Source organism: Actinomycetota bacterium, assembly GCA_019347575.1.
Taxonomy (GTDB): Bacteria; Actinomycetota; Nitriliruptoria; order Nitriliruptorales; family Nitriliruptoraceae; genus JAHWKY01.
The window spans coordinates 57,000-110,088 of the sequence record JAHWKY010000015.1 but is presented as its reverse complement, the minus strand read 5'-3'; the positions used below and the strand labels follow the sequence as shown (position 1 = coordinate 110,088).

General features: G+C 70.9%; 47 protein-coding genes (1 of these 47 running past the window's edge). 27 read left to right on the top strand and 20 right to left on the bottom strand.

What is annotated here, in order from left to right; all coding sequences use genetic code 11:
* Nucleotides 1–16 precede the first annotated feature (16 nt).
* From KY469_12155 to KY469_12135, 5 genes are all read left to right on the top strand, one after another.
* Nucleotides 17–685 carry an alpha-ketoglutarate-dependent dioxygenase AlkB gene (locus KY469_12155; GenBank protein ID MBW3663844.1) on the top strand — a complete coding sequence of 223 codons (669 nt, stop codon included), beginning with the start codon at nucleotides 17–19 and terminating at the stop codon, nucleotides 683–685.
* 62 nt (nucleotides 686–747) lie between these two features.
* Nucleotides 748–1,536, top strand: coding sequence for an SDR family oxidoreductase (locus KY469_12150; protein MBW3663843.1), 789 nt, complete (start codon nucleotides 748–750; stop codon nucleotides 1,534–1,536).
* 128 nt (nucleotides 1,537–1,664) lie between these two features.
* The gene (locus KY469_12145; protein ID MBW3663842.1) at nucleotides 1,665–2,117 is read left to right on the top strand and encodes a hypothetical protein; all 453 of its coding nucleotides are present in this window, start codon (nucleotides 1,665–1,667) and stop codon (nucleotides 2,115–2,117) included.
* Nucleotides 2,118–2,242: 125 nt separating this feature from the next.
* On the top strand, nucleotides 2,243–2,707 hold the full coding sequence (locus tag KY469_12140; GenBank protein MBW3663841.1) for a DNA starvation/stationary phase protection protein: 465 nt from the start codon (nucleotides 2,243–2,245) through the stop codon (nucleotides 2,705–2,707).
* A gap of 56 nt (nucleotides 2,708–2,763) precedes the next feature.
* Entirely contained in the window at nucleotides 2,764–3,099 is a 336-nt protein-coding gene (locus KY469_12135; protein MBW3663840.1) for a transcriptional repressor, read from the top strand.
* Nucleotides 3,100–3,121: 22 nt separating this feature from the next.
* On the opposite strand, the gene KY469_12130 is transcribed toward KY469_12135, so the two are convergent.
* The 4 genes from KY469_12130 to KY469_12115 all read right to left on the bottom strand — a co-directional run bounded on the left by KY469_12130 (nucleotide 3,122) and on the right by KY469_12115 (nucleotide 9,622).
* Entirely contained in the window at nucleotides 3,122–4,039 is a 918-nt protein-coding gene (locus tag KY469_12130) for a hypothetical protein (GenBank protein MBW3663839.1), read from the bottom strand.
* Between the two features lie 64 nt (nucleotides 4,040–4,103).
* Complete coding sequence (locus KY469_12125; protein MBW3663838.1) at nucleotides 4,104–6,533, bottom strand: SMC family ATPase; 2,430 nt, start codon at nucleotides 6,531–6,533, stop codon at nucleotides 4,104–4,106.
* Nucleotides 6,514–7,680 carry an exonuclease SbcCD subunit D gene (locus KY469_12120; protein MBW3663837.1) on the bottom strand — a complete coding sequence of 389 codons (1,167 nt, stop codon included), beginning with the start codon at nucleotides 7,678–7,680 and terminating at the stop codon, nucleotides 6,514–6,516. Before KY469_12120 ends, KY469_12125 begins: the two co-directional genes overlap by 20 nt.
* A gap of 190 nt (nucleotides 7,681–7,870) precedes the next feature.
* Complete coding sequence (locus KY469_12115; protein MBW3663836.1) at nucleotides 7,871–9,622, bottom strand: ATP-binding protein; 1,752 nt, start codon at nucleotides 9,620–9,622, stop codon at nucleotides 7,871–7,873.
* Nucleotides 9,623–9,772: 150 nt separating this feature from the next.
* On the opposite strand from KY469_12115, the gene KY469_12110 reads away from it, so the two are divergent.
* From KY469_12110 to KY469_12100, 3 genes are all read left to right on the top strand, one after another.
* Nucleotides 9,773–10,219 carry a nucleoside deaminase gene (locus tag KY469_12110; GenBank protein MBW3663835.1) on the top strand — a complete coding sequence of 149 codons (447 nt, stop codon included), beginning with the start codon at nucleotides 9,773–9,775 and terminating at the stop codon, nucleotides 10,217–10,219.
* A 195-nt stretch (nucleotides 10,220–10,414) separates the two neighbouring features.
* On the top strand, nucleotides 10,415–11,356 hold the full coding sequence (ligD, locus tag KY469_12105) for a non-homologous end-joining DNA ligase (protein MBW3663834.1): 942 nt from the start codon (nucleotides 10,415–10,417) through the stop codon (nucleotides 11,354–11,356).
* Nucleotides 11,357–11,428: 72 nt separating this feature from the next.
* A complete protein-coding gene (locus KY469_12100; GenBank protein MBW3663833.1) occupies nucleotides 11,429–12,250 on the top strand; it encodes a Ku protein in 822 nt (273 codons plus the stop codon).
* 160 nt (nucleotides 12,251–12,410) lie between these two features.
* Here KY469_12100 and yihA read toward each other — a convergent pair whose 3' ends face one another.
* Nucleotides 12,411–12,998: a ribosome biogenesis GTP-binding protein YihA/YsxC gene (gene yihA / locus KY469_12095; GenBank protein ID MBW3663832.1), complete on the bottom strand. Its 588-nt coding sequence runs from the start codon at nucleotides 12,996–12,998 to the stop codon at nucleotides 12,411–12,413.
* A gap of 48 nt (nucleotides 12,999–13,046) precedes the next feature.
* Here yihA and ligD (KY469_12090) point away from each other — a divergent pair, with 48 nt between their 5' ends.
* Nucleotides 13,047–13,952, top strand: coding sequence for a non-homologous end-joining DNA ligase (ligD, locus tag KY469_12090; protein MBW3663831.1), 906 nt, complete (start codon nucleotides 13,047–13,049; stop codon nucleotides 13,950–13,952).
* Here ligD (KY469_12090) and KY469_12085 read toward each other — a convergent pair.
* Nucleotides 13,932–14,153, bottom strand: a complete 222-nt coding sequence (locus tag KY469_12085) for a hypothetical protein (GenBank protein MBW3663830.1) — start codon at nucleotides 14,151–14,153, stop codon at nucleotides 13,932–13,934. The two genes, ligD (KY469_12090) and KY469_12085, sit on opposite strands and share 21 nt — an antisense overlap.
* 198 nt (nucleotides 14,154–14,351) lie before the next feature.
* Here KY469_12085 and KY469_12080 point away from each other — a divergent pair, with 198 nt between their 5' ends.
* Together KY469_12080 and KY469_12075 are read left to right on the top strand one after the other, a co-directional pair.
* Nucleotides 14,352–15,155 (top strand): HAD family hydrolase, encoded by an 804-nt coding sequence (locus tag KY469_12080; GenBank protein ID MBW3663829.1) that lies wholly within the window; start codon nucleotides 14,352–14,354, stop codon nucleotides 15,153–15,155.
* Nucleotides 15,156–15,367: 212 nt separating this feature from the next.
* The gene (locus KY469_12075; protein ID MBW3663828.1) at nucleotides 15,368–16,495 is read left to right on the top strand and encodes a PQQ-dependent sugar dehydrogenase; all 1,128 of its coding nucleotides are present in this window, start codon (nucleotides 15,368–15,370) and stop codon (nucleotides 16,493–16,495) included.
* 60 nt (nucleotides 16,496–16,555) lie between these two features.
* On the opposite strand, the gene KY469_12070 is transcribed toward KY469_12075, so the two are convergent.
* Together KY469_12070 and KY469_12065 are read right to left on the bottom strand one after the other, a co-directional pair.
* Nucleotides 16,556–18,982 (bottom strand): DNA topoisomerase 4 subunit A, encoded by a 2,427-nt coding sequence (locus KY469_12070; GenBank protein ID MBW3663827.1) that lies wholly within the window; start codon nucleotides 18,980–18,982, stop codon nucleotides 16,556–16,558.
* Nucleotides 18,983–19,015: 33 nt separating this feature from the next.
* Nucleotides 19,016–21,016, bottom strand: coding sequence for a DNA gyrase subunit B (locus KY469_12065; GenBank protein MBW3663826.1), 2,001 nt, complete (start codon nucleotides 21,014–21,016; stop codon nucleotides 19,016–19,018).
* Between the two features lie 31 nt (nucleotides 21,017–21,047).
* Between KY469_12065 and KY469_12060 the strand changes: the two genes are divergently transcribed.
* Entirely contained in the window at nucleotides 21,048–21,863 is an 816-nt protein-coding gene (locus tag KY469_12060) for a HAMP domain-containing histidine kinase (protein MBW3663825.1), read from the top strand.
* A gap of 19 nt (nucleotides 21,864–21,882) precedes the next feature.
* The gene (locus KY469_12055) at nucleotides 21,883–22,626 is read left to right on the top strand and encodes an NUDIX domain-containing protein (protein MBW3663824.1); all 744 of its coding nucleotides are present in this window, start codon (nucleotides 21,883–21,885) and stop codon (nucleotides 22,624–22,626) included.
* Between the two features lie 95 nt (nucleotides 22,627–22,721).
* On the opposite strand, the gene KY469_12050 is transcribed toward KY469_12055, so the two are convergent.
* A complete protein-coding gene (locus KY469_12050; protein MBW3663823.1) occupies nucleotides 22,722–23,798 on the bottom strand; it encodes a cell wall-binding repeat-containing protein in 1,077 nt (358 codons plus the stop codon).
* Nucleotides 23,799–24,056: 258 nt separating this feature from the next.
* On the opposite strand from KY469_12050, the gene KY469_12045 reads away from it, so the two are divergent.
* The 3 genes from KY469_12045 (at nucleotide 24,057) to KY469_12035 (ending at nucleotide 27,110) form a co-directional block, all read left to right on the top strand.
* Nucleotides 24,057–24,611: a dTDP-4-dehydrorhamnose 3,5-epimerase family protein gene (locus KY469_12045; protein ID MBW3663822.1), complete on the top strand. Its 555-nt coding sequence runs from the start codon at nucleotides 24,057–24,059 to the stop codon at nucleotides 24,609–24,611.
* Nucleotides 24,608–25,228, top strand: coding sequence for a DUF2993 domain-containing protein (locus KY469_12040; GenBank protein MBW3663821.1), 621 nt, complete (start codon nucleotides 24,608–24,610; stop codon nucleotides 25,226–25,228). Before KY469_12045 ends, KY469_12040 begins: the two co-directional genes overlap by 4 nt.
* Nucleotides 25,229–25,361: 133 nt before the next feature.
* On the top strand, nucleotides 25,362–27,110 hold the full coding sequence (locus tag KY469_12035; protein MBW3663820.1) for a CehA/McbA family metallohydrolase: 1,749 nt from the start codon (nucleotides 25,362–25,364) through the stop codon (nucleotides 27,108–27,110).
* A gap of 51 nt (nucleotides 27,111–27,161) precedes the next feature.
* On the opposite strand, the gene KY469_12030 is transcribed toward KY469_12035, so the two are convergent.
* Nucleotides 27,162–27,791, bottom strand: coding sequence for a TetR/AcrR family transcriptional regulator (locus KY469_12030; protein MBW3663819.1), 630 nt, complete (start codon nucleotides 27,789–27,791; stop codon nucleotides 27,162–27,164).
* A 113-nt stretch (nucleotides 27,792–27,904) separates the two neighbouring features.
* Here KY469_12030 and KY469_12025 point away from each other — a divergent pair, with 113 nt between their 5' ends.
* The 3 genes from KY469_12025 to KY469_12015 all read left to right on the top strand — a co-directional run bounded on the left by KY469_12025 (nucleotide 27,905) and on the right by KY469_12015 (nucleotide 34,066).
* A complete protein-coding gene (locus KY469_12025; GenBank protein MBW3663818.1) occupies nucleotides 27,905–29,497 on the top strand; it encodes an acyl-CoA carboxylase subunit beta in 1,593 nt (530 codons plus the stop codon).
* Nucleotides 29,494–31,515, top strand: a complete 2,022-nt coding sequence (locus KY469_12020) for an ATP-grasp domain-containing protein (GenBank protein ID MBW3663817.1) — start codon at nucleotides 29,494–29,496, stop codon at nucleotides 31,513–31,515. Before KY469_12025 ends, KY469_12020 begins: the two co-directional genes overlap by 4 nt.
* Before the next feature lie 244 nt (nucleotides 31,516–31,759).
* Nucleotides 31,760–34,066: a hypothetical protein gene (locus KY469_12015; GenBank protein ID MBW3663816.1), complete on the top strand. Its 2,307-nt coding sequence runs from the start codon at nucleotides 31,760–31,762 to the stop codon at nucleotides 34,064–34,066.
* Nucleotides 34,067–34,165: 99 nt separating this feature from the next.
* On the opposite strand, the gene hutI is transcribed toward KY469_12015, so the two are convergent.
* The 5 genes from hutI to KY469_11990 are packed head-to-tail and all read right to left on the bottom strand — an operon-like array spanning nucleotide 34,166 to nucleotide 39,211.
* Nucleotides 34,166–35,383 (bottom strand): imidazolonepropionase, encoded by a 1,218-nt coding sequence (gene hutI / locus KY469_12010; GenBank protein ID MBW3663815.1) that lies wholly within the window; start codon nucleotides 35,381–35,383, stop codon nucleotides 34,166–34,168.
* A 6-nt stretch (nucleotides 35,384–35,389) separates the two neighbouring features.
* Nucleotides 35,390–37,048, bottom strand: a complete 1,659-nt coding sequence (hutU, locus tag KY469_12005) for a urocanate hydratase (protein MBW3663814.1) — start codon at nucleotides 37,046–37,048, stop codon at nucleotides 35,390–35,392.
* Nucleotides 37,049–37,107: 59 nt separating this feature from the next.
* Entirely contained in the window at nucleotides 37,108–38,022 is a 915-nt protein-coding gene (locus KY469_12000; GenBank protein MBW3663813.1) for an agmatinase family protein, read from the bottom strand.
* Nucleotides 38,019–38,417, bottom strand: a complete 399-nt coding sequence (locus KY469_11995; GenBank protein MBW3663812.1) for a RidA family protein — start codon at nucleotides 38,415–38,417, stop codon at nucleotides 38,019–38,021. Before KY469_11995 ends, KY469_12000 begins: the two co-directional genes overlap by 4 nt.
* Nucleotides 38,417–39,211, bottom strand: a complete 795-nt coding sequence (locus KY469_11990) for an SDR family oxidoreductase (GenBank protein ID MBW3663811.1) — start codon at nucleotides 39,209–39,211, stop codon at nucleotides 38,417–38,419. Before KY469_11990 ends, KY469_11995 begins: the two co-directional genes overlap by 1 nt.
* 119 nt (nucleotides 39,212–39,330) lie before the next feature.
* Here KY469_11990 and KY469_11985 point away from each other — a divergent pair, with 119 nt between their 5' ends.
* Nucleotides 39,331–39,882 (top strand): sigma-70 family RNA polymerase sigma factor, encoded by a 552-nt coding sequence (locus tag KY469_11985; GenBank protein MBW3663810.1) that lies wholly within the window; start codon nucleotides 39,331–39,333, stop codon nucleotides 39,880–39,882.
* A complete protein-coding gene (locus KY469_11980; GenBank protein MBW3663809.1) occupies nucleotides 39,879–40,610 on the top strand; it encodes a hypothetical protein in 732 nt (243 codons plus the stop codon). Before KY469_11985 ends, KY469_11980 begins: the two co-directional genes overlap by 4 nt.
* A 66-nt stretch (nucleotides 40,611–40,676) precedes the next feature.
* On the opposite strand, the gene hutH is transcribed toward KY469_11980, so the two are convergent.
* From hutH to KY469_11965, 3 genes are read right to left on the bottom strand one after another with little or no spacing between them, the layout of a single operon-like run.
* Nucleotides 40,677–42,218, bottom strand: coding sequence for a histidine ammonia-lyase (hutH, locus tag KY469_11975; protein ID MBW3663808.1), 1,542 nt, complete (start codon nucleotides 42,216–42,218; stop codon nucleotides 40,677–40,679).
* A 13-nt stretch (nucleotides 42,219–42,231) separates the two neighbouring features.
* Entirely contained in the window at nucleotides 42,232–43,572 is a 1,341-nt protein-coding gene (locus KY469_11970; protein MBW3663807.1) for a TldD/PmbA family protein, read from the bottom strand.
* Complete coding sequence (locus tag KY469_11965; GenBank protein ID MBW3663806.1) at nucleotides 43,569–45,020, bottom strand: TldD/PmbA family protein; 1,452 nt, start codon at nucleotides 45,018–45,020, stop codon at nucleotides 43,569–43,571. Before KY469_11965 ends, KY469_11970 begins: the two co-directional genes overlap by 4 nt.
* Nucleotides 45,021–45,194: 174 nt before the next feature.
* On the opposite strand from KY469_11965, the gene rsgA reads away from it, so the two are divergent.
* Entirely contained in the window at nucleotides 45,195–46,205 is a 1,011-nt protein-coding gene (gene rsgA, locus KY469_11960) for a ribosome small subunit-dependent GTPase A (protein ID MBW3663805.1), read from the top strand.
* Between the two features lie 47 nt (nucleotides 46,206–46,252).
* Here the strand turns inward: rsgA and KY469_11955 are convergent, their stop codons facing one another.
* A complete protein-coding gene (locus KY469_11955) occupies nucleotides 46,253–47,458 on the bottom strand; it encodes a hypothetical protein (GenBank protein MBW3663804.1) in 1,206 nt (401 codons plus the stop codon).
* Between the two features lie 191 nt (nucleotides 47,459–47,649).
* Here KY469_11955 and KY469_11950 point away from each other — a divergent pair, with 191 nt between their 5' ends.
* The 5 genes from KY469_11950 to KY469_11930 all read left to right on the top strand — a co-directional run bounded on the left by KY469_11950 (nucleotide 47,650) and on the right by KY469_11930 (nucleotide 52,101).
* Complete coding sequence (locus KY469_11950) at nucleotides 47,650–49,161, top strand: aldehyde dehydrogenase family protein (GenBank protein ID MBW3663803.1); 1,512 nt, start codon at nucleotides 47,650–47,652, stop codon at nucleotides 49,159–49,161.
* Complete coding sequence (locus tag KY469_11945) at nucleotides 49,158–49,418, top strand: hypothetical protein (GenBank protein MBW3663802.1); 261 nt, start codon at nucleotides 49,158–49,160, stop codon at nucleotides 49,416–49,418. The genes KY469_11950 and KY469_11945 overlap by 4 nt, the downstream gene beginning before the upstream one ends.
* Nucleotides 49,419–49,498: 80 nt before the next feature.
* Nucleotides 49,499–50,446, top strand: coding sequence for a methylated-DNA--[protein]-cysteine S-methyltransferase (locus KY469_11940; protein ID MBW3663801.1), 948 nt, complete (start codon nucleotides 49,499–49,501; stop codon nucleotides 50,444–50,446).
* Nucleotides 50,447–50,623: 177 nt separating this feature from the next.
* The gene (locus tag KY469_11935) at nucleotides 50,624–51,244 is read left to right on the top strand and encodes a hypothetical protein (GenBank protein ID MBW3663800.1); all 621 of its coding nucleotides are present in this window, start codon (nucleotides 50,624–50,626) and stop codon (nucleotides 51,242–51,244) included.
* Nucleotides 51,245–51,273: 29 nt separating this feature from the next.
* Entirely contained in the window at nucleotides 51,274–52,101 is an 828-nt protein-coding gene (locus KY469_11930; protein ID MBW3663799.1) for a hypothetical protein, read from the top strand.
* A gap of 72 nt (nucleotides 52,102–52,173) precedes the next feature.
* On the opposite strand, the gene KY469_11925 is transcribed toward KY469_11930, so the two are convergent.
* Nucleotides 52,174–53,089, bottom strand: the 3' end of a protein-coding gene (locus KY469_11925) for a TIGR03767 family metallophosphoesterase (protein ID MBW3663798.1). Its footprint extends 1,034 nt past the window's final position; only the last 916 of its 1,950 coding nucleotides appear in the window; the start codon falls outside the window, past its right edge — the gene reads right to left on this strand; its stop codon occupies nucleotides 52,174–52,176.

The following is a 53,089-nucleotide window of genomic DNA, read 5'->3' as shown; positions in this document are numbered from 1 at the left end:
GACCGTGCGCAACTTCCTGCACGCCGAGGACACCGTCGCCACCCTCGACGCGATCCGCTCCCTCGGCGCCGGCGTGGACGAGCAGGAAGACGACGTGGTCGTCAGGGGAGTGGGGCTCCGAACGGCGCAGGCCGCGACCGGCGGCCTCGTCGACGTGCGCAACGCGGGTACCCTGCTGCGCATCCTGCCGGGGTGGCTCGCCGGCTCCGACGTGCTGTTCGAGCGCGTCCTCGCGCGGGCCCCGTGGGACCGGCGCACGGTCGAGATGTACGGCGAGCGCGTGATCGAGCCGCGGCTCACCGCACGCTTCCCCGTGTCCGATCCGCCGACGGAACTCCACGTGCTCAGCAAGGTCGGAGCCGCGCTGTCGGCCCGCTACGCGGTCGGGTTCGTCTCGATCGGCTGCAACCTGTACCGCGACGGGCGCGACAGCGTCGCCTGGCACGGTGACCGCATCGGTCGTGACCGCCCCACCGCCACGATCGCCATCGTCTCGCTGGGGGAGCGGCGACCGTTCCGTCTGCGGCCGCGGGGCGGCGGTCGGTCCGTGGGGTTCGAGCTCGGCCGCGGAGACCTGCTCGTCATGGGCGGAACCTGCCAGCGGACGTGGCAGCACACCGTGCCCAAGGTCTCCGACACCGGCCCCCGCATCAGCGTCACCTACCGCCACCGCTACGACGGCTGACCGGGGCCCGGGGCAGCGGACGTACTAGCGTCCGCGACCACCGTCGGCTTCAGGAGCGCGTCGTGGTGCTGGACCGGTTCCGTCTCGATGACCGCGTGGCGGTCATCACCGGCGCAGGACGAGGCCTCGGTGCCGCCATGGCCCGAGCGTTCGCCGAGGCGGGCGCCGACGTCGTCATCTCGAGCCGCACCGAGTCGGAGCTGCGTGAGGTCGCGTCCGACGTCGAGAGCCACGGCCGTCGCGCTGCGGTGGTCCCGGCCGACCTCAGTGACACCGACCAGCTGCCGCGGCTGATCGAGGCAGCGGTCGACGACTTCGGCCGCCTCGACATCGTCGTCAACAACGTCGGCGGGACCTACCCGATGCCGGTGATGCAGACCACGGAGGACTTCCTCGAGGAGGCCTTCCACTTCAACGTGACCACCGCGTTCGAGCTCAGCCGCTTGGCGGTTCCACGCATGCTCGAGGGTCACGGCGGTGCCATCCTCAACATCTCCTCCGCGATGGGTCGCCTCGTGGAGCGCGGCTTCCTCGCCTACGGGACCGCCAAGGCGGCGCTCGCCCACATGACGCGGCTCATGGCCCGCGACCTCGCTCCGCGCATCCGGGTGAACGGCCTCGCGGTCGGGTCCGTGGCGACCTCGGCGCTCGAGATCGTGATGACCAACGAGGACCTCAAGCGCGAGCTCGAGGAGAAGACGCCACTGCGCCGGCTCGGCCAGCCCGAGGACGTGGCCGCCGCCGCTCTGTGGCTCGTCTCCGACGCCGGATCGTTCATCACCGGCAAGATCATCGACGTCGACGGTGGCATCGAATCCCCCAACCTCGACCTGAAGCTTCCCGACGTGTAGGAGCCCGGAGCGGCCCTGGTCGTTCGTTCACCGGACCCAGTGGGGGGTCCGGGCGGCAGCACGATGGCGCTGCGTGAGGGGAGAGCGTCCGGCAGAGTGTGGGTACACCATCGTCGCGAGGAACCACCATGCCGACCGTCATCGAGGAACGACTCGACGGCAGCGACCGTGTCACCGTCGTCGACTACCGTGGCCGAACCCGCTTCGCGCAGATCGTCGTGGGCCTGGCGGGTGTCGCGCTGACCGTCCTGGGCGCGGTTGCCCTGATCCGCGCCGGCCTGCCGGTCATCGAAGGTGAGCAGGCTCACGCGACCGTCGGCGCGTTCCACCGCACCGGCTGGATGGGCCTGATCGAGCTGATACTCGGTGTGTCGCTGCTCGCCAGCGCCGCCACCGCGCTCGACACCCTCGGGGCGCGTGGGGTCGGGATCCTGGCGGCCATCTTCGGCATCATCGTGCTCATCGAACCCAGCGCGTTCCACGGCGTGCTCGGCATCCATCGCCTCACCGGCTGGACCTACCTGATCGGCGGATCGGTGATCGCGGCAGCGACCAGCTTCGCCGTCTACCGCGGCCCCTGACGGGAGCCACGTCGTTCGGCCAGGTAGCGGACGTGCGGAGGCAGGCCTGGATCCGTAATCTGGACTGAGTCCAGGGTAGGGAGCGATCCCGTCCCTGCGATCACGCCGACTTCCGAGGAGGGAACATGGTCCGCTCGACCATCGACGACCGCGCCCGCGACATCGTCCAAGGCCAGCTGCAACCCACGCTCGTGGATCTCATCGACCTCGCCCTGACCGGCAAGCAGCTGCACTGGAACGTGACCGGACCCCACTTCACGACCGTCCACGAGAAGCTGGATGAGCTCGTCGACGCCTGGCGCACGTGGGCTGACGACGTCGCCGAGCGCCTGACCGCCGTCGGCGTCTCCCCGGACGGCCGGGTACAGCACGTGGCGGAAGAGACGACCGCCGAGGCGGCCCCGCAGAGCTGGATCGATGACGGCAAGGTGATCGGTCTGCTCGCGGACCGTCTCGAGCGGCTTGGCCGCGACCTGCGCGAACGGCTCGACGTGGTCGAGGAGGCCGACCTCGTCAGCCACGGGCTCCTGCTCGACATCCTCGAGGGTGTTGAGGAGCAGCTCTGGATGATCAGCGCCCAGGAACGCTGATCCACGCCGAGCTGCTGCGCGAGGCGGGGTTGCGGGCGACGCAGCCTCGCCTACGCGTGCTCGCTCTCCTGGAGACTCTCGGCGGCCATCGCACCGCGGATGAGCTGCTCACCCGGGCCACCCAGAGCGACCGACCGCTGGCCCGAGCGACGATGTACAAGGTCCTCAGCGACCTGGCCGAGGCCGGCGTCGTCACAGTGGCCGACGTGACCGGAAGCGCGGCGCGCTACGAGCTGACCGACGACCATCACCACCACTTCGTGTGTCAGCGCTGCCACCGGGTGCTCGACGTGATGTGCTCGGGCGGGCCGTGCGCGCCCGGACGGGTCGACGGCCACGTCGTGCAGGCGACCCAGGTCATCCACCACGGCGTCTGCGCGGACTGCTCCTGACCCGCCCCGCGCATCCTTGAGCTCAGGACGCGAGGGCGGCTCGTAAGGCCCGCTCGAGGAGCTTGGGGTCGCCGAGGCGCCGTCGCAGTTCGCGTTCGAGCCCAGCGATCGGGTAGAGGTTCTGCGGGGCGCGTGGGTCCTTGTGCGGATCGCTGGCGAACCGAGGAAGGATCACCGCGGTCGCGTCGGCGATCCGCCGCACGTCGTCTGCCGGGGTGTCGGTGGCGATATCGCACCGGGCGATACCCGCCCACGGATGCCCGGGGCGCCCCGGCAGCCGCACGTACCACGAGAGTCGGCTCCACGAGGTCCGCACCCCGAACACCGGTGTCCGCTGCCCCGGCGCGAGCGCCCCGACCGTGCCCGCGACCTCGTCGGGCAGGTAGCTGACGTGGTGGCTCTTGACGTACCCGATCGCGTGATGGACGTGCTGGCGTCCTCGCAAGGGCCCGTCGATGACGATCAGATCCCCGCCATCGAGGTCGCTCACGACCTCGATCTCGAGCTTGGCACGCTGCTCGCCGATCGCGGCGCGGACGGCGTCGGGCTCGTCGCCGACGACGGTGACCGGCAGGTAGTCGCCGAGGTGGGTCGAGACCGCCTGGGGGCTCCCGGTGGCGAACAGCGAGCGCCGCACCGCGCACGCTTCGATCCGGGCGCGACCGTCGCAGCGCACGACCCCAGCACCGTACGAGGCGAACTGACCCGCCCTCGTGAGACCGTCGTCGGTGATCCACACCAGCGCATCCGTGCGCTGGACCCCGTCCACGAACAGCAGCGTGTGGACGCCGCCGTCGGAGATCGGGTCGAGCGGACGCCACCGCTCGACGGGCAGCTCGTAACCAGCCGCAACCGTCGCGTCGGACCGATCCGCCAGGTCATCGCCGGCCACCGCGGAGCCGCGATCGGGCGCCCAGGACTCGATCGAGTACCTGGTCATTGCCTCCCCCCTCGAGGGGGGAGGGGCCGGCGTTGCCGGCCTGGGGGGTGACGCTCGGTGGGCGTCACGTCGTGACCTTCTCGACCCGGGAGGTGGTGCCGTCCCGGCGCACCTCGTAGCGGACGGGGATGCGCTCGGCGAGCTCGCGCACGTGGGTCACCAGCCCGACCATGCGGCCGCGCGACCCGAGCTCCTCGATGGCGGCCGCGACGATGTCGAGCGTGTTCGCATCCAGGGTCCCGAACCCCTCGTCGAGGAACAGCGCATCGAGACGTGCGGAACCCTGGGCCGCGAGCGCGGCGATGTCCTCGGCGAGCGACAGAGCGAGCGACAGCGACGCCAGGAACGTCTCGCCCCCGGACAGCGTGCGGGCCGAGCGGGGCGCGTCGGCGTTGCGATGGTCGATCACGAGGAAGTTGTTGTCATCGGCGAGCGCGAGTGAGTAGACGCCGCTCGACAGCTCGATCAGGACCTCGGACGCGCCCGCGACCAACCGCCGCAGAGCACGGTTGAGGAGCCACTTCTCGAAACGCTTCGCGTTGAGGTGCTGGCCGAGAGCGCCGCTCAGCTGCGCACGCCGCTCGGTCGCCGTGAGCTCGTCGCGCACCTGAGCGGCCTGCTCGCGTTGCTGCTCGAGCCGCTCGACGCGGCTCGCCGCGCGGGTGGCGGCGTGCACGCACGCGTCCCGCAGGTGCGCGAACGCCTCCTCACCCGCGGGTGGCGTGCCGGCCCTGACGCCGATCGCCGCGGCGCGGTCGCGCAGTTCGTGGAGCCTGCGGTTGTAGGCGCCGATCGCCGCCTCGATGGCCTGCTCGGCGTCGGCTGCGCGCCGTTCGAGTTCGGGGCGGGTGCTCTGCGCCCACTCCACCAGGGCGCGCCAGGCCGCTCCCAGATCGTCACGGTCCGGGGCGGGTGGCTTGAGGGTGGCGACGTCGTCGCGAGCCCGATCGAACGCCTGCCACGCCGTCTGGCGCTCGGTGTCGAGCGCGGCCATCGCATCCTTGGCGCGCTTGGCCGATGTCCGTGCCTTCCGTGCCACCGCCTCCGCCGACGCGATGGCGCGGTCGAGCGCTGCCACCTCGGTGGCGAGCGACCGCAGCTGCTCGATCGTGTCGGGCAGCGCCGTCACGGCTCGCAGCTGCACCAGCGCCTCCTCCCGCTCCGCGATCGCCGATCGCGTCGCGTCGAGCTGTGCCTGCGCCCGAGCGAGGTCCTCGTTGGCCTTCCGAGCGGTCACGTCGCGGTCCGCGAGCGCCTGTCTCGCGCGCGCGACCGCCGCTTCCGCCGTCGCGATGTCGTTCGGCGGCGTCGACACCAACGGCGCGGTGACCTCGCGGTGACAGACGGGGCAGGGATCGCCCACGGTCACCTCGGAACGGAGGGTGTGTGCGGCGTGAGCGCGTCGCAACTCGGTGAGTGCCGCCTCGGCCACCTCGAGCGGCACGCGCGCGGCTCGGTGCTGCTCGTCGGCCTCGCTGGCCGCGCGCACCGCTGCGGCGACCTCGGGCTGCTGGGCTGCGACGACCTGCTGCGCACGGTCGAGCGCCTCGGTCGCCTCGAGGACGCGGTTCACCAGATCGGTCTCAGGCTGCTCCGCTCGTGCCGTGCGTCGTCGTTCGAGCTGCTCATCGGCTGTGTTGACGCTGGCCTCCGCCTCGGCGGCGGCGGTCGTGGCGGCTGACAGCCGCTCGGCGAGCGCGTCGAGGCCATCGGGCGGTGCGATCGCGGCGACCGCATCGCGCTGCTCGGTCGCGTGGGCGACGTCCCGACGTGCCTCGCGGCCCCGCTCCACGAGCGTCTCGAGGTCGGGGCGGGCGGTGTCCAGCTCGGCTACGACCTCGCGGAGTCTGGTCGCAGCGTCACGTGCGGCCGCCACCGCCTCGTCGGTGGCGTCGGCGAGCTCGTCATCCAGACGCCGACGCAGCGCCTCGGCGGTCGCCTTCGCGGCGGCTTCGTCGGCACGAGCCGCGGACGCGACCTGGCGGTAGACGTCGAGGTCGAGCAGACGCACGAGCAGGTCCTGGCGCTCGCCTGGCTTCGCGTGGAGGAACTCGTGGAAGTCGCCCTGAGGGAGCACGACGGTCCGAGTGAAGTGCTCGAACCCCAGACCGAGCAGTCGCTCGACCTGGGCCGTGACCTCGTCCGCCGTGCCGGCCAGCACGTGACCGTCGCGTTCGAGGCGCGCCTCCTTGGTGGTCGCGCCCCGCTTGGTCCGCTGGATGACCCGGACCGCGGCGTAGCGCACGTCGCCGACCGTGAAGTCGAGCCGGACGCGAGCCTCCAGCTGGCCCTGGCTGATCGCCGGCGCGACGAGACGCTTGTCGTCGTACCGCGGCACCGACCCGTAGAGGCACATCGTCATCGCGTCGATCACGCTGGACTTGCCCGCCCCGGTGGGCCCCGTGAGCACGAACAGGTCGACGTCCTCGAAGTCGAGGACGGCCGGCTCGCGGAACGACGCGAAGCCCGACAGCTCAAGCCGAATCGGGCGCATGCACCTCCTCCAGCAGCTCACGGAAGCGGTGCAGGAGAGCCTCGTCCTCGATGTCCTCGCTCGCGAGGTACTCGGCGAAGAGCTCATCGGGGGAGCGCTGGAAGTCGGCCAGCTCCCACGCGGCGACATCCTCGGTTGCGGCGGCGTCGGGACGGGCAACGCTGACATCGACCGCGTTGGGGAGCAGCTCGCGCACCTCGTCGGCCAGCCCGATGCGGGCGGGCTCCTCGACGACCACCCGGAGGTAGTCGTCGCCGTGGTCATCCCGTCCCGCAGCGATGCGTTCGAGCGTGCCGGTCACCGTTCGCAACCGGCGCCCCGTCGTCAACGCCACCTGTTCCACCCTGGCCGGGGTCCCCGGCGCGGCATCGACGAGCAGCACGACCTTGTCGCCGGTCTCCTCGCCGAAGTCGAGCTGCAGCGGCGAGCCGGGGTACCAGACCGGGGCGGCCGCGGCGATCTTCTGCGGCCGGTGCAGGTGACCGAGCGCGACGTAGTGGGCGTTCGCCGGGAAGGCCTGGGCGGGGACGTGGTAGTCGACGACCGTGTGGGCGGCGCGCTCGCCGCCACCCGGCTGCGCCCCGGTCGCGAACAGGTGCGCGACGACGATGTTGACCGTGTCGGGACGGAACGGGGCGCACAGGGACGCCAGGATCTCGCGACAGCGTTCGGCGTAGCGCCCCGCATGATCGTCGGCGTCGAGCTGCATCAGGTCGTCGGCGCGGACGATGCCGCGCTGGCTGAGGAACGGCAGCAGCGCGACGCAAGCCACCTCACCCGAAGCCATCGACAGCTCGACGATGCCGCCATCGTCGGCGCGGCGCAGCTCGGTGGCGGTGTGGACGTTGGTGAGCTCGAGCAGCGGGGCGACCGCCTGGAGCCGGCGGTGGTTGTCGTGGTTGCCGGCGATCACGACGACGTGCTCGGCGGCTCGCGACAGGTGCAGCAGCGCCCCGTAGACGATGCGCTCTGCCTCGGGGGAGGGGGCGGCGGTGTCGAACACGTCGCCGGCGACGATCACCAGGTCGACGTCGCGTGCGCCGGCGATCTCGGCGATCTCGAGCAGGACCGCGCGGTGCTCGTCGGCGCGGCTGCGGCCGCGGATCGTGCGGCCCACGTGCCAGTCGGAGGTGTGCAGGATGCGCATGATGATCAGAGGCTACGCGCCCCCTGTGACGTGCCCGGCGAACCCGGTACCGCGGTCCACGTGGGGTATGCGCAACGCCGGTCTCACCATCCTGTGCGGCCACATCGCCACTTCACCCCCCACTTCACTCGGATATCCGAGCGAACCGGGTGACGAAGTTGCGCGCGGATGCGCCGTCGCCAAGACAAGGTCAGAAGGGGAGGCGGTCGCCGTCGTCGTCGGTGAGGCCGTCGAAGGGATCCTCGGGGACCTCGCTGCCGCCGGTGGCCGGCGCCCCGACCTGCTTGCCGGCCTCGCTCGGGCGCGTCGCCCAGGCGGGGAAGGGGAACTCGAGCACGAGCGGGACGGGCAGTTCGGGCTGAGACACGATCATCGTGCCGGGCTTGACGATGGTCGCGCGCTGGCGCTGGGCGGTCGGCAGGAAGCCGTACTCGTCACGACCCGCTTCCGCGGAATCGAGCCGCCCGACCACCCGGATCGCGGAGTTGGCGATGAGGCGCCGCTCCACCTCGGAGGCGGTCTGCTGCGCCCCGACGAGGATGATGCCCAGCGAGCGACCGCGCTCGGCGACGTCGAGTAGGGTCTCCTTGATGGGGGAGTGGCCCTCGCGGGGCGCGTACTTGTTGAGCTCGTCGAGCACGACGAAGAGCAGCGGCTTGGGCGAGCCCGACCGCTCCTTCTCCTCGAACGTGCGCCGCAGCAGCACCCCGACGACGAACCGCTGGGCGCGGTCGTTGAGGTTGTGGATGTCGACCACGTTCACCTGGGCGTCGAGGCTCACCCGGTGCTTGGCGGGGTTGGTGACGTCCGCGCGGATCAGGTGCTCGACGTGCTTGACCGCGCCCCGCAGCCGCCGCTGGAACGCGCTGACCGTCCCCGCCGCAATGTGCCGCCCCGCCCAGTCTCCGCGCGTCTCCTCGTCGTCGAGCAGGTCGCCGATGATGCGGACGAGGTCACCGAACGTGCGGGCCTCGCGGCCCTCGACCTTCACCGCCCCGTCTCCGCTGGCGACCGCGTCACGACGGAGGCGGTCGGCCACCTGGTCGATGACCATCGTGTACTGCTGTCGCTCGTCCTGCGCGTCCGCGAACAGGAACGGCAGCAGGCTCTCCTTGCAGAAGTCCTCGAGCGTCCAGAAGTAGGACGTCACCCCCGTGGAGCGCGAGCCCGTGTCGGGCGTACCGCTGGCCGAGTCGCGGCGGGGCGGCGCCCAGAAACCGACCGACCGGAACGCGCCGGGCTCGATGCCCAACGCGGCGTAGCGGTCACGCTGGCGCGCGTCGAACTCGACGCCGGCCTGCTCGTGGTCGAGCCACAGCAGGTCCTCGCCCTTGACGTTGAAGATGAGCGCCTTGGTGTTGACGGCTTCGTCGCCGAGCACGCCCGAGGTGAACAGGCTGTAGAGGAGGAAGGTCGCGTAGGTGGTCTTCGTCGCGACGCCGCTGACGCCGCTGATGTTGACGTGCGCCCCACGCGTGCCGTCGAGGAACTCGAGGTTGAGGTAGACCGGTTCGTCCTCGCGCGACAGGCCCGCGGCGAGCCGGCGCTGCATGCCGTCGAAGAAGAGCGCCTCGTCGCGTTCGTCGCCGTGGGCGCGACGGACCTGCTGTCCCGGCAGGGGTGGGACGAACACCTCGGGCTCGAAGCGTGTCGCGAGGACCTGGGCGGCCTCGCTGACCTCCGCCGGTAGGACGCCATCCTCGATCAGGAACACGTCACTGTCGAAACGGGCACCCTCGTGCCGGGCGCGGACCTGGTTCACCACCCCGTAGATGCGGACCGATTCGCGCCCCGGCGGCGTCCGCTCGAGCGCGACGACGTCGTCGAGTTGCAGGAACCGATCGGGACCGACCGCGACCCAGAACTCGAGCGGTGTCGCGTCTTCGGTGCCGATGACACGACCGACGACCGCGTCGTCGCCCGCTGGCGATCTGTCCGCCACGTGGCCTCCTCGTCCTGGCCGAGCTTACGCTCTACGAGCTGTGCTACCGCTGTGCTACTTGAGCACTACGAGCTGTGCTACCGCTGTGCTACTTGAGCACGGGTCCGACGCCACCGCGGCACACTGACAGGCTGAGGACAGGAGACCGCGATCGATCACGAGGCGCTGCTCCGCCGCGCCATCGAGCTCGGGCGGCGCGGGGTCGACGCGGCGGCCGGGGGACCGTTCGGTGCGGTCGTCGCACACCGCGGCGAGGTCGCCGGTCAGGCCCACAACGAGGTGCTCAGCAGCGGCGACCCCACCGCACACGCCGAGATCCTGGCGATCCGCCGCGCCGCTGCCGAGCTGGGAACCCGTGACCTGTCCGGATGCGTCATGTACGCCAGCTGCGACCCCTGCCCGATGTGCCTCGGGGCGTACCGGTGGTCGCGCTCGGACGCGCTGTACGTGGCGGCGACCAGCGACGACGCAGCCGAGATCGGCTTCGACGACGCAGCCTTCCACGCCGCCGGCGATCCGCCGGTCATCCGGCTGCTGCGCGACGAGGCTGCCGCGATGATGCAGCGCTGGCTCGAGCGCGACCTCCCCGCCTACTAGTAACTAGTTCGAGGAGCCCGGCCCGGCGTCCATCAGCTCGAGGAGGCGGACACCGCGGACCGATCTGCGAGGGGCGGGCCCGGGCGCCGGACCGCCCGGTGTGCCACGCTCGGCGCTGACGAAGGCAGGGACGGCAACGGACCCGTCCTCCCCGCTGCCACAGACCACCCCGGGAGGTCCACCTTTCTCGCCCCGATGCTCGCCGTGACCGGGCGCCCCGCGGAGGTGCGCGCGCAGCACGCGTACGAGTTCAAGTGGGACGGGGTCCGGACTCTCGCCTCGATCGACCCCTCCGGGCTCATGCTGACGTCACGGCGCGGTGGCGACATCACCCACCGCTACCCCGAGCTCGCGGGGTTGGCCGAGGTGGTCCCGGATGGCACGGTCCTCGACGGCGAGATCGTCGCACTCGACCAGCGCGCGCGTCCCAGCTTCGGGCTGCTGCAGCACCGCATGCACCTCGACGATCCCGGACGGATCGCGGCAGCCGTCACGAGCAGCCCGGTCGTGCTGATGCTGTTCGACCTGCTCCGGGAGGGCGGAACGTCGCGCCTCGACGACCCCTACGAGCAACGCCGCGCCGCGCTCCTGGCGCTCGGACTGGCGAGCGAGCAGTGGCAGACCCCGCCGCACGGGGACGACCTCGACGCGATGCTGCGCGCGGCGGAGGAGCTGGGCCTCGAGGGCGTCGTCGCCAAGCGGCTCGGCAGCCGCTACCGACCCGGCGTGCGGTCGCCCGACTGGCGCAAGCTGCCGCTGCTGAGACGCCAGGAGTTCGTCGTGGGTGGCTGGGTGCCCGGGACCGGCCGACGCTCGGGTTCGTTCGGGGCGCTGGCCGTGGGCTACCACGAGGGATCCGAGCTGCGCTACGCGGGGCGCGTGGGTACCGGCTACCGCGCTGACGATGTGCGGCGGCTGGGTGAGCTGCTGGAGGAGCGCGAGCGCGCCACCTCGCCCTTCACCGGCGCCCAGCCTCCCTCCGAGACGGTGTTCGTCGAGCCCGACCTCGTGATCGACGTGCAGTTCAAGCAATGGACCCGCGACGGCGTGTTGCGGGCCCCGTCGTACAAGGGCCTGCGCAACGACAAGGATCCGCGTGACGTCGTCCGCGAGGATGTCCCCCAGCAGGGGTCCTGAACGCGACATCGGCGCCCCGGATGCGTCAAGATGTAGGTCGGTCACCTTCCCCGGCCGTGTGAGGAGCGAGCCATGCCCCGCGCCATCTGGAGCGGTGCGATCAGCTTCGGGCTGGTCAACATCCCCGTGAAGCTGGTCACCGCCGTCAGCAAGAAGAACGTCTCGTTCCGCGAGATCCGCCGTGGCGACGCCTCCCGGATCCGCCACCGCAAGGTCGCGGCTGCCGACGGCGAGGAGGTCGGCTACGACGACATCGTCAAGGGCTACGAGATCGGCCCCGACCGCTACGTCGTCATCGAGCCGGAGGAGCTCAAGGCGCTGGACCCCAAGGCGTCGCGGTCCATCGACATCGAGGACTTCGTCGACCTCGCGGCCATCGACCCCATCTTCTTCGATAGCCCCTACTACCTCGTGCCCGACCGCACCGCGGGCAAGGCGTACGAGCTGCTCCGGCGCGCCATGGACGAGACCGGCAAGGTGGGCGTAGCGCGGTTCGTCCTGCGCACCAAGCAGTACCTCGCCGCGATCCGCCCCGTCGACGGGGCGTTGGCGATCTCGACCATGGTCTACGCCGACGAGGTCATCCCCGTCGAGCAGCTCGAGCTCCCCGAGGACGAGGTCGAGGTCAACGAGAAGGAGCTGGCGATGGCGACCCAGCTCATCGAGTCGCTGTCGACCGAGTGGGAGCCGAGCAAGTACCGCGACGAGTACCGCCAGCGCGTCATCGAGATGATCGAGCGCAAGGCCGAGGGCGAGGAGATCGTCTCGGTCCCCGAGGTGGAGCGCGAGGCAGGTGACGTGGTCGACCTCATGTCGGCGCTCGAGGCGAGCCTGAAGGCCGCCAAGGACGAAGGCACCGCCGCCAGGTCCAGCAAGAAGAAGAAGGCCGGGTAGCGCGTCCCGCACGGAACGCGCGTCCACGCGCGTTTCCGTCATCGGGGCGAGGTCCGGCGTGGCCACCCTGCACGGAACGCGCGTCCACGCGCGTTTCCGTCATCGGGGCGAGGTCCGGCGTGGCCACCCTGCACGGAACGCGCGTCCACGCGCGTTTCCGTCATCGGGGCGCGAGCAGTTCCAGGACGCGACCGCGGAGGCGATCGAGGCCGACGCCCTTCTCGGCGCTCACCCAGTAGACCTCGGCCGGGGCGATCCCGCAGGCTCCGGCGAGGTCGCGCTTGCGGCGCTCTCGCTTCGACGGCTTGACCTTGTCGTGCTTGGTGGCGACGACGTCGAAGGGGACGCCCGCGCCCCGCAACCACGTCAGCATCTCGAGGTCCAGTCGCGTGGGCCCGATCTCCCCGTCGACGAGTAGCAGCGCGCCCCGCAACTCCTCCCGTCCCGTGAGGTAGTGCTCGAGTCGGCGCCGCCACGCGGCACGCTCCTGCTTCGAGGCGGCGGCGTAGCCGTAGCCCGGGAGGTCCACGACGGTTCCGCCGCCCTCGACCTCGAAGCAGTTCAGCAGGCGCGTGCGACCTGGTGTCGAGGACACCTTGGCCACACGCTTCGAACGCGCGAGCGCGTTGAGCAGCGAGGACTTGCCGACGTTCGAGCGTCCGGCCACGCACACCTCGGCGGAGGTCGGTGGCAACGAGGCCACGTCCGGGGCGGACGTGACGAAACGGAGGGTGAGCGGCGTGGTCACGCGGCGGAGTGTGACAGCTACCGTCGCGCTGATGAGCGAGCGCCACGCATGAGCGAACGGCAGGTGGTCGAGATCGGCGGCCGCGAGCTGTCGCTGTCCAACCTCGACAAGGTCCTGTACCCGGACGCGGGCTTCACCAAGGCGCACGTCATCGACTACTACGCCCGCATCGCGCCGCTGCTGCTCACGCACCTGCACGGCCGGCCCCTGACCATGAAGCGTTACCCGGACGGGGTCGACGGCGAGACGTTCTTCGAGAAGCGCTGCCCGTCGCACGCCCCGGAGTGGATCGAGACCATCACCATGCCCGGGGCCCGCAAGGGTAAGGACGTCGAGCACTGCACCATCGACGACGAGTCCGGCCTGGCCTGGGTCTCCAACCTCGCGTCGCTCGAGCTGCACACCTCGTTGGCCCGTCGCCCCGACGTGCACACTCCGACCTCCGTCGTCTTCGACCTCGACCCGGGAGAGGGGGCGAGCATCGTGGAGTGCGCCGAGATCGCGTTGATCCTCCGCGATGCGTTCGCGCGGATGGAGCTGGAGGCGTTCCCGAAGACCTCGGGAAAGAAGGGGCTCCAGGTCTACCTGCCCCTCAACACGCCCACGTCGTACGAGGACACGCGGGGGTTCGCGCTCGCGGTCGCCGAGCTGCTCGAGCGGGTCCACCCGGACAAGGTGACCAGCAACATGCGCAAGGACCTGCGGACGCGGAAGGTCCTGATCGACTGGTCACAGAACCACCTGCACAAGACGACGGTCTGCGTGTACTCGCTCCGGGCCACGGCGACCCCCCGCGTCTCCACGCCCGTGACCTGGGACGAGATCACCGCGGTGGACGAGCCGACCGCGCTGGGGTTCGAGGCGACCGATGTGCTCGACCGTGTCGACGCGCTCGGGGACCTGTTCGCGGATGTCGAGACCGTCGAGCAGCGACTACCGCAGCTCGGCTCGTGACGACTGGCGATCCCGCAGCAGGGCGTCGCCGTCGAAGCCGATGGTCGTCAGCGGGTCGCCGCCCATCAGTCGAGCGGCCACCTCCTCGAGGTCGGCGATCTGGGCCGCGAGCTGGCGTCGTTCCGTGGCTTCGGTGGGCATCGCGTCGAGCTGGTCGTGCAGGTCGGCGATGTTGCTCACGAGGGTCCCGAGGCTGATCACAGGCGCTCCTCCAGGAGGGGTTCGGCGGGCGCAGCTGGTGTCGCATCCCAGTGTGACCACGCTCCGTCAGGACCTGCTCACGCCGGACCTGATCGCGCGTCAGGGGTCGGCGGGGTCGGCCGTCCGATGGCCGTGTACGGATGTCCACGCCACGCCTGGTCCGACGGACGGGACCACTCGACCCGGTAGGGTCGATGTGTGGCTCGTATCGATCTCGTCGTGACCGATCTGGACGGCACGCTCTGGGATGCCCAGGAGCGGATCCACGACTCGACCCTCGTCGCCCTCCGCGAGATCGAGGCGCGCGGAACCCCCATCCTGGTCGCCACCGGGCGACGCCCCCGTTCGGCCCGAGCCGGGTTGTCCCGCGCCAACCTGCAGCCACCGGCGGTCGTGCTCGGCGGGGCGCTCGGTCTCGACCTCGCCTCGGGGGAGGAGTTCCACCGTCACGCCTTCGAACGTGCCGAGGCGATGCGCGTGCTGGAGGTGTTCCTCGACCACGACCTCGAGCCGGTCATCTACGTCGAGGACGGCGACACCGAGCTGGTCGTCGGGCCGCACTGTGCCACGCATCCCGAGCACCTCCGCCGCGTCTCCGGGGGCGTCATCCGCGAGGACCCTCGCCGCACGGTGAAGGAGCGCGCGGTGCTCAACATGGGCCTGATCGGCGGCGACCCCGAGGTGCTCGGCCCCGTTGCTCGGGACATCGAGGACGGCGTCGCGGTGATCAACCGTGACCTCTTCTACGGCGGGGTCACGCTCATGGTCGCGCCCCGAGGCATCACCAAGCGGGAGGGTGTCCTCGCCTTCTGTGACCGCGCCGCGGTCGATCCCGACCGCATCCTGGCCGTGGGGGACGGTAACAACGACGTCGAGCTGCTGCACCAGGCCCGGATCGCCTGCGTCGTCCAGGACGGTCAGGAGGACGCCCTGGCCGTCGCCGACCACGTGATCGCGCCCACCGCCGAGGGTGGCTGGGCGGAGGTGCTGCGGTTCCTCTGATCTCTTGGCGTCGCTCCTCCGCCTGGTCAGGCGTGGCCGTGGTCGTGCTACTGGCCGCGGTGTCGTGTGGACCCGACCAGGAGCTCGCCCCTCCCGCCTCGACGACCCGCGCCCCGACCGAAGCGCCGACGGCGAGCGGTCCGACGTCCGTCCCGACGACGGTTGACGCGACGTCCACGCCGGGACCGACCGCGACGGTCGGGCACGCCGACGTGCGACTTGCGCTGGAGGAGGTGGCGACCGGGCTGCGTGGCCCCCTGTACGTCACGGCACCACCTGACGACGACCGGCTGTTCATCGTGGAGCAGTCGGGGCGGGTCCTGGTGCTCACCGACCCGATGACGGCCGCCGTACGAGTGGGCGGCCGTGGCAGCGGACCCGACGTTTTCCTCGACCTCAGCGAGGTGGTCAGCGTGGGCAACGAGCGCGGCCTGTTGGGTCTGGCGTTCCATCCCGAGTACGCCTCGAACGGCCGCTTCTTCGTCCACTACACCGACGGTGGTGGCGACACCGCACTGGTCGAGTACGCCGTCAGCGACGATCCTGACGTCGCGTCCTCCGCACCGGTCGCGGAGCTGCTGTCGGCGGACCAGCCGGCGAGCAACCACAACGGCGGGATGCTCGCGTTCGGACCCGACGGGATGCTGTACCTCGCGCTCGGCGACGGCGGCGGCGCGGGCGATCAGTTCGGCAACGGCCAGCGCCCCGACACCTTGCTCGGCACGATCCTGCGCGTCGACGTCGACGGCGGGGCGCCGTACGAGGTCCCTGCAGACAACCCCTTCGCCGACGGCGGGGACGGAGCGCGGGAGGTGTGGCACTACGGACTGCGCAACCCGTGGCGGTTCTCGTTCGACGAGGCCGAGGGGCTGCTGTACATCGCCGACGTCGGTCAGAACGCCTTCGAGGAGGTCAACGTCGTCCCCGCCGATGCCAGCGGGCTGAACTTCGGCTGGCCGATCACCGAGGGCAACCACTGCTTCGACCCACCCCAGGACTGCTCCACGGCAGGCCTGACGCTGCCCGTGTTCGAGTACCCGACGGACGAGGGCTGCGCGGTGATCGGCGGGTACGTCTACCGCGGCGAGGCGATCCCGCAGCTGCACGGCCACTACCTCTACGCCGACGTGTGCGGCGGGTTCGTGCGTAGCTTCCGCCACGAGGACGGTCAGGTCACCGACGAGCGCGACTGGACCGACCAGCTCGAAGGCCTCAGCGCCGAGACCGGCGAGTCGGTCAGCGGCTACGCCGGCCCCACCTCGTTCGGCCTCGACGCCGCGGGTGAGCTGTACCTCACCACCGCCGGCGGCAGCGTCTTCCGCATCGTCCCCGCGAGCTAGGGAACCGAGCGGGAGCAGTTTCCCGCCGCCGAGCGCGGTGTTCCGCTCCCACTCCCGGGATCAGGCGTGTTCGGGGATGACCGGCGCCCCGACGGCCGCGTCGAGCGGCGCCCCCTTGCCGTTGCGCTTGCCGACCGGGAGGTCGACGGGGCGGACGACGGCGGCAGGGTCGCCGTGCAGGTGCAGGTCGCGCGCGACGCCGCAGTAGAGCAGCCGATCGGGCCCGGCCTTCACGCCCTTGCCGCCCCGCCCCTGGACCGGGTACTGCGACAGCGGGGCGCGGAAGCCGGTGCCGTCACCAGCGATGGTCGCGATCTCGCCCTCGTCGCTGCCGGCCTCGACGATCGTCGCGGACACCAGCTTCGCCCCCTTGGGCAGCTTCATCCCGGCGACGCCCGATGCCGTGCGGCCCGTCGTGCGGACCTCCGACAGCGGGAAGCGGGCCACCAGCCCCTGGTCGTGAGCCAGCACGAGGTGGTCGTCGTCGGTCGCCGCGGCGACGAACTCGATCTCGTCCGTGTCCCTCACCCCGGCTGCCTGGATCTGCCGCTGCCGCGTGAGGTACTCCTCGGCATCGGTGCGCTTCACCTGTCCCGCCACCGAGACTGTCAGGACCGTGGCGCCCGCGTAGAGCACCGCCGCCCCGGCGAGTGGGACGTCGGGTCCCGTGCCGATGAGCTGGTCGACCGAGACGCCCCGGTGGCGCGGCTGCTGCACCGGCACGTCGGAGAGGTCGATGCGGTAGCCGTTCCCGGCCCGGTCGACGAGCAGGATGCTGTGGTCGGTCGTGGCACGCAGCACCGCCACCAAGGGGTCGTGGCCATGCTTGTGCGCGGGCGTGGTGCGGCGCTGCGGAACCACCTTCACGTACGCCCCCTGGGTGACGTACACGGTCACGTCCTGGGCCTCGAACACGACGTCCGAGCCGGTCTCCAGGATCTCGTCGTCGGTGACCTCGCCCGCGGCCACGATCACCGACCGTCGGGGCGTGGCGTGGATGCGCTGGATCTCGGTGAGCTCCTCCCTGAGGACCTCGTCGAGCCGCGCCTTGGAGCGCAGGATCGCCTGGAGCGCCTCGATGATCTCGAGCAGCTCCTGGTACTCGTCCTCGAGTGCGGCCCGTTCGAGTGCGGCCAGCCGGCGCAGCTGCATGTCGAGCACGGCCTGGGCCTGACGCTCGCTGAGCTCGAAGTCGCTGATCAGCCCGTGCTTGGCGTCCTCGGCCGAGTCGCTGCCTCGGATGAGCGCGATGACCTCGTCGAGGTAGTCGAGCGCGTGGAGCAGCCCCTCGAGGATGTGGGCCCGGTCCTCGGCGCGCTTGAGCCGGTGCTCGGTCCGACGGGTCAGGACCTCGCGCTGGTGCGCGAGGTAGATCTCGAGCGCTTCCTTGATCCCCAGCGTCTGCGGCGCCCCGTCGACGAGCGCGACGCAGTTGACGTTGAAGTTCGTGCGCAGGTCGGTCTTGCGGTAGAGGCGTTCGAGGACCCGCGCGGGATCCTCGCCCCGCTTGAGCTCGATCACGATCCGCATCCCGTCGCGTGACGACTCGTCGCGCAGGTCGCGGATGGCCTCGAACTCCTTCTTCTGCACCAGGCCGGCGATCTTCTCGAGGAGGTTGGCCTTGTTCACCTGGTAGGGGATCTCGGTGATGACGATGCGGGGGAGGTTGCCGGAGCGCACCTCGGTGGTCGCGACCGCCTCGAGCGTCACCGCGCCCCGCCCCGCGATCATCGCGTCGCGGATCCCGTCGCTCTCGACGATGCGCGCGCCGGTCGGGAAGTCGGGCGCGGGCACGAACCTCATGAGCTGCTGTGCGGTCGCCTTGGGCTTGTCGATCAGGTGCAGACAGGCGTCGATCACCTCGCCGAGGTTGTGCGGGGCGATGTTGGTCGCCATGCCGACGGCGATCCCGGTGGCGCCGTTGACGAGCAGGTTCGGGAACCGCGCCGGCAACACGACCGGCTCGCGCTCGTACCCGTCGTAGTTGGGGACGTAGTCGACGGTGTCCTCGTCGATGCCGTCGAGCAGCTCCATCGCGAGCAGGGACAGGCGCGCCTCGGTGTACCGCATCGCGGCGGGTGGATCGCCGTCGATCGAGCCGAAGTTGCCGTGCCCGTCCACCAGGAGCTCGCGGGTCGAGAAGTCCTGCGCCATCCGCACGAGCGCGTCGTAGATCGCGGTGTCGCCGTGGGGGTGGTACTTCTTCATCACCTCGCCGACCGCCGAGGCGCACTTGCGGTAGGGGCGGTCGGGGCGCAGCCCGGTCTCCCACATCGTGTAGAGGATCCGGCGCTGCACCGGCTTCAGCCCGTCACGCGCATCCGGGAGCGCGCGGCCGACGATGACCGACATCGCGTAGTCGAGGAACGCCTGCTCCATGCGGTCCTCGATGGCGACGTCCACGACGCCGCCGACCTGGAGCAGGTCGAGCTGGGATGCGCCCCCGGCCGGGCTCTTCTTCTTACGGGTCTTCTTGGCGGGGCTCACGGTGCCTCCGGAGGGGTCGGGCGGGCGTCACGGTCACACGTCGACGTTGGCGGCGAAGCGGGCGTTGTCCACGATCCAGTCCCGTCGGGGGTCGGTCTGGTTACCCATGAGCAGCTCGAACAGGGCGCTGGCCCGCTCGGCGTCGGCGACGGTCACACGGAGCAGCGTGCGGCGCTGAGGGTCCATGGTGGTCGACCAGAGCTGCTCGGCGTCCATCTCGCCGAGCCCCTTGAAGCGCTGGACGTCGACGCGACCACCCTTGAAGTCGTGCTTGAGCAGCTCGTCCCGCTGCGCGTCGGTCATGGCGTACGCGACCTGGCTGCCCTTGCGCAGCTGGTACAGCGGCGGCTGCGCGAGGTAGACCTTTCCGCCCTCGATGAGCTGGGGCGTCATCTTGTGGAAGAACGTCAGCAGCAGCGTGGTGATGTGGCCGCCATCGACGTCCGCGTCGGCCATGAGGATGATCTTGTCGTAGCGCAGCTTGTCGGGCTCGAAGCTGGGCTCGACGCCGGTGCCGATGGCCTTGACCAGGGCCTGGATCTCGGCGTTCTCGAGGACCTTGCGCAGCTGTGCCTTCTGCACGTTCAGGACCTTGCCGCGGAGCGGCAGGATCGCCTGGGTGTGGCGGTCGCGCGCCATCTTCGACGACCCACCTGCTGAGTCTCCCTCGACGACGTACAGCTCGGTCTCGGCGGGGTTGCGTGAGGTGCAGTCGGCGAGCTTGCCCGGCAGGCCGGCGGACTGGGCGTCGAGCAGTCCCTTGCGGCGGGTCAGCTCGCGGGCCGCCTTGGCGGCGTGGCGTGCCTTGGCGGCGACGGCCGCGCGCTTGATGATCCGGCGCCCCGCGGTCTTGTGCTTCACGAGCCACTTCTGCAGCTCCTCGGCGACGACGGTCTCGACGTAGCTGCGCGCGATGGTCGATCCCAGGCGACCCTTCGTCTGGCCCTCGAACTGCGGATCGGGCAGCTTCAGCGAGAGGACCGCCACGAGGCCCTCGCGGATGTCGTCGCCGCTGAGGTTGGGATCCTTCTTGGTCAGCCCGCCGCTGTCGCGACCGAAGTCGTTGAGCACGCGCGTCAGGGCGCGGCGGAAGCCCTCTTCGTGGGTCCCTCCGTCCGCCGTGCGGACGATGTTGACGTACGACCTCAGCCGCTGGTCGTGGAAGCCCTCGCTCCAGGTGACGGCGAGGTCGAGCGTCATGCGGTTGCCGTCGAAGTCGCCGTCGTGGCTGATCTCGATGGGCTTGACCAGTGCCTCCTTGCCATCGAGGAGCTGGTTCACGAAGTCCGCGATGCCCTTCTTGTACTGCCACGACTCCGACCTGCCGCTGCGCTCGTCAACGAGGACGCACCTGAGCCCGGGGTTGAGCAGGGAGGTCTCGCGCAACCGCTCGGCGACGGTGTCGTAGTTGAGCTCGGTCGTCTCGAAGATGGTCTCGTCGGGCCAGAACCTCACCGTCGTGCCGGTCGTCTTGCGACGACCCGCCTTGGCGAGTGCTTCCTTCTTCTTCCCGCGCTCGAACGCGATGGTGTGGCGGTAGCCGTCGCGGGCGACCTCTACCTCGGTGCGGCGCGACAGCGCGTTGACGACCGACACACCCACACCGTGAAGTCCACCGGACACGTGGTAGGCCTCGCGATCGAACTTGCCCCCCGCGTGGAGCAGCGTCAGCGCCACCTCGACCGCCGGTTTGCGCTCGGTCGGGTGGCGATCGACGGGTATCCCGCGGCCGTCGTCGATCACCTCGACGCCACCGTCCTCGAGCAGCACGACCTTGATCGTGGAGCAGTGACCGGCGAGGTGCTCGTCGACGGCGTTGTCGACCACCTCCCACACGAGGTGGTGCAGCCCGCGGGTATCGGTCGAGCCGATGTACATCGCGGGGCGCTTGCGCACGCCCTGCAGCCCCTTCAGGACGTTGATGTTCTTGGCGGAGTACTCGGTCACGGTATGGAAGGTAAACGGTCCCTGAGACGAGCCCGAACAGGTGGGGCGTGCAGGAGATGTCGCGGAGCGTGGCGAAGTCCCCACCATGCTCAAGGACTCGCACCACGAGGGGAGCGGCGTGAAGCCGGATCAGACGGGGCCGCCGAAGACGGACCAGCAGACCCTCGGTCATGCTGCGACGGACGATGGCAGCCCGGGCCGGATCGTGCTCGACCCCACGGACGGGGCGTCGGAGGGCGGGTTCGACGCGAGCGACGTGCAGCTGCTGCTCAGCACGGCGGTGCACGAGTTCCGCACGCCACTGGCAGCCATCAGCGGCTTCGCGACGTTCCTGCGCAAGCACTGGGCCGAGCTCGACGACGACGACAAGCTGCGCTACCTCGACGCCATCAACCGTCAAGCACAGCGGCTGAGTGGACTGACCACCGACCTGCTCGAGCTGAGCCGCGTCGATGCCGGCGCGTTGCTGCTCGAACCCGCTCGGGTGAACGTGCGGGGCGCGATCTCGGACGCGATCGAGACGGTCGGGCCCGCTACGACGATCGAGGTGCAGTGCGATCCCAGCGTCGAGGTCCTGGCCGACGCCGAGGACGTGCGCGAGATGCTCGTCAACTACCTCGGCAACGCGGCCAAGTACGGCGAGCCCCCGATCGGTGTCGCTGCCGCTCCGGTCGACGACTTCGTCCTCGTCCGCGTCAACGACTCCGGACCCGGTGTGCCCAACGAGTTCGTGCCGCACCTGTTCGAGCGCTTCCGTCGTGCCCGCACCCCGGACGTCCTCAGCAAGGGCGGGACCGGGCTCGGCCTGGCGATCGTGCGCGGCTTGGCCGAGGCACAGGGTGGTCGCGCCTGGTACGAGCCGACGGCTACCGGCGCCAGCTTCTGCTTCACGCTCCCGATCGCCGACGGACGCCACATCCCCGAGCGCGCCTGATCTCGCACGGCGTGCGAGGATGTGCGCCGTGACCTCCGTCGAACCGGCCTGGCCGCCCGAACCGCTCTACGTGGCGGTGGACGTGGCACTGTGCGCCGTCGTCGACGACCAGCTGCACGTGCTGCTCCTGCGGCGCCCCTACGAGCCGTTCGAGGACGACTGGGCGCTGCCAGGGTCGTTCAGCACACCCGACGAGACACTCGATGAGACGGCGCGGCGGGCCCTGGCCGCCAAGACGGCGGTCGTCGACGTCTGGCTCGAGCAGCTCGCGACGTTCGATCAGCCGCAGCGCGGCGACGCGCCGGGGCGCGACCCGCGCGGCCGCGTCGTGTCGGTCGCGTACCTCGGGCTCGCACAGCCCGAGGTGGTTGATCGCGACGGGTCGGCTGATCTGCGCTGGTGGCCCGTGGCTGCGCTGCCCGCCCGACTGGGCTTCGATCACGAACGGATCGTCGCGGTCGCCGTGGAGCGGCTCCGCGCCAAGACCCGCTACGCCCCGGTGGCGTTCGAGCTGCTCGCAGAGGAGTTCACCCTGCCGGAGCTGCAGGGCGTCTACGAGGCGGCCCTCGGGCACGAGCTCGACGTGCGCAACTTCCGCCGCGACCTGCGCGACGCCGGCGTGATCGAGCCCACCGGCGACAGGCGCCAGGAGGGCCCGGGGCGCCCCGCCGAGCTGTACCGCTACGTCCCCGGCGCTTTCGCCGTCGACGCCGAGGAACGCCGCGTCGCCGAGCGCATCCGCACGAGCCGGGGCGGTGCCTAGGTACATCCGTGTCGATGGCCGGTCGACGCCGCCATCTTCAGCGACGCCGACCGGTCCAACCCGACGGGCGGGAGGATGGGCCCCGGTGCTGGCCGCTAGCTGACGAGTTTGGCCTCGACGGTGAGGTGGTGGTCGTCGAGCCAAAGAGTATCCGTGTTGCTGAAAGTGCGGGCCTGGACGGTGACCGTGTACGTGCCAGGACCTAGCAGATCCGAGGATCGGTCGATCGCGTGGGACTCGAAGTCATCTTCGGCGGTCGCGTCCTCAGCCGCGCTGTCGAACGCGGCGAGCGCGCCCTCTTGAGGGTGGGCCTCGGTTCCATCGACGACGATACGGACCGAACACCACGTCTCGGCCGCGCCCCTACATTCGGATTCAGCGGTGTAGCGCGCCACCAGGATGGCCTGGTGCCCGGCTGGGACCGTGACCTCGACCGACATCGTGCCGACGTCCGTGAACGCCGTACCGGTTATCACCACGCCGTTCGTGCTGTGTGCGATCTCGAACAGATCGAGGTGCGCGTGGCCTGTTGGAGCGAACGCTGTGGAGTCGAGGCCGTCGAGGGTGTCGGCGTCGCCGCCGTTGGTGTTGTCGGGGGTGCAGATGGGGTTGCCGGCCTCGTTGGTGCCCTTGGCGACCTGACCGCTAGGACACGCCTTGTCGCTGAGCGCGAACGCGGTGGAGTCCTTGCCGTCGAGGGTGTCCGCATCCCCGGCCTTGTCCGCGAAGAACGCCCGCTTGACCGCCTCGGGGACGAGGTCGGCGATGAGCGCGGCGGTCTCGAAGCGGTCCTCGCCCTCGACGCGGGTGACGTCGGGCGAGTAGACCTTCAGCTCGTTGAAGACCTTGTCGGACACGGCCGCGGGACCGCCGAGCACGACGATCCTGGCGGGCTTGAGTTCGGTGAGTTTGTCCTTGGTCACCTGTGGGATCTCGTCGCCGAACACGCCGGGGCTCTTGACGGTCAGCAGCGGCGCCCCGTTCATGGCGGCGACGACGGACGCGACGAGCGCGTCGGCGAAGTTGTTGCCGGTAGCGATGTAGACCACGTCGACAGGGCCGTCGATGGCTTCGGCATCGGTGTGGGCGACCGCGGTCAGGGCGACCGCTGTGGCCAGGACGAGCGCCAGGATCCCCCGTTCCCAGCGTCGCGCGGTTGCGGATGTACGCACGTGCGTTCCTCTCGTTGCAGATGGTTGAAGGTGCCCGTGAGGTGAGTGCGGAACGCCGCGTCGGGGTGCTCGCTGGATGCGGGACGTTCCCCCATCCCACCCGCGCGTCCCGTCTGCCCCACTCCCGGATGCGCTACACGTAGCCCACCGGCCTGGCCGCATCAAGGATGGGGTGCGACGTGCCCCCTCGGTGGTGATGGATCGGTTCGTGGCGGAACTGGTCGCTAGGTTCGGTCTCCCCCGCCCTGGAGCCGGTACTTGCCCGTCGAGACGACCGCGATCGAGGGCCTGTTCGTCGTCCGCTGGGACAGCCACGGTGACGAGCGCGGCTTCTTCCGCCAGACGCACCAACTCGACGAACTGCAGGAAGCGCTCGGACGCGAGCTGCGGTTCGTGCAGGGCAACCACGCCCGCTCCCAGCCGGGTGTCCTGCGGGGCTTCCACGCCGAACCCTGGGACAAGCTCGTGTACGTGGCCCGAGGCACCGCGTTCTGCGCCATCGCCGACATCCGCGAGGACAGCGCCACGTACGGGCAGGCCGCCACCTTCGTGCTCGGTGACCCACCCGAGGGAGAGCGGATCAAGCTGTTCATCAGCCAGGGCCTCGCCAACAGCTACTGCGTCATCGGCGACGGACCGTGCGAATACCTCTACGACGTCACCGACTACTGGCGCCCCGACGTCGACAAGCGCGCCGTCGCCTGGGATGATCCCACGCTCGCGGTCGAGTGGCCGGTCGGCCACCCCATCCTCAGCGATGCCGACCGGTCGAACCCGACCCTGACCGACCTCACCAGGGACGCCCGGGCGTGAGGAAGCTCCTCTCCATCATGTTCCTGCTCGCCGTGGTCGTGTGGCTCGTCGCCGAGGTCGCCGCTCCGCCTTACGCCGAAGGGCGCATCGAGGAGGAGGTGGGTGCACGCAGCCGGGTGATCACGGCGGCGTCGGCCGACATCGGCACCTTCCCGGTCGTCGCTCGCCTGCTGGCAACCGGGAAGGTCCCCAGCCTGTCCGTCACCCTCGACGAGGTCGCGGGTCAGAGCCTCTCGTTCAGCGAGGTCCGCTTCGAACTGCGCGGGATCGAGTTCGACCGTATGGCGATGTTCGGTGGCGACGTCCGGGTCCGGGACATCGACAGTGGTGTCATCACCGTCACGATCAGCGCCTCAGCATTGGGCCGGGCCCTCGGGGGCGTTGCGGTCGGAGTCACCCCCGACCACGTCCTGGTCAGCACACCCGCTGGCGGCGTCGAGGTCGTGCCGACCATCCAGGACAGCACGCTGACACTGAACGTGGCGGGCGTCGCCGACCTCCGCGTGACCCTGCCCGCCGACCTCCTCCCGTGCGCCCCCACCCTGACGCTCGAGCAGGACCGCGTCATCGTCGCCTGCACCGTTGACCGCCCCCCACGCCTCCTCAGCGGACGATGACGGACGCTGAGGGACGTGGGCGCCGACCGCGGTGTGTAGTTGCGCTCGGTCATGACCGAGCCAGCATGCACACGAACGCCGACGGCCTCCACGCCCAGCTACGGTCACCACGGGCAACAGAGGGGATGGGACGGTGCCTCGGTTCCTGGTCGCCGCGGTGCTCGCGACGGCGCTCGCCCTCCTGCCGGGGCTGGCCGCGGCTCAGGACGCGCCCCGCTGCGTCCCGGACGGTGATCCGGTGGTGCTGACTGGCGAGGTGGAGACGGAGGACGCGCGCACCTACGGCGTGTTCCCCTTCGAGGTGGCAGCGGGGACCACGCGGGTGGAGGTCGACTACGACTGGGCCGACCGCGTCCCGGCGCCCTCGACTCCGCTGACGCAGACCGTGCTCGATCTCGGGCTGTGGGATCAGGACGGGTACCGCGAGCAGGCGGGCTTCCGCGGCTGGTCCGGCAGCCGCCACCGCAGCGTGTTCGTCCAGTCCGACGACGCGGAGCGCACCTACTTCCCGGGCACGGTTGAGCCGGGGGTGTGGTGGGCCGAGCTGGGGTTCGCGGCCGTCGGTCCCTCGGGTGCGAGCTGGGAGGTGCACATCCGCTGCCTCGACCCGGAGGTGGGACCGCCCCCCGAGCCGGACCCCGTCGACCCGGACCACGTCGCCGACCCGTCACCCGGCTGGTACCACGGCGACTTCCACATGCACGGCTTCCACTCCAACCCCAACGCGCCCGACTACCAGGCCTTCGCCCACTTCGCCCGGTCGCAGGGGCTCGACTTCTTCCCCCTGACCGAGTACGTCACCGGGGTGCACTGGGAGCAGCTCGGGGCGGTCCAGCGCGCCAATCCCGACGTGCTGTTCTGGCCGTCACGTGAGATCATCACCTACTTCGGGCACGCCATCTCGCTCGGACCGACGCCCGGCTACTACGAGTACCGCCACGGCTTCGAGGACATCACGATCGGCGCCATCCAGCGCGAGGTGGTGGCCCGCGGGGCGCTGTTCCAGATCGCCCACCCCACGACCTTCGAGGGTCCGGCGTTCCGAAGCTTCTGCCGCGGGTGCGAGTGGGAGCTGTCGGACGAGATCGACCTCCGCCAGGTCCACACCATCGAGGTGCAGACCGGACCCGGAACTGTCCACCCTGGCGGGGACCCCGACGCGCCCGCGTTCGAGAACCCGTTCATGGCAGAGGCCATCGAGCTGTGGGAGGACCTGCTGAACCAGGGGTACCGGATCACGGCCGTCGGGGGGTCGGACGACAAGCTCTCCGGCGACGGACCGACCGATCCCATCGGGGCCACGACCTACGCCCCGCACGGCGTCCCCGCGACCGCGGTGTTCGCCGACGAGCTCTCGGTCGACGCGATCGCGCGGGCGGTCCGGGCGGGGCGCGCCTACGTGCGGGTCCGCGGTGTGGCCGACAGCCCCGCACTCGAGCTCGACGCCAGCACCGATGGTGGTCAGCGCGCCACCTTCGGCGGGATCCTCGCCGCGGACGAGGCCGACGTGACCGTCACGGTCACCGGCGGCGACGGGCAGTCGCTACGTGTCATCCGCAACGGCGACGTCGTCGAGACGGTGCCGGTCAGCGGCGACGTGTTCACCCACACCTGGCGGGCCGACCGCACCGACGACGAGGGGCCGCTGGGGACCTGGTGGCGCGTGGAGACTCTCGATCACGAGAGCCGCAGCACGATCGCCAACCCCGTGTTCCTGGTGGGGGCGAGTGCGAGCGACCCGCGTGACGGGGCGCCTGGTGGCTCCCAACCTCCCGGTGGTCCCGGGAACACCGGCGGCGCCACCACGCCGACGACGGGAGCCACCGGCGCGCTCGCGCTCGCGCCGATCTTGGCGGCCCTGGTCGCCTGGCGCCGCCGGTAGCCGGAGTACCCGCGCGGAGGTGTCCGACGGAGCAACTGCAGCGATCGGACGTCAGGGTCGCAGCGTGGCGGCGAGAGCCCGGTGCAGCTCGGCGCGGATGGCGCGGGTGCCGCGGGACCGCGGCTGGGCGAGGAGGACCGGGGTGTTGGTGCCCTGCATGATCACGAGGAGGGCCTGCGCCAGGACGTCGGCGTCGCCGTCGCGGACCGCCCCGGCGGCCTGCGCGCGGCGGAGGAAGGTCGCGATCAGCTCGGCACTGTGGCTGTGGCGGTCCCAGTAGACCGCCGCGATCGGGGGGGAGGAGGGCAGCTGGACCAGCGCCGCGCGGAAGGCGCTCGCGTGGCGGCCGTAACCGTCGAGGACCACATCGAGGACGCGCTCGAGCACCGGCTCGAGGCCGTCGTCGAGGAGCGCATCGGTCGTCAGGGCGGCGTCGACGGCGTCGATGAGGGCGTCGAGTCGCCGCGCGAAGAGCGCAGCCAGCGCCTCGTCACGGTCGGAGAAGTAGGCGTAGAAGGTGCCCACCGACAGGCCGGCTTCGGCGGCGACCGCCGTCGACGTGGCCGCGGGGTAGCCGCCACCCTCGAGCAGCCGCTCCATCGCATCGAGCAACGCATCGTAGGTTCGCCGCGCCTTCGTCCCCGGATCCGGGGGAGACGGGGCCACCACCTCGGTCGGCATGTGAAGGAACCTTCAGTTCTTGCGCAAAGAACTGAAGGAGTCTACGCTGCTCGCTCCATCCCCGGCAACCAGGTGTGCCTGTGCGTCCCGCCCTCGCCAGCCCTCCCACCGACGTGCTCGGCACCCGCGTCGACCCGTCGTCCGAGATCTTCCAGCGCAACCGCGAGGGCAACCTCGCGCTGATCGCCAAGGTGGATGAAGCGCTCGCCGAGTCGCGCGCGGGCGGGGGTCCCGAGAAGCTCCAGCGCCATCGCGATCGCGGGAAGCTCATGATCCGGGAGCGCATCCGTCTGCTGCTCGATCCCGGTTCGCCGTGGCTCGAGCTGTGCCCCCTCGCCGGCTGGGGCAGCGACTTCCACGTCGGCGGATCGACCGTCGCCGGCATCGGCGTGATCAACGGCGTGGAATGCCTCGTCGGGGGCGCCGACCCGACCGTCAAGGGCGGGGCGATGAACCCCTACTCGGTCCAGAAGGGCCTGCGCGTCGGTCAGATCGCGTTCGAGAACCGGCTCCCGTCGATCAACCTCACGGAGTCGGCGGGCGCCGACCTGCGGACCCAGAAGGACATCTTCGTGCCGGGCGGGCGCAGCTTCTGGGGCCTGACCCGCAAGTCGAAGGAGCGCATCCCCACGATCAGCGTTGTCTTCGGATCGTCCACGGCGGGCGGGGCGTACGTGCCTGGGATGAGCGACTACGTTGTGCTGATCAAGGAGCGATCGAAGGTCTTCCTCGGCGGCCCGCCGCTCGTGAAGATGGCGACCGGCGAGGACGCGGACGAGGAGGAGCTCGGCGGCGCCGAGATGCACGCCAAGATCAGCGGACTCGGCGACTACCTGGCGGAGGACGAGCTCGACGCGCTCCGCATCGCGCGGCAGATCGTGGGCCACCTCAACTGGCGCAAGCTCGGACCCGGACCGACGCTGCCGTCCGACCCGCCGGTCCATGACCCCGAGGAGCTCCTCGGCATCGCCAGCGTCGACCTCCGCGAGCCGTTCGACGCACGCGAGGTGCTCGCACGGGTCCTCGACGGCAGCCGCTTCGAGGAGTTCAAACCCAGCTACGGCACCAACCTCGTGACCGGCTGGGGGAGCATCCACGGGTTCCCGATCGGGGTGCTGGCGAACAAAGGCGTGCTGTTCAGTGAGGAGTCCGAGAAGGGAGCGCAGTTCATCCAGCTGTGCAACCAGATCGACGTGCCCATCCTGTTCTGCCAGAACATCACGGGGTTCATGGTCGGGACCAAGTACGAGCAGGGCGGCATCATCAAGGACGGCGCCAAGCTCATCAACGCGGTCACCAACTCCGAGGTGCCGCACGTCACGCTGATGATGGGGGCCAGCTACGGGGCCGGCAACTACGGCATGGCGGGGCGCGCGTACGACCCGAGGTTCCTCTTCACCTGGCCCAACCACCACATCGCGGTCATGGGCCCGCAGCAGCTCGCGGGCGTGCTGTCCATCGTGGCCCGCGCCGCCGCCGAGAACCGGGGCGAGGAGTTCTCCGACGAGCAGGACGCCGCCGTGCGCACGATGGTGGAGGAGCAGATCGAGTCCGAGTCCAACGCGCTGTTCGCCTCGGGCCAGATCTGGGACGACGGCGTCATCGATCCCCGTGACACCCGACATGTGCTCGGGATGGCGCTCTCGGCGATCCACACCGACGAGGTCCGTGGCACGCGAGGCGGCTACGGCGTGTTCCGGATGTGACCGTGACCATCGCCCGTCTGCTGATCGCGAACCGCGGCGAGATCGCGGTCCGCATCGCTGGCACGTGCCGTGTGCTCGGCATCGTGCCGGTGGCGGTGTTCAGCGATGCTGACGCCGGGGCGCTGCACGTGCGGTCGTGCGAGGTCGCCGTGCGCCTTCCGGGTACCGCGCCCCGCGACACCTACCTCCGCGTGGAGTCGTTGCTGGATGCGGCCCGCAGGACCGGGACGGATGCGGTCCACCCCGGCTACGGGTTCCTCGCGGAGAACGCCGACTTCGCTGCTGCTGTCATCGAGGCCGGGCTCACCTGGGTCGGTCCGCGGCCGGAGGTCATCGCCCAGATGGGGGACAAGCTGGCGGCGAAGGAGCTGATGCGGGGCGCCGGCGTGCCGACGCTGGCGAGCATCGCGGTCTCGGCCGAGGTGGATGTCGATGCCGCGGCGGACGAGGTCGGGTTCCCGATCCTCGTCAAGGCCGCGGCCGGGGGCGGGGGCAAGGGCATGCGGGTGGTCCGCTCCGCGCCCGAGCTGCCCGAGGCGGTCGCGGCCGCGCAGCGAGAGGCGGCCGGGGCGTTCGGCGACGAGCGCGTGTTCCTCGAGCGCTACATCGAGGCGCCCCGCCACATCGAGGTGCAGATCCTCGGCGACGAACACGGCGGCCTCGTCCACCTCTTCGAGCGTGAGTGCTCGATCCAGCGCCGCCACCAGAAGGTCATCGAGGAATCGCCCGCCCCGACCCTGTCGCCAGCGGAACGGTCGGCGGTCACCACCGCTGCCGTCGACGCGGGCCGCGCGCTGTCGTACAGCAACGCCGGCACGGTCGAGTTCGTCTACGCCGACGGCGAGTTCAACTTCCTCGAGATCAACACCCGCCTCCAGGTCGAGCATCCCGTCACCGAAGCGGTGGTCCGAGTCGGCGGGGCGCCGGTGGACCTCGTGGCGCTGCAGCTCGCGGTGGCGGCGGGGGAGCGGCTGCCGTTCGAGCAGGCGGACGTCGAGCAGGTCGGCCACGCCCTCGAAGCACGTCTGTACGCCGAGGACCCAGCCAACGACTACCTCCCCGCCACCGGGACGCTACGCTCGCTCGCTCGACCCGCCCCGGCGTCGGTGCCCAGGCCGGATGAGCCGGGTGTGCGTTGGGACAGCGGTGTCGAGACCGGCGACGACATCTCGACCCACTACGACCCCATGATCGCCAAGGTCATCGCCCGTGGCCTCACGCGAGCACAGGCCGTGGCGCTGCTGGCACGGGAGCTCGAGGGCACGCTCATCGACGGCGTCCGCACCAACCGCGACCTGCTGGTGCACGTCCTGCGCCACGAGGCCTTCATGGCCGGCGAGACCACGACGCACTTCCTCGACGAGCACTACCCCGATCAGGCGGCGCGGACGTTCCCTCCGGACCCCTCGGCGGTCGAGACCGCCGCCATCGTGGCGACGCTCGCGGAGCTGGCTGCCCGGCCCTGGGATGTCCTGAGCGGGATCCCGGCGGGGTTCGAGAGCCACCCGCTCGGCGCCGACCATGCCCGGTACCTCGCCGGTGGCCACGAGGTCGAGATCGCGTACGAGGGCCGGCGGGGCGGCGAGTGGTCGGTGCGCGTGGACGGGGGCGATCCCCGCCCCGCAGCGGTTCTCGGGTTGGAGGAGACAGCCGGCGCGATCGTCGTGGAGCTGGACGGTGTGAGGATCGTCGTACGCGTGAGCGCATCGGGGCGCGAGCGGCACGTGCTGCTGCCCACCGGACAGGTGAGCCTCCTGGCGGAGCCGCGCTACCCCGAGCACCGTCCCGCCGACATCCCCGGCGCCACGCTCGCCCCGATGCCCGGCGCGATCGTCTCGGTCGCGGTCGAGGAGGGGGACGAGGTCGCAGAAGGTGATCTTCTGTGCGTGGTCGAGGCGATGAAGATGGAGCATCGGATCACCGCCCCGCACGCCGGGACCGTCGAGCAGGTCCACGTCGCCGCCGGCGACCAGGTCGACGCGGACGAGGTCCTGATCGTCGTCACCCCGCCCGACTGATCGCAGCGTGTGCATCTGGACCCGGTAGGCGGGTCGATCTGCACCCACTGGCGGGGGTCGCGGGGCAGCGTGTGCATCTGGACCCGGTAGGCGGGTCGATCTGCACCCACTGGCGGGGGTCGCGGGGCAGCGTGTGCATCTGGACCCGTAAGGCGGGTCGATCTGCACCCACTGGGAGGAAACGCGGGGCGGGGCGTCGAAGCTCTCGGCGGGAAGGACGCCGACTCACGAGGGGATACTCGCCGTGCACCGATCGCTGCGCCTGTTCGCCACCACCCTGATCGCGGCCGCTTCGCTGTTCGTGACGGCCGCACCCGGACTGGCGACGCCGGTCTGCACCGATGGCCACGGTGGAGGACCCCCACTGGCCGCCTGCGGTGGGCGCGTGTTCCCCGAGTCGCACGCGACGGCCGACTACGTGCAGTACCTGCCACAGCCCGGCACGGACTTCCGGGAGTTCCAGCACGGCATCGAAGCACTGGCGGCGATGTACCCGCAGTGGGTCAGTGTCTACACGCTGCGCGATCACTACGGCACCGACGACGCCGTCAGTGCGGGCCCCGACCGCCAGATCTCCTACTGGGAGAGCGACACCGGGGACGGCTTCGACATCTGGGTCATCAAGCTGACCGACCACGAGATCCCGGACGAAGGCAAGCAGACGCTGCTGTTCTCGCTGTCGGTCCACGGCGACGAGAAGGGCGGCATCGAGGGTGGCCTGCGAACGGTCGAGGATCTCGCCATCGCGGCCGAGGACGGCGGCAAGATCGCCGATGGCGTCGAGGGGTACGAATCCACGACCGGTGTCGAGCCGCAGATCCACGAGCACGAGGTCGCGGACGTGCTCGCACAGGAAGCGGTCTACTTCGTCGCCTACAACATCGACGGCTGGGTCACCGGCGAGACCACGAACACGCTGACCGGCGACGGCAGCGGCACCAACGTCGACCGCCTCCCGCTGTACTCCAGGGGCAACTACCGCGGCACGGACCTCAACCGTCAGATGCCGACGGTCGGCCGCATCAACTCCAGCCGCAATCCGCTCGAAGAGGCCGAGATGCTCTACGGCCACCGTCACATGCACGAGGTGGCGGACCAGGGCATCGACGGGCTCATGGCGTACGGGGCGGACGTTCACGGCGAGGGTCAGTCCCGGGCCTGGGCGGACATCATGTACCCCGCTGGTCAGTTCGACTCGATCAAGCACCGTCAGCTCATGGCCATCGCGGAGCGCACCAAGTCGGTCATGGACGACACGTTGTTCCTCGGGGTCATCGACGTCATCGAGGAGAACACCGGAGGCGACTCGGGCGAGGGCCTCGAGGACAGCGGGGCGCCGCGCAACACGATCATGACCAAGCCCGCCCGATGGGGCACGGTCTGGGACACCCTCGGGTACACCGACACGGGCTTCATCGGCGACTACATGGCCAACGAGCTCGGTGTCACCGGGATGGACTACGAGATCGCGCTCAACCACAGCGACTTCCGCGCCTACGGCCGTCCCTGGAGCGTGCTGCTGCAGGAGAACTACATCAACGCGACGCGCGCGATCATCAAGACCGCGATGGCGTACGCCCTGTACCAGGACGACGAGTTCGCCACGTTCGAGATCGACACGGGCGGGAAGGCCGGCTACCTGTTCAACCCCGACACCGTCACCGACACCGACGAGGACGGCGTCGGAACCTTGCCGGGACCTGCAGCGGATGGCATCGGTCGGAACGGCGAGCCGGTCGAGCAGGTGCCCTACGACGCCACCCCGATGCGGTTCTTCGAGGACACGTCCAACCACGTCGCGGGAGGGCTCGACCCGGTCCTGCCCGCTGATGTCGCCGCTGACGCCGCCGCGCTGGACGCCTACGACTCGTTGGTGATCGCCGACATCGTCACGCCCGAGGATCCCGAGGGCCGCGCCTACGACGTCGAGACGTACGTCGCCAACCTCAAGAGCTGGGTGGAAGCGGGAGGCAACCTGATACTCACCGACCGTGCGCTGCACCTGCTCGATGATCTCGGCGTGGTCGAGACCAGCGCGATCGATGACATCAACGTGTACCAGCCCTACGCCAACTTCACCGACTTCAGCCATCCCTTGCTGGCCGGCCTGCGCCCCAACGCTCGTCAGCTCGCCGAGTTCACCCTCATCGGTTACGGGATCGGCAACAACGCGTCACCCATGACGACCGTCACCACCTCCGCGTGGGAGGGTGCCGGCGGCACCGTCGTCGGCACGACCGGTCCCGGCTCGGGCAACTCGGACGATGGCAGCCGGACGTCGGTCGGTGAGGTCCCCGTGGGCGACGGCGTGATCCGCATCCTCGGTGGCGGGCTGCACATGGCGACCGAGGAGCAGGACCACCGCTACGGCCTCAAGGACTACTCGTTGACCTACACCGGGCTGTACATCCTCGAGAACGCGATGAAGTACGACGCCCCGGGTATCGGCGTCGACGCCCCGGACGAGGGTTCCGCTCCCGGCGCGCTCCCGCTGCTGGGTCTTCTGCCGGTCCTCGGCGCCATCGGCCTCCGGCGCCGCCGCCCCGCCTGACCACGGGCCCGGCCGCAGGCTCAACGATGTGTGGTTGGTGCGGCAGTCGCGTCGATGACACATCTTCGCGGAGGTCGTCCGCGGTCAGGGGGCCTGCGGTCAGGTGGCGGTCCAGACGGGGCGCCCCGCCTTGACCACGGTCTGCACGAGGTCGACGCCGGGGCGGTAGGGCAGGTGGCGGTAGCTCGGGGCGTCGAGGACGATCAGGTCCCCGGCCGCGCCCTCGACCAGCCTGCCGCGGTCGTTCAGGCCGAGGCTGTCCGCGCTCCCAGCCGTCGCGGCCCACACGGCTTCCTCGGGGGTCAGGCCGAGCTCGAGACACGCGAGGGCCACCACGAACGGCATCGACTCGGTGTAGCTCGTGCCCGGGTTGCAGTCGGTGCCCAGCGCGACCGTGACGCCGGCGTCCCACAGCATCCGCCCCGGTGCGTAGTGCCGCGTCCGCAGCGAGAACGTCGTCGCGGGCAGCAGCACCGCCGCCGTTCCCGACTGCGCGAGCGCCTGGGCATCCGCCTCATCGACCCACGCGAGGTGATCGGCTGACGCCGCCCCGACCTCGGCGGCCAGCCGTGCCCCGCCCGAGTGAGCCAGCTCGTCCGCGTGGATGCGCAGACCGAGCCCGGCCGCAGCGCCTGCCTGCAACACGCGCCGCGACTCGTCCACGGTGAACGCGCCCTCGTCGCAGAAGACGTCGCAGAACGCGGCGAGCGGGGCGCAGGCCGGCAGCGCCTCCTCGACGACGAAGCGCACGTAGCCGTCGCGGTCGGATCCGTGGTCCGAGGGCACGGCGTGCGCCCCGAGGAACGTCGGCACGAGGTCGACGGGATGGTGCTCGCCGAGGGCGTGGATCACCGCGAGGCACCGGCGCTCGGTCTCGACGTCGAGGCCGTAACCGGACTTGGCCTCGGCGGTCGTCGTACCGTGGCGCAGCATCCGGTCGAGCCTCGCCGCCGCCGCGACGATCAGCGACTCCTCGTCCGCTGCCCGCGTCGCCCGGACCGTGGAGAGGATGCCTCCCCCGGAGGCGAGCACCTCCTGGTAGGTCTCGCCCCGCAGCCTCCGCGCGAACTCGTCCGCGCGGTCGCCGGCGAACACGACGTGGGTGTGCGCGTCGACGAACCCGGGCAACACCGCGCGACCTCCGACATCGATGGTCTCGAGTTCTCGCAGCTCGTCGGGCAGCGACGCGACGGGACCGGCGAACACCACCTGACCCGCTCGCACCGCGACCGCCGCGTCCGCGACCGCACCGACGAGGTCGGCCGACCCCGGGGCGTTCGTGACGAGCTCCCCGATGCCGGTGATCAGCAGGTCCACGTCGCCCTACTCGCCCAGCATCGGGATGCGCACGCCTCGCTCGCGCGCGACCTCGCGTGCCCGGTCGTAGCCCGCGTCGGCGTGACGCATCACGCCGGTGCCGGGGTCGTTGGTCAGGACCCGCTTGAGCCGCCGCGCCCCGTCGTCGGTGCCGTCCGCGACGACCTGCGCCCCGGCGTGGATGGATTTGCCCATCCCGACCCCACCGCCATGGTGCACCGCCACCCACGCGGCACCCGAGGCCACGTTCAGCAGGGCGTTCAGCACGGGCCAGTCGGCGATGGCGTCGGAGCCGTCGGCCATCGCCTCGGTCTCGCGGTACGGCGAGGCGACCGAGCCCGAGTCGAGGTGGTCGCGGCCGATGACGATCGGGGCGCTGACCTCGCCCACGGCGACCAGCTCGTTGAAGGCGAGCCCCGCGCGGTGCCGGTCGCCGTAGCCGAGCCAGCAGATGCGTGACGGCAGCCCCTGGAACGACACCCGCTCCGCCGCGAGCTCGAGCCACCGCTGCAGTGCGCGATCCTCAGGGAACAGCTCGGCGATCGCGTGATCGGTCGCGGCGATGTCGGCCTCGTCGCCCGACAGCGCCACCCAACGGAACGGGCCCATCCCCTCGCAGAACAGCTCGCGGAGGTAGGCGGGAACGAACCCGGGGTAGGCGAACGCATCGCCGAACCCACCCGCCTGCGCCTCGCCCCGCAGGTTGTTGCCGTAGTCGAACACCTCCGCCCCGCCCCGCTGGAAGCCGACCATGGCCTCGCAGTGGGTCGCCATAGACTCGCGCGCCCGCTTGACGTAGCCCTGGGGGTCGTCGGAGCGCATGGCCGCGGCGTCCTCGAGCGACAGTCCCCGCGGCACGTAGCCGTGGAGCGGATCGTGGGCCGACGTCTGGTCGGTCACGATGTCGATCTCGACGTCGCGCGCGAGCAGCTCGGGGAAGACGTCGGCCGCGTTGCCCACCACGCCCACCGAGAACGCCCGTCCCTGCTCCCTGGCCTCCTCCGCGAGCCGCACCGCGGAGTCGAGATCCTCCGCCGCGAAGTCGAGGTAGCCGGTCTCGATCCGCCGGGCCATCCGGGCCGCGTCGACCTCGACGCACAGAGCCACACCATCGTTCATCGTGATCGCGAGCGGCTGCGCCCCGCCCATCCCCCCGAGACCAGCGGTCAGCGTGAGCGTCCCGCGGAGGGTCCCACCGAACCGCTGCTCGGCGATGGCGGCGAAGGTCTGGTAGGTGCCCTGCAGGATCCCCTGCGTCCCGATGTAGATCCACGAGCCAGCCGTCATCTGCCCGTACATCGTCAGACCCTGTGCATCCAGCGCCCAGAAGTCCTCCCAGGTGGCCCAGTCCGGCACGAGCAGGGAGTTGGCGATCAGCACACGGGGCGCCATCGGGTGGGTGGTGAACACGCCGACGGGCTTACCCGACTGCACCAGCATCGTCTCGTCCTCCGCGAGGTCGGTGAGCGTGGCTACGATCGCGTCGAACGCCTCCCAGGACCGCGCCGCCCGGCCCCGTCCGCCGTAGACGACGAGCTCGTCCGGCGCCTCCGCGACCTCCGGATCGAGGTTGTTCTCGAGGCAGCGCAGCGCCGCCTCTGCCAGCCACCCGCGGCAGCGCAGCTCGCTACCGCGCGCCGCACGGACGGGGCGGGGCTCGCTCACCGTGTTGCCTCCTCCGATCGAACTTGCATACCTGGGGGCACCCACGCGCACCCAAGTATTCAAGTTCGCGCGCGCTGGCTGATGCCCACCGCGAACGACAGTAGCGCCGTGGCGGTGGCCAGGACCGTGGTGTCCGCGACGTCATGCGTCACGTCCACCTCGACGAAGTCCGCGGACACCACCGCAGGGTGCGCCCCGCACCGCCGCACCCCGTCGAAGAGCTGGCGGGGCGTCATCCCACCCGGGCGTGACCCCGGGCACGCCGGGGCGAAGGCGCGGTCCAGCACGTCGATATCGACGTCGACGTGGATGGCGTCGCACCGCGATGCGAGCTCCTCGAGCGCAGGGCCGACGACCGCCTCGATCCCGGCGTCCTCGACCTCCGCCATCGTCACGACGCGGATGCCGCGCTCGTCGCACCAGTCGCGGTACTCGCGCGAGTTCGCGAAGGTGTGGATCCCGATCTGCGCGACGTGGTCACCCGCAAGCCCGTCCTGTATCAGCATCCGGACGGGACTGCCGTTGCTCGGCTGACCGTCGGCGCGCTCGCGGACGTCGTGGTGCGCGTCGAAGGTCAGCAGTCCCATCCGCTCCAGCGGCGTCTGGTTGTTGCCCTTGACGAGCGGGTGCGTGACGAGGTTGTCGCCGCCCAGGTAGGCGTAGACGGGACCCACCGGGAGAGCACGCACGGCGTGCTCGATGGCCGCGACGGCCTCGGCAGGGTCGAGTCCGGTCAGCGGCAGGTCGCCGACGTCCGCTGCCGCCAGCTCGCGCAGGTCGGTACCGGACTCGCCATCGAACGACGCCAGCCGGTGCAGCGCCTCCCTCACCGCCGCAGGCGTCCGCCACGCCTCCGACGGACTGAGGGAACCGGACGACGTCGGCAGCCCGACGACCGCCAGCCCCACGTCACCAACGGGGTCGGACTGGAGCCACTGGCCTGCCCGGGGCCAGAGAGGATCCTCGATGGTCACCTTCGGACCTGGGCGTCCGCCTCGATCTCGATGCGCCAGCGCGGATCGAGTAGCCCGGCGACGACGATCATCGTCGCAGCCGGCTGGACCCCCTTGAACAGCTCGCCGTGGATAGCGCCGACCTCGTCGGCATCACCCGCGTCGGTGAGGTACATCCGCGTGCGGACGACGTCGGTGATCCCCGCGCCGACCTGGCCCAGCGCGTCGGCGATGATCTCGAAGCAGCGTCGCGTCTGCACCCCCACGGCGGGATCGCACGAGGCGTCCGGCCACACCGGCCCGGTGCCGCCGACGTGCACGACCTGGCCCACCCGGAGCGCTCGGCTGAAGCCGTAGCTCTCCTCGTACGGCGAGGCGGAGCTGGCGCGGGAGATCTCGGGCGGGGAGCGACGCATCAGGTGCGCCGCTTCACGAGTCCAGCGGCGATGCGACGGGTGATGGCCGTGGGGGTGACGCGACTCACCGCGGCGGTGACGCGGTTGAGTCCGCCGGGGACGATGACGGTCCGACCGGAAGCGACACCGTTGAGGGCCGCCGTCACCACATCCTCGGGTGACTGCCACAGGGTGCCGGGTACCCCACCGGTCTCGACCTCGGCGCGGTCCTGGAACTCGGTGCGCGTCAAGCCGGGAGCCACGCACGACACCGTCACGGGGCTCGTACGCAACTCGTTGGCGACGGCCTCGGTGAAGCTGAGAACGAAGCTCTTGGTCGCCCCGTACGTCGCGAAGAACGGATCGGGCTGGAACGCCCCGAGCGAGGCGACGTTGACGACCCCCCCGCGTCCCCGCGCCACCATCGCTGCCAACGCGGCGTGGGTCAGACGGACCAGGGCGATGACGTTGAGCCGGATCTGTGACTCCTCGGTCTCGACGTCCAGCTCGTGGAAGCGACCGTGGGTCCCGAACCCCGCGTTGTTGATCAGCAGGTCGACGGGACGGTCCTGGTCGCGTAGTCGCAGCTCCACGCGCGCGAGCTCGTCCTCGACGGTGAGGTCGGCTGCGAGGACCTCGACGGACACGCCGTGACGATCCTCCAGCTCGGTCGCCAGGTCCTTCAGCTGGGGCTCCGTGCGCGCCACGACGACGAGGTCGCTGCCCTCGGCGGCGAGGTGCTTGGCGAACGAGCGGCCGATCCCTGCCGACGCGCCGGTGACGAGCGCGCGGCTCCAGTCGTTCGGGCGGGACACGGCGAGCCCTCCGGTGTGTGCACGCCCACGCTAGCCGAGCGTCCTGTGCGGCTGCTCCCAGTCCGGTGCATCCGGACGGCCGACTCGTGCGTGTGATAGGAGACGGCAGTGGAGGCAGCATGGTCGGTGGGGAGCAGACCGTGGCGGTGCGGTGGAGGCGGGCTGAGCCGGTCACGGCCGATCTCGAGGCGTTCTGTACGCGCGAGTACCCGCGGCTGGTGGCGGCCCTGCACCTGTACTGCGGTGACCGGCACGTCGCCGAGGATCTCGCGCAGGAGACGCTGGTTCGGGTGTGGGATCGCTGGCCGCGGGTGTCGCGGCTGCAGTCCCCGGGAGGCTGGTGTCACCGGGTGGCCCTCAACCTCGCCCGTTCCCACCTGCGGCGTCGCACCGCCGAAGGCCGCGCGAACCGTCGCAGCCACGACCCCGCGACCGACGTGGCGCGTGATGCTGACGTGGCCGACAACCTGGCGGTCGCGGCGGCCCTGGCATCGCTCACACCGCGGCAGCGGGAGGTGCTGATCCTGCGCTACTACCTGGGCCACTCGGTGGTCGAGACCGCAGCCCTGCTGGATCTTCCGGAGGGAACGGTGAAGAGCCACTCGACGCGAGCCATCGCGGCGCTCCGCCACCGGTTCGGGGTCGTGCAGCTACCAGGGGAGGAGCGATGAACGACGTGCGCGACATCCTCGAACGGTACGCGGCCCAGCCCACCGAGCCCCTCGACCTGGGGCGGATCGCGCAGCGAGCCGGTGCTCGCCGGCGGTGGCGACGCACCGCGAGCATCGGCACGACGCTCGGGGTTGCAGCGTTGACCATCGCCGTTCTCGCAGCTGCGTCGTCCCTCCCGACGCGTCCTGCGGTGGTCGGCGGCGTTCCGGAGACGCCCGTGATCGAAGAGTCGACCAGGCTGGTACCGGGATCTGGGCCCGGGAGCGGGGGCGCGGTCGAGAGCCCCAGCGAGCCGTCACCGAGCCTGGAACGGACCGCGACCCCGAGGGTCAGCACGCGCGTCCCGTCGCCCGATCCGGCGCCACCGCTGATCGCCCCGGTCCGGCCGGGTGCGGACGCGAGTCCGACGACCCCGTCGCCCCGCACCACGCCAGCGCAGCACGAGGGTTGCCGCGTCGAGGTGGGCGACACGCCCTGCACGTACGTGGCGACCCGACCCGGCGGGTACGAGGCGGACGGGGACGGCAACTGGATGATCACGATCGAGCGCGGCGAGGAGACCCTCATCTTCGCGGGCGAGGTCAACGACCGGTGTGGTCCGACCGGGACGATCCAGCCCGGCGACCGCGTGACGGTCGATAGCGGGCGAGGCCGGACACCGGTGGTCGTCGAGTTCGGCAGCCACAGCTTCGTCGCGGCGGGCACCGACTGGGGTACGTGGTGCTGACCGCCTGCGTCGCCACGAGCGCGAAGCCACGCGGACCTCGGCGTCGCCCCGAACCGCTCACGCAGGTCAGCGCAGCGCACCGACCGCTGCGCCGACGGCGGCCTCGAGCGCTCCGTCATCGATCAGCCTCGCGATGTTCTCGATGTCATCGCTGATGACGCGATCGTCGGTCAGGGGCTCGACGACGGAACGGATCGCCGTCAGCGCCGCGTTGGTACCCGTTGCGGAGCCCGGCTCGCGGTAGCGCAGCCCCTCTGCGGCGCACAACAGCTCGACCGCGAGCACGCGGGCGGTGTTGTCCAGCACGGTCCGCAGCTTGCGGGCGGCTCCCCAACCCATCGAGACGTGGTCCTCCTGGCTCCCCGAGGTCGGGATGCTCTCGACACTGGCGGGGTGGGACAGGACGCGGTTCTCGGCGACCAACGCTGCCGCCGTGTACTGAGTCAGCATGTAGCCGCTGTTCACGCCGGGACGGGCGGCGAGGAACGGCGGCAGCCCGTTCGACCGCTCGGGATCGAGCACGCGATCGGTGCGGCGCTCGCTGATCGAGCCGAGCTCGGTCGCGGCGATCGTCAGGAAGTCGAGCGCGAACGCCAGGGGCTGGCCGTGGAAGTTGCCGGCCGAGATCACCTCGCCCCGGTCGGGGAAGACGATGGGGTTGTCGACCACGGCGCCGAGTTCGCGCTCGAACACGGCATCGCCGTACGCGATCACATCTCGCACCGAGCCGTGGACCTGCGGGGCGCAGCGGAGGCTGTAGGCATCCTGGACGGCATGCTCGAAGTCGTGGTGGTGTGACGCGACGATCGGGGAGCCGTCGAGGAGCCGCCGCACGTTCGCGGCCACGTCGGACTGGCCCGGGTGCGGGCGGAGGTCGTGCACCCTCGGATCGAACGGCCGCACCGAGCCCATGAGCGCCTCGATCGACAGCGCCACGGCGATATCGGCTGCCACGGCGAGGCGCCGGATGCGGTGGGCGGCCAGGACGCCGAGGGCGAGCATCCCCTCGGTGCCGTTGAGCAGGCTCAACCCCTCCTTGGCGTGCAGCCGCAGCGGCTCGAGTCCGTGGTCGGCGAGCGCGTCGGCCGCGGCTCGAAGCTCCCCCCCGTCCATCACGGAGCCCTCGCCGATCAGCGGCAGCGCGAGGTGAGCGAACGGCTGCAGATCCCCCGACGCCCCGACGGAACCCTGCTCAGGCACCACCGGGAGCAGGTCGCGAGCGAGCAGCGCCGTCAGCAGACGGACGACCTCGGGGCGGACGCCAGAGTGGCCCTGCGACAGGGTGCGGGCGCGGAGCAGCAGCATGGCCCGGACGATCCGGGGAGGCAGCGGGTCGCCGACACCTGCTGCGTGACTGCGCAGCAGCGACACCTGCAGCGCCTCCGCCTCGGCGCGAGAGATGCGGGTCGAGGCGAGCGCCCCGAACCCCGTCGTGACCCCGTAGACGATCCGTTCCGCGGCCAGCGCGTCGTCGACCACGGCACGCGCCGGAGCGAGGCGCGCGTCGAGATCGTCGGCCAGCCGGACCGTGGCGCGTCGGTCCGCGACCGCCACGACCTGCGCAGCCGTCAGTCGTGTGCCGTCGATGATGACGTCGATCTCGTCCACGTGCAGCCTCCCTTCAGCCCGCTTCGCCGCCCGTGAAGGTGAACCGGGCGAGTCGCACGCTCGGCGTGTGCACGATCGCCTCGCCGAACTCGGAGGCGGCGAAACGCGCGTCGTCGGCGACCCCGAGCACGTTGCCGGGTGCCAGCGCCACCACCGATGACTGGGTGAACCGCAGGTCACGGACCGCAGCCCCGAGCTCGCCCCCTCGGATCCGCAAGACGCCGTTGCGTGTCAGACCGGTGATGACCTGCGTCTTGGGATCCAGCTCCCTCACGTAGTTGAACGTCGTCACGTACAGGCCGTCGTCGACGTCCGCGATGAGGTCCTGCACGGATCGGTCGCCGGGGCGGACGAAGACGTCGGTCGCCAACGCGCCCCACATCGCCCCGCCCGGCAGTGCGTGCCCGGTGGACGCGGCTCCTGCCCGGTTCGCCGTACGTCGATCGTGGGTCAGGGCCTCGGTGACGCCATCGCGGACGAGGTGGAGCCGGCGCTTGGGGGTCCCGTCGGCGTCGAACTGCAGACCGACCGCACGCGCATCGGTGGCGTCGTCGACGAGATCGATCAGCGGGTCGAACTGCTGCTCGCCGAGCCGCACGAACGACTGCCCCTCGAGGTACGCCTTGGCGTTGAAGCCGTCGTAGATCAGGAAGCTCACCATCTCGGCGACGCACTCCGGGGCGAGCACCACCTCGTAGGCACCCGGCTCGATCGCACCGGGGTCACGTCCGCGTGCGGCGGTGTCCGCCGCGCGGGCGCCCAGCTCCGCGCCGTCGAGGTCGGCGACGCTCCGCGTCGTGGCGTGGGCGTAGCCCGCAGACGTGTCGGTGCGGTGGATGCCGTCGGCGGTCGCCCGGCGGTACGCGCCGGATGCGCGCCGCCCGTGGCTGTTGAGGTACACGCCGCGCACGTGGTCGGTGTCCACGTAGCCCGCCGCGTTGGTCCCGTCGGCACCGGCGTCGACGAACTCCGCTACGACCTGGGCGCGGGCGTCGGGGTCGATCTCGGGTTCGGGTGAAGGCGAGGCGGTCGGCTCGTCGACCGGGCCGCCCAGACCGGGCCAGTCCGGGTCGACCGGGACGAGCCCGGCGGTGGCGATGGTCCGTTCGACGAAGGCGGTGAGATCATCTGACCTGAGCGCACCGGTGATGGAACTGGAGGCGACGCGCCCCTCCGCGGCGATACGCAGGTCGACCGTGGTCGTGTCCTCGGAGACGTGCTGGTGGATGAACGAGTTGGCGAACCGGGTCAGGCCGTGGATGCGGCGGCTGACCCTCACCTCGGCATCGACCCCGGCGGCGAGGTCGAGCACCTGCGCCGCGATCGCCTCGAGGTCGGGCTCCTCCGAACTCACGCGCCCACCCCCACACGCACGTTGTGGAAGCGCGCCGGCGAGGCCATGTGGCCGGTCCACATGGTCTGCATCGGCTGGCCCTTTCCGCAGTTGGGCACGCCCCACGCTCGCCACTCGGGCTCGCCCGCCAACCGGTCGAGCCCGGCCCAGAAGGTCGGGGTGATGCCGGTGTAGGTCGGGTTGCGCAGCATGCGTCCGCGGCGACCGTTCTTGATCTCCCAGCCGATCTCGCAGCCGAACTGGAAGTTGAGGCGCCGGTCGTCGATCGACCAGGAGCGGTTGGTCGCCATCAGGATCCCGTCGTCGGTGTCCGCGACGATCTCCTCGAGGCTGCTGTCACCGGGGAGCAGCCCGACGTTGGTCATGCGCACGATGGGCAGCCGGTTCCACGACTCGGCACGGACCATGCCGCCCGGTGCGACTCCCGCCAGGTGGGCGCTGTCCCGGCCGGTCAGCGCCCCGACCCACGTCCCCTCGTCGACGATCCGCACACGCTGTGCCGGCGTCCCCTCGTCGTCGAACCCGTAGGTCGCGAGCGCGCCGGGCAGGGTGGAGTCGGCCACGATGTTCATGAGCGGCGATCCGTAGCGCAGGCTGCCGAGCTGGTCGAGGTCGAGGAAGGACGTGCCCGCGAACGCGGCCTCCCAGCCGAGGATGCGGTCGAGCTCGATGGCGTGGCCGACCGACTCGTGGATCTGGAGCGCGAGTTGGCTGCCCTCGAGGATGACGTCGGTCTCGCCACTTGGACACAACGGCGCCGTGAGCAGCGCCTCAGCCTCCTCAGCCAATCGGGGCGCGTTGGCGACGAGGTCGAAGCTCCGGATCACCTCGAACCCGCCGGCCTCGTACTGCCCGAACGACTGCGGGTAGCTACGCCGCTGGCTCTGCTCCTCGTCGGCCGTGATCGCGTCCATGCCACCGCCGGTCCGGACGAGGTGCTGGCTGATGCGGTGGCCCTGGCTCGAGACGAACCAACCGCGGGTGTCCCACGATCGCACCGAGGCACGTGCGACCTCGATCGCGGCAGCCGCTCGCATCGCGGCCGTGGCGGCGATCAGTAGCTCGGCCTTGTCGGTGACGCTGACGTCGAACGGGGCCTCGACGACCGGGGTCTGGTAGTGCGCCTGGTGGACCTGGACGTCGGCTAGGTGCAGAGGCGGTCCCGGGACCCGTGCACTGGCGGCCGCCACTGCGGCCGCGCGGGCACCGATCTCGCCGGCCTGCACCTCGGTGGGATCGGCCGCTGCGGCGAACCCCCACGACGACCCGACCAGCGCGCGGACGCCGAGGCCGCGGCTCTCGTCGTGATCGACCGACTCGACGTGCTCGTCCCGAACGCCGATGTGCTGGCCTCGTTCGTGAGTGAACCGCGCATCCGCGTACGTGGCACCGGCAGACAGAGCGGCCTCGATCGCGGTCGCCGCGAGGTCGGCGCCGGCTGGATCCATCATGGCTCCCACGGGGGTGGACGGGAGACGATAGCGATTGGGTCCCCGGCGTCCCGAGCCGCCGAGACCGCGCTCTGGGTGGCGGGCCGCTTGCCACGTCTCATCGACGGCGCGGAGGCGCCGTCGCCAAGGGAAGGTATGGCACGATGGACGCGATACCGGGTCGGAGGACCGTTGAGCCGCATCGATATCGACGCGCTCGAGGAGGAGTGGGACGAGGACGGGGGCGTCCGGGGGCCGCGTCGTCGGATCAGCCGGACGGCTCGCGAGAAGCTCGCTCGCCTCGAGATCGGACGCGTCACGATGGTGGATCGGGGGCGGGTGACGGTCCTGCTCGGCGAGCGCGAGGTGCAGGCACGTTTCGGCGGGACCATGCGGGGCGAGAAGGTGGCCGTAGGCGACCGCGTCCGCGTCAAACCCGCACGGCGGGTCAGCGACACGCCCCGCGTCGTCGAGCGCCTCGACCGTGACACGGTGCTCGCTCGCAGCGCCGACGACACCATCGACGAGGAGCGTGTCATCGTCGCGAACGTCGACGAGGTCGTGGTCGTGATAGCCGCCGACCACCTCGATGCCGGTCGCGGTTTCGCCGACCGGGTGCTCGTCGCGGCCGAGGCCGGGGGACTCGACGCTGCCGTGTGCGTGAACAAGATCGACCTCGTCGGCTCCGGTGTGGAGTCCGAGGTCGAGGCGGTGGAGGACCGCTACGGGCGGGCGGGCTACCCCGTCCTGCGGACGAGCGCGCTGACGGGGGAAGGTGTGGAAGCCCTCCAGGAGCGGCTGGCGCACCGCTGGACCGCGTTCACGGGCCACTCCGGGGTCGGCAAGTCGTCGCTGTTCAACCGTTTGGTCCCGCACGCGCTTCACGAGGTCGGCGAGCTCGGCCGGTACGGTGGTCGCCACACGACCGCGCGTGTACGGGCGCTGCGGGTGCCCGGGGTCCCTGGTGCGTGGGCGGTGGACACACCGGGAGTGCGCTCGTTCGGGCTGGCGGCGGTGCCTCCCGAGGAGCTGGCGGACCTCTTCCCCGAGCTGCGTGACCTCGACTGCGAGCTCGACGCCTGCCTCCACGCCGGTGACCCGGGCTGCGCGCTGGCGGAGGCCCCGGATGCGGTGCCGGGCGACCGACTCGAGGCGTACCGGCGCCTGCTGGCCGCCCTGCAGAACCCCACCTCGGAGACGTGAGAGGGATCAGGCGCGGGCAGGGGGCGTGACGCGGACCGGTCTCGAGGTCACGAACGCAGCCAACCTGCGGGGGGTGCAGCGTCACCGTCGAAGGGCGGTCGGGTCTCCAGCGCGGCGAGCAGGGCACGCACGCCATCGACCGCCGCCGCTGGTAGCCCGGGGGCGTCGGGGTCGACGTGAGCGAGGAACCGGCGCAGTGAACGCGCCCCGATCCCGGCGGCGAGCCAGCGTGGGGTGAGGACGGTCACGGGGCCTTCTGCGACCAGCAGCGTGTCGAGCGCCTCGTGCGCGAGATCGACGTTGAGCTCCCCTTCGAGCACCACCTGTCCGGACGCACCGACAGGTCCAGGCTCGACATCGAGACCGAGCGCCTCGAGCTCATCGCACAGACGGGCCGCACCGCGGTCCACCCGGATCCGCAGCGGGACGGTCGGAGCCCGCAGGATCTCCGGTCGGGGCCGGATCTCGGGATGCAGCACCACGCGCTGGATGCCCCTGACGGGGACCGTGCCACCTCCGACGCGCGCGCCCTTCTCGTCGACGTGGACGATCCACAGCATCAATCCGTGCGGAGCCGTCACGTAGGCGCGCGGCACCCCCGTGACGATGGCGTCCGTGCCGCGACGCTCGTCGTCGTGGTACAGCTCCACGACGCCGTTCCGATCGAGCGCAGCATCGAGCGTGGTGAGCACGTCGCCACGGACGTGGTCGAGGTCGACCGCGGGCCGTCCGGGCGGGGCGATGTCAGGCAACAACCCGTCCAGCACGATCGTCGCCGCCCCGAGGCCGTCGAGGGCTGCCTTGGCGTGGCCCAACATGCGGCGCTGCACCTCCGACAGCGCGGCGAAGCTCTCCACCAGCCGGTAGGTATCGCTGAGCTCGTCGTGCTCGATCGGCAGCGGGAGGTGGCCGCCGCCCCGCTTGCCGTGTCCCCGCAGCTCGTCGTAGCGGTTGCGCCAGTCGTCGCCGCCGACGTAGCCGGCGGCCGCGCGCATCGCCTGGAGGAGCTCGAGCTTGCTGGCGGGGCCGGCTGCGAGACGCCGCAGCAGCGCCATCCGCTGGCGCGCCGGCACGTTCACTCCGCCCTGGGCGTCGGGGTCGGGGCGCGGGTTCGCGCGCACGTACGCCGCGGCGCGTGCGCGTGCGAACTCGGTGTCCGCACCGTTGCCCGTCGCCCCGTGGCCATCCCAGGCGAGTACGTCCTCACCCTCGACGGAGATGGTGCGGCCGTCGACCTCGGCCTTGACCTTCAACGGCTCCCTCCGGCGCCGACGGTAGCCCGTCATGCGATCGTGCGTGGCCGTGCGGACCGGCCGTCGAGGCAGAGGGCGGAGATCGGTCGTGCGGGGCGGTCGGTCGTGCGGGTCGGTCGAATGGGGCGGTCGGTCGTGCGGGTCGGGCGCCCGGCTCGGTCGGTCGTGCGGTCTACCCTCGGGTCGACCCCATCCGCGGAGGACCCGACGTGACCGTCGACGTACGAGCTGGCCGTGACATCCCCGATGAGGTGGCGGAGTTCCTCAAGAACGCCGGGGTGCTGATCATCGATGGTGAGGAGCGCCCCGCATCTACCGGGGCCACCTTCGAGACCCGCGACCCCGCGACGGAGGACGTCCTCGCCGAGATCCCGCGCGCCGGCGATGAGGACGTCGCCGCAGCCGTCGCGGCGGCACGCGGGGCGCACGACGAGGGTCGGTGGCGCGGTCTGCCGCCTGCGAAGCGAGGGCGGATCCTGCAGAAGGTGTCCGACACGCTGGCCGAGAAGGCGGACACGCTGGCCTGGGTCGACACGCTCGACCACGGCAAGCCGGTGGGTCACGCCAAGGCTGAGATCCTGTCCGCGTCGAACTGCTTCCGCTACTTCGCTGGATGGGTCGACAAGCTCTACGGCGAGACCATCCCCTCGAACCCGGGGCGCTTCGTCTACTCGCTGCGCGAGCCGGTCGGCGTCTGTGGCCAGATCATCCCGTGGAACTTCCCACTGCTCATGGCTGCGTGGAAGATCGCCCCGGCGCTGGCGTTCGGGAACACGGTCGTGCTCAAGCCCGCGGAACAGACGCCGCTATCGGCGGTGTGGCTCATCCGGCTGCTCCACGAGTGCGGGGTTCCGGCGGGCGCCGTCAACCTCGTCCAGGGCATCGGCGAGGAGGCTGGCGCGGCACTCGTCGCGAACCCCGACGTCGACAAGATCGCGTTCACCGGGTCGACCGAGGTCGGCAAGCAGATCATGCGCGTGTCGGCGGACCACCTCCACAAGGTCACGCTCGAGCTCGGCGGCAAGTCGCCGTTCATCGTCTTCGACGACGTCGACGTGGACACGGTCGCCAAGCGCGCCGCGTTCGCGATCTTCTACAACGCCGGCGAGGTCTGCACCGCCGGGTCGCGGCTGGTCGTCCACGAGCGCATCCACGACGAGGTCGTGTCGAAGGTGGCGGGGTTCGCTGAAGGGACCAAGGTGGGTCCCGGCTGGGCGGCGGACACACGCATGGGACCGCTCGTCTCCGCCGAGCACCTCGACCGCGTGTCTTCGTACGTCGATGTGGGTCGGTCGGAGGGTGCCGAACTCGTGGCCGGCGGGGCGCGCCCTGACGAGCTCGACGTGGGCTACTTCTTCCAGCCGACCGTTTTCGACCGCGTCGCGGTCGACATGCGCATCGCCCAGGAGGAGGTCTTCGGCCCGATCCTGGCCATCCAGACCTACGACGACGAGGACGAGGCGGTCGCGGTCGCGAACTCGGTCCCGTTCGGGTTGGCGTCGTCGATCTGGACCAACGACCTCGGCCGCGCCCACCGCGTCGCCGCCCGCATCCAGGCGGGCACGGTGTGGATCAACACCTACGGCGAGTTCGACGACGCGGTCAGCTTCGGTGGCTACAAGGCGTCCGGCATGGGGCGCGAGCTCGGCAAGCACGCCGCCGAGGCCTACACGCAGGTCAAGTCCGTGTGGGTCGCCACGTGAGCTCCCGCTCGGGGTGGGGCTCGCCACCCCCGCTCGCCCCGGCGCCATCCCCGAAGGACCTCGTCGTCGCACGCAGCGTCACCAAGCTCGGTCGCTTCAAGCGCATCGACCCCACCGAGGGCCGCGCTCCGTGGACGCGGTGGCGCTGGGGTGGCCTGCTCCTGTGGTTCTCGTTGGTGGGCGGCTCGCTGTGGAAGGCCTGGCGCCAGCACGGCGGCCTCCCCGAACCCCCGAACGAGACCTCCGACCCGGCCTGACCCGCTGCCGCGCGCGCCCGGGCGGGTCACGTGCGCGGTTCCGGGTCGTGCGGGGTCGGGGCGCGTGCGATGCTGGCCCCATGACGACGACCCAGGCCATCGACGCACGCCACCACGACCTCATCGCCGAGGCGATCCGCTACGCGGTGGGCGAGCGGTACCGACTCCTCCGTGAGGAGCAAACCGATGGCCCGACGCCCGGCGGCCAGACCGGGAACGGCTCGGAGCCGGGGGGCCTGAGCGTGGCCGACCTCTCGGCGCACGTGCACCTCAGCGAGAGCCACTTCCGGCGAGTGTTCCGACGCTGGACGGGGGTGCCGCCTCGGACGTTCCTGCGTCACCTCGCCGCGACCGAGGCCCGCGCGCTGCTGCTGCGCCGGACCGTGCTCGACGCCAGCGTGGACGCGGGGCTGTCATCGCCGGGGCGGCTGCACGACCTGATCGTGGACGTCGATGGGCTGACTCCCGGCGAGGCGCGGGGCGGCGGGGGAGGGGCCACCATCGCGGTCGGCGTGCACCCCACCGCCCTCGGACCCATCGGGGTCGGTGTGACCGAGCGGGGCGTTGCGGCGCTGCGCTTCCTCGACCGGGTCGACCGCACTTCCGCGGAATCGGGCAGCGACGAGGTGCTCGGCGCTTCCGCGCAAGCGGCGGTGCGGGAGAGCTGGCCCCAGGCACGCGTGGTCTGGGACCCGGACGCTTCCGCGGAAGCGGCGGACTGGATCCGCGGGGCGCTGGGGCGCTCACTGCGGTCATCCCCGCCGCGTCTGGTCGTGCGTGGGACGAACCTGCAGATCAAGGTCTGGGAGGCGCTACTGCGCATCCCGCCCGGATCGGTCGCCACGTACGGTGACGTTGCTCGTGCGGTCGGTCGCCCAGAGGCCGTGCGCGCGGTCGCGTCGGCCATCGGCGCCAACCCCATCGCGGTGCTGATCCCGTGTCATCGGGTGCTCCGGACGAGCGGGGCGCTGGCTGGTTACCGCTGGGGCCCGGAGCGCAAACGTGCCCTCCTCGCCCTGGAAGGGTAGCTCTGTGTAGCGCTATAGATGCGTTTCGTGAGAACGAAGCGCGCGAAACCGGCATGGTGCGCACGGGGCGCACGGAACCGTACCGGGCGTAACGGCACAGAGGACTCCGGCGCTCTCCTGTGTAACTAGCCCCTCACGGCTAGAGGTAAACCGACCCCAGCGCAGGAGTGACCCCAAGTGCGACGCTCGACCACAGCCCTCATGGCGACCGGCCTCGTCGGCGCCCTCTTCATCGCGGCCCCCGGCCTCGCCGGCCCCGGGAACGGCGGCAACGATCCTCAAGGGGCCAAGAGCCCCGAGAAGGACACCGTGCCCGCCGATTGTCCTGAGGGCGGCACGGTCGAACTCAACGGCGACCTCCTGCTGTGGCCGCCGAACCACAAGTACTCCGACTACACGGTCACGGCGACCGACGACGACGGTGACGACGTGATGCTCGGTACCTCCGCGTATCACGATGAGTACGTCGAAGCCTTCATGCCAGCGCCGCCGACCGAGGAACCATCCCAGCAGCCTGAGCCCGGCGAGGAAGAGGTCGGCGCAGGCAACACGACGGATGACAGTCGTCCTGTGCTCGATTTCGACAGCGGTGATCCCGCCGTGACCACGCACGAGCTCCGGTCGGAGCGCAGCGGGCGTGGTGACGGGCGCACCTACACCATCGAGTTCAACGCGGATTCCGGCGACTGGAGCTGCGACGGCGAGTTCCTCATCGAGGTGCCACACGACATGCGGTCGGACAAGGCCCCGCCGAAGGAAGACAAGACCGACTCCACCGGCCCGAACCAGGACGACTGAGAGTTCAACCACTCCGACGGAGCCCGGCCGTGAGGTCGGGCTCCGCTACGTTCGGGCGCCCCGTGACCCCTCCGCTCAACTCCGTCCTCGCGGCCACCGCGGTCGCCGCGAGCCTGGCGCTAGCCCTCTCCGGCTGCGCCGCCCCGCAGGCGCCTGACGAGCCGGTGACGGAACGCAAGACCGAACTCGCCGAACGCCCCGCCCCGCTCGCCGCGGACGAGGCGCCGACCGAGGCCCCAACGACACCGGCAACGGCGACCGAACCAACCACGCAACCGACCGAGCCGCCTCCGGACGCTCCGCCAACCGAGGCGCCACCACCCACGACGCCCGACGCCCCGCCGCCCACCCAGCCCGGTGACCCGACCGAGCCCGCCCCGACACCCTTCCGCGCGATCGGGCAGACCAGCGACCGCGGTGGCGACCAAGGGCTGGAGGGTCCGGGCTACTCCGACCTCGTCACCGTCACGATCGAGGACAACGGCCAGGAGGCGCGGGTGATCGTCGACGTCGCCGCCGACCTGCCCGCCACACTCAGCGAAGGCGAGGTGATGGGTGTCGGCGTCAACATCTCCCGCGACCCCAACGCTGGGGAGAGCGACTTCCAGCTGTTCGCCGACGGTGGCTCGGACGGTTGGTTCGCCTACCTGCACACCCCTGATGGGTTCATCGACTACCCGGGCCAGTTCCGCCTCGGCGGCAACCGCCTCGTCTTCCAGGTGCCGTGGGTCTCCATCGGTGGCATGGCGAGCGGCGGGTTCGACGCCTTCATCGACTGGTCGCAGGAACGGACGCTGCTCAACGCCGCCGCCTCCGACCGCGCCCCGAACGCCGGCCGCGCCACCTTCACCCGCTGACCGCTGCCGCCCCGCCCCCCGACCGCCACGACGACGTTGAAGAGTTGAGTACGTCTGCGTGCACTCAACGCTTCAACCTCGCTCGCGACCTCGGTCCCGCAATGCGAACGCACCCGCGACCGCCGCCCCGAACGCCGCCGCTCCCAGCCCCGCTCCGGTCGTCGGCAACGGCGGGGCGGGCGGGGGTGCCGGCGCCCCGCCACCGCTGTCGCCACCCGAGCCACCATCTGGCGCAGGCAGCGCGAACGGGGCGACGACGAGCAGCTCGGTGTTGCGGTCAGTGGACTCACCGATCGCTCCGGCGGCGCTGCCCTGGTAGTCGTTGTACGACAGCTCACGACCGATCGCGGCCAGGCCCAGCAGGTCGTAGGGCCCGACGGCCGTCTGCGGCGGCCCGGCGTGGTCGATGATGGTGGTGAAGATCGAAAGCGTCCCGTCACGGTTGTCGGTGACCTCGAGGATGCGTGCCTGCTGCGGGGGATCGATCTGGGCCGAAGTCGTGATGTCCCAGAAGCCCCGCACGGGATCGTCGTGCGGGTGCACGACGATGCGGTTGAAGTGGCTGTGGCCGTTCACCCACAGGACCACGTTGGGGAAGCGCTGGAGGAGCTCGACGAGGGCCGCCCCACCCGCCAACGGCTGCGACGCGTCGAAGCTCGGAAGCGGCATCGACGCGGGGCGGTGGTGGCTGAAGATCACGACGAGTTGGTCGTCGTTGCCGGTCGTCGCGACCGCGCCGCCAGCGTCGTAGTAGCGCGAGTGGACCTCGACGAGGCGTGCCTCGAGCCACGCCATCTGTTCCGGCGTGATCGATCCCTCCGAGGTCGCCGGACTGGTCGTGTCCAGCGTGATGCCGCGGATGCCCGGGACGACCTCGAAGATGTAGTAGAGCGTTCCGGCGTCGAGGTTGTCCTCGGTGAAGCCGTGCCCGACCGGGCCGGGCGTCGCGGGGGAGTCGAGGTGGGCGCGGATGTACGCACGCGCATCG

What these genes read in the sequence shown, in the direction of transcription:
- ligD (MBW3663831.1), top strand. Translation starts at nt 13,047, where the DNA reads ATGAGCGAACGGCAGGTGGTCGAGATCGGCGGCCGCGAGCTGTCGCTG.
- KY469_12065 (MBW3663826.1), bottom strand. Translation starts at nt 21,016, where the DNA reads ATGGTGGGGACTTCGCCACGCTCCGCGACATCTCCTGCACGCCCCACC.
- KY469_12145 (MBW3663842.1), top strand. Translation starts at nt 1,665, where the DNA reads ATGCCGACCGTCATCGAGGAACGACTCGACGGCAGCGACCGTGTCACC.
- KY469_12030 (MBW3663819.1), bottom strand. Translation starts at nt 27,791, where the DNA reads ATGCCGACCGAGGTGGTGGCCCCGTCTCCCCCGGATCCGGGGACGAAG.
- KY469_11995 (MBW3663812.1), bottom strand. Translation starts at nt 38,417, where the DNA reads ATGCGTCGCTCCCCGCCCGAGATCTCCCGCGCCAGCTCCGCCTCGCCG.
- KY469_11985 (MBW3663810.1), top strand. Translation starts at nt 39,331, where the DNA reads ATGGTCGGTGGGGAGCAGACCGTGGCGGTGCGGTGGAGGCGGGCTGAG.
- KY469_12125 (MBW3663838.1), bottom strand. Translation starts at nt 6,533, where the DNA reads ATGCGCCCGATTCGGCTTGAGCTGTCGGGCTTCGCGTCGTTCCGCGAG.
- KY469_12120 (MBW3663837.1), bottom strand. Translation starts at nt 7,680, where the DNA reads ATGCGCATCCTGCACACCTCCGACTGGCACGTGGGCCGCACGATCCGC.
- KY469_11980 (MBW3663809.1), top strand. Translation starts at nt 39,879, where the DNA reads ATGAACGACGTGCGCGACATCCTCGAACGGTACGCGGCCCAGCCCACC.
- KY469_11940 (MBW3663801.1), top strand. Translation starts at nt 49,499, where the DNA reads ATGACGACGACCCAGGCCATCGACGCACGCCACCACGACCTCATCGCC.
- KY469_12055 (MBW3663824.1), top strand. Translation starts at nt 21,883, where the DNA reads ATGTGCGCCGTGACCTCCGTCGAACCGGCCTGGCCGCCCGAACCGCTC.
- ligD (MBW3663834.1), top strand. Translation starts at nt 10,415, where the DNA reads ATGCTCGCCGTGACCGGGCGCCCCGCGGAGGTGCGCGCGCAGCACGCG.
- KY469_12100 (MBW3663833.1), top strand. Translation starts at nt 11,429, where the DNA reads ATGCCCCGCGCCATCTGGAGCGGTGCGATCAGCTTCGGGCTGGTCAAC.
- KY469_12130 (MBW3663839.1), bottom strand. Translation starts at nt 4,039, where the DNA reads ATGACCAGGTACTCGATCGAGTCCTGGGCGCCCGATCGCGGCTCCGCG.
- KY469_11965 (MBW3663806.1), bottom strand. Translation starts at nt 45,020, where the DNA reads ATGGATCCAGCCGGCGCCGACCTCGCGGCGACCGCGATCGAGGCCGCT.
- KY469_12140 (MBW3663841.1), top strand. Translation starts at nt 2,243, where the DNA reads ATGGTCCGCTCGACCATCGACGACCGCGCCCGCGACATCGTCCAAGGC.